Consider the following 57,671-nt stretch of genomic DNA (forward strand, 5'->3'; position numbering starts at 1 on the left):
TGTTCAACAAAACCGCCCCAGCCAGCGCACTCACTCACGCACCATTTTGCGAAAGTTCCTACTTTGCGAATTACGCTTGAGCGCTACCCCCCACACACAGCCGCCGCGCCATTGTTGCCTCCCATTTTGCCACGCGCCTCTCTGTGTTGGACAATTGTCGTCCCCGAAACCCTCACGGCCACTCCTGGTTTGCCCCATCAAGGTATGCGCAGTCGCCACATCGCTGGCTCCGGTCGCTTCGCACGCAAGTCCGCCCCACTGATGTGCCCGAAATCGTCGGGTTCTAGCGCAATGAGCGCGCCCGACTTTGAGCGTCGCTTTTTTGAACAATTTTCACCCGACCCATATTGATAGCCTTCCCGCCCCGGCCTAACATAACAGTTGGAGGATTTCTCAAATAACGAGTGTTTGGAGCTGGTTACGGCTCCTTGCAAGCACCGGAAGTTTAACCCCGCCAGGCGGCTGCCCCAAGCACGCCTGTCCAACAGTCTTGGAGCAAATAATTGAAATTCCATAAGATTCTGATTGCCGCGTCGCTGGTTTTGGCGTCCACACTGTCTATTTCCGCCGCCGAATATGAAGTTCACATGCTCAACAAGGGCGCCGATGGGAAAACCATGGTGTTCGAGCCGCACTTCCTGCAGATCGCTGTGGGTGACACGGTCAAGTTCATCCCCACAGACAAGGGCCACAACGCCGAGACCATCAAGGACATGTTCCCCGAGGGCGGCAACCAGTTCAAGGGCAAGATCAACGAGGAATTCAGCGTCACCTTCGACGTGCCGGGTGCCTATGGCTACAAATGCGCCCCGCACTTCGCCATGGCCATGGTCGGGCTGATCGTCGTGGGCGAAGATCCCGCCAATCTCGATGCCATCGTCAATGCGCGCGGTCCTGCCAAGGTCAAGGACGCCTTTGCTGAACTCGCAGCCATGGTTGGCCAGTAAGACCATCGCCAGCGGAGCCTGTTCTTTTGCAAGGTCGCATCGAGACGATCACATGGAGCAGGCTTCGCGAGCGGAGCATGGGGGATGTCTGGGCAAAGCGCATCTGACGCAGGTCAGATCTCCAGGGTTCTGACTGCGGTCGGGCATCGCGCCAGCGTGGCGCGTCTGCTGCCAGTGTCGATCACCGCTTTGGCGATTGGCGTGGCAGCTCTGGGAGGAGCAATTTTCGTCATGGGGCCGAATTGGCCCCAGGCTGGCTGGCTGATTGCCGGCGGCCTGTCGTTGAGCCTTTTGGCCATCGGCATGGTTGCGCTTGCCCGGACCACACGCCCCGACATCGTCGCGCGGCGCATAGACCATCGGCTTGGCCTCGCTGAACAATTGTCTTCGGCCACTGCTGCCGCTGGGTCTGCCGTTGACAGTCCTATTGTGCGCTCGTTGCTGGTCAATGCCGGTCGTGTAGCGCAGAACATCGATGTCAAACGCGCCGTGCCACTGGTGACGCGGCCGCTGGGCCTCAGCCTGGCAGCCCTGCTGCTGGCGATCTGCGGTACCGTCCTCGCCTTCGGTCTCATCGCCGGTAACGTCCAGGTATCGCTCGAAACGCCGCAAGCGATCGACGCTCCCGATACAGGCGCTGAGATCACGGCCGACGCGCTCGACGTCTTGGCCGAGCTGGTCGCCGAAGACGCTGAACGGCGCAACAGCGACTACCTGGCCGCCTTGGCCAACTCCGTCAAATCGCTGGCGGAAAAGGCGCGGAACGGCGCGACCCAGGCTGAACTCGAAACCGAATTGCAGGCGCTCCTCGATCACGCTGCCGCGGGCTATCAGGGAAAAATGCCGGAGTGGATGAACGGGCCGGGCGAACAGCCGGCAGGCGTGGTCCAGAATGCGCTCGCCTTCAGCACAGCGCGCCAGAAGGCGGCCGAGGAGCGCGCCAGATTGGCGGAAATGCGCGGCGATGGCCCTAAGGTGACGTCCTCCGACATGTACACCTTGCCCGAGGATCGCCTTTCTGCCAGCGCAGCGCCCCAACCGGCAGGCAATAGTGCTCCGAATGAAAACGCAGTCGCTGACCGCGAGGGCCAGTTGCAAAGCGAAAGCCTGGGCGGCGGCGACACTTTGGCACGGCCCATGGAAGACGAGGCCTTTGCCAGTGCAGGCTCCCTGCCCGTCGGCGCTGCCGCACAATCGGGCAAGGGGGAAAGCAATATCGCCGGCGGCGGCTCGCAGGCCCTCGCCGATAATAGCCAGTTTCTCGAAACCATGGCCGATCCGACGCAGTCGATGTCGATCGCCGCCGACCAGGTGGGCGAAGGCAGTCGTATTCGCATGCATATGCCCACGAGCGCCGACCCCAGCCAAACGGCGACGTTCGACGGTTTGCAGGGCGCCGATTGGAGCCGGCAGATGGCGCAGATCGTCACCCGCCAGGCGATCACGCCCGAAGCTAGCGTGGTGGTATCGCGCTATTTCAACCGTCCAGTGAAGAGCGGGGAGCAGTAGATGCAGTTCCTCGCCCCCCTCGCTTTGTTGTCCGGTTTGCTGGCACTGGTGATCCTGGCATTCCATATCAGGCGGCGGCGCACGCTGAATGTGCCGAGCCTGGTGATCTGGCGGCAATTGCAGGCCGGCCAGGTGCGACGCAACCGCACTTGGCAATGGCCGAACCCCAGTTGGTCCCTGGCGCTGCAACTACTTGCACTGCTGGCGATGGTGATGGCGCTGTCGCAGCCCCTCTGGAACCGCGGCCCACCGGTCGATCACTGGATTTTCGTCGTCGACCGTTCCGGCGCCATGCAGGCACAGGCAGGCGCGGGCAGCCTGCTCGATGAGGTCAAGGCCGATTTGCGCGATCACATCACCGGGGCAGCTGGCGCAGGCCGGCAATCGCTTGTCGCGGTTGGCGCCGATGTCACACCCGTGGCTATCGACCAGGCCCTGACTGGGTCGGCAATGGCGGATGCCGTGGGCAGCCTCGCCGCCGAGCATGGTCATGCCGATTGGTCGCGCCTGAAGGCCGCCTTGGCCCCAATCATCCGTCCAAACGAAAAGACCCGGATCGTCATCTACTCCGATCACGCGGTGACGCCGGATTTCGGCCGGGCCGAGATCTCAGTCGAGCCGGTCATCGTCGCCTCGCAATTTCCCAATGCTGCTATTTCAGCCACGCTGGAAGCCTCCACCAAGGTCGCCAATCGCTGGACCCTGTCTGGTACCGTGCGGCTCGATCCGGGCCAGGCCGCGGCCGAAATGATCGTCGGCTTTGCGACACGCGGCGACGAGCAACCGTTGGAATGGACGCGGCGGACCATCGCCACGCCCAATGAGCCAGACGACGCCGTCCGCTACCGCACCTTTTCGGTGACGCTGGAATTGCCGGGCGCGGGGATCGTCAGTGCCACCCTGGCTGACGACGGCAACGCCTATGACAATGCCGCGCGCTTCGTCATCGGGGCACAGCCCAAACCACTCGACGTGCTCTATATCGGCGCCGGCAACCAGCCCCTGCTCTCGGCTTTCCGCGCCATCGAGGGTACGCAGATCTTTCAGGCCCCTCGCCTGCCGAACGATGTCAGCGCCTATGGGCTTGTGGTCGTCGATGGCAGCTTTGTCGATCGTCAGCCGGAGACCAATACGCTCTGGATCGGCAATGCCGGCATCGAAGGTGAAACGCTGGCGACGGGTTCTTCCCTGCCGCCGACCAGCGCCATCGACGCCCATCCGCTGATGCGCGGCGTGACGTGGACCGGCATCGACACCGGTGGCAGCGTCGTCCTGCCAGTCACTGAGACGGCGGAAATTCTTTTGCGGACTGGCGATGCGCCGCTCATCACCACGGATCGAACCCCGTTCGGGCGCAGCATCGCCTTGGCCTTTGATCCGCGCCAATCCAACTGGCCGCAACAGCCGTCTTTGCCGATTTTCACCGCCAATCTGGTCGATTGGCTTGGCATCGCGCCCCAACCCGTCTTGCAGCCGAGCTGCGTTGCGGGTGCCCGCTGTGCGCTCGACCGACGGCTCGAGGGCGGCACTCTGACGCTTTTGGGTGGCGATGCCCAGGCCTCCGCCAAAATGCTTCCGGCCGGCTGGGTTCCGACGGTCGCCGGTCTGTACCAGGTCGAACGCAACGGCCTCGCCAAGCTGATCGCCGTCAACCCCGACATTGTGCCTCCTGGCGTGGACAGCGTCGCTACATTCGATGAACCCGCCAGCTTCCCGCTGCCGCTCTGGCCCTTCTTTATTGGCCTCGCCATAGCCGCCCTGATTGCCGAGGCCATCGTGTCAGGGCGCGGCGCCGAACGGTTCCTGCAGCGCGAGGGCCTGCGGTCGAGCAATCCCTTGAGCCAGCGCCGACGCATAGCCCTTGGCCTCCATGTCGCAACTTTGGCGCTGGCCATGGCTGCGTTGGTCAACGCCCCCCTGCCCTGGCGCCAGGCCGGCGAATACCTGGTGCAATTGGCCTCGGCCGGCGGCGCGCCCGACGCTGATATGGTGGATCGGCTCATCGCCGCCGGGCCGGTGATCGCCATGGATACCACAGAAATGCCAGAGCGCATCGGCCCCTTGGCCAATGCTATTGCCTTGGCCGCTGCAAGCGTTCCATGGGGCGAGCCGGGCCATATCGTGGTCACCGGCCAAACAGCTACAGACGATGACGCGTTCCAGGCTGTCAGCGATACCTTACGGGATCGCGACATCGTCCTCGAAGTCATCGCCCCGCCCTTCGTCGAAGACGCTGTACTCGTATCGGCCCTCGAAGCCCCTGAGCCGGTTTTCGTGGGGGATACGGTGCAACTCGTCGGCATTGTCCACGCTCGCGACGCTGCGCCAGCGCATCTGCGCTTCGAGCGCGACGGCGCGGTGCTCGTCGATCAACAGGTGGCGTTGCAGGCCGGTGACAACCGCGTCGAGACCATCTTGACCGACCTCGCCGCCGGCCCGGCCACCTACACGCTGAGCGTGACGAGTGCAGCCGACGACACTCCTGCGAATAACAGCCTAACCCGCCTCATCGATGTCGGTGATGCCGGCGACGTGGCAGTTATCGCCACGGACCCAGCCCGCGCGTCCCAGTTCATTGCCTGGCTCGGTGGCCAAGGCATTACCGGCACGGCCATCGAACCCAAGCGCGTACCCTATAAGCAAGAGGACTGGGCGCGATATGACGGCGCCGTGCTGATCGATCTCCCCGCCATTGCCTTGACCACCTTGCAGCAGGAGCAACTGACCCAAGCTGTCGCCGAGCAGGGCATGGGCCTGTTGATGCTGGGCGGCCCCAACAGTTTTGGCCCTGGCGGCTATCTGCAAACGCCTCTCGACGATGCATCGCCTCTCTCAAGCCGCGTGCCGCGCGATGCGCCAGAGGCGACACTGGTCTTCGTCCTCGACCGCTCCGGCAGCATGCAGCAGCCGGTGGGCAATGGCACGCGTCTCGACGTGGCCAAGCAGGCGACGCTTGCCGCGGTTCGGCTGCTCAACCGCAACAGCCAAGTGGGCATTATCGTCTTCGATTCCGAACCCATCACCGTCCTGCCGCTATCGCGCATTTCTGACCCCAACGTCGTCTCCACCGCCCTGAGTGGCGTGGACCCAGGTGGCGGCACCTCGGTCTATCCCGGGCTCGAAGCCGCCTATGACATGCTAAGCAATGTCGATACACCCGCCCGCCACATCATCGTCATGACCGACGGCTTGAGCCAACCGGCTGATTTCGCCGGCCTGCTCAACCAAATCCGCGGCTCAGGCATCACCGTGTCGACGGTCTCGATCGGCGAAGGCGCCGAACGCGGGCTGATCGAACAGATCGCCCGGATGGGTGGCGGCACCTTCCATGCCACCAATGATTTCGCCGCCCTGCCCTCCATTCTCTCGCAAGAGGCCATGCTGCTCTCCGGTTCGCCCATCGAGACCGGTATCACGCAACCACTCTGGGCCAGCCGCAGCGAACCGTTCCTGCGCGGCCTGCCGCCGACCATGCCCACCATCGATGGCTTTGTGCTGACGACGGCCAAGCCCGAAGCACAATTGTCCATGGTCGTGCCCGACAACAAGGGTGAGCCCATGCCCTTGCTGGCCTCCTGGCGCTTTGGCGCCGGCCAGGTGTTGGCGCTGACCACCGAGGCCGTTGGCCCTTGGTCTTCGCGCTGGCAATCGCTCGAAAGCTATGCCCCATTCTGGGCCCAGGTCGTGCGGCAGTTCCTGCCCGGCGTTGAGCGCGGCGATCTCGTGCTCGATCTCGTTCGCCGTGGCGACGGCATCGTCGTCGATCTGACGCTGCGCGATGCGGAATTAGGCGCACCGAGCCTTGCCGTGTTCGAGGGCGATACCTTGCTCGCCAACCTGCCGCTTGACGCCATCGGCGCGGAAAAATACCGCGCCGTCTTCTATCCACAAACAGCCGGCACCTATCGCTTCGAGGCCAAGGCGGGCGACGTCATGGCGACATCTGGCCTTACGATGAACTATCCCGCCGCCCTGGGCATGTTGCCACCAGACCGCGCCATCCAGCATCTGGCGCAACTGTCCGGTGGACGAACCGACCTGGCCACGCCAACGCGCCGCGACGTTCCGGATCGCTGGGTCATGCGGCCTGCCAGCCCGCTCTGGCTGGGCCTGGCCATCCTGCTCTTCATGGCGGCACTCTGTGTCCGCTACACCCGCCTTTTTGCCCCGCGTCAAAAATCAACATCAATCTCGCCGCCGGCGGCTTCGGAGCAATCTCGCTCCAATGTCGAGGAAGCCGCGCATGTCTAGTTCAGGGAACAGCACCATGTCCGCAAATGCCGCCACCGCCGAGCAGATGGCCGATGCCGAAATGAACCGCCTGCTCACCGCGCTGCGCGCCGCCCAGGCCGAAATCGGCCGGACGGTTCTGGGCCAGGAGCGCATCGTCGAAGACCTTCTTATAGGGCTGATCGCCGGCGGCCACGTCCTGCTCGAAGGCCCACCGGGCGTCGGCAAGACCCTACTGGTGCGCACCCTCGCCACGGCGACCGGGCTCTCCTTTGCCCGCGTGCAGTTCACCCCCGACCTGATGCCCGCCGATATCACCGGCTCCATGGTACTGGTCCCCGACACCAGTGGCCGCAACACCCTGGAATTCCAGCGTGGCGCCATCTTCACCCAGTTGCTGCTGGCTGACGAAATCAATCGCGCTACCCCGCGCACCCAATCTGCCCTGCTCGAAGCCATGCAGGAGCGCACGGTCAGTGCGGCTGGCCAGACCATGACGCTACCAGAGCCCTTCTTCGTCCTGGCCACGCAAAACCCGCTCGAAATGGACGGCACCTACATTCTGCCCGAAGCCCAGATCGACCGCTTTCTGCTCCAGCTCGACGTGCCCCTGCCGACGGCCGAAACGCTCGCCGCCATTCTCGACAGCACGACGGGCAGCGTCTCCACCACCGTTCAGCAATTCCTGACGCCGGCTGATATTTTGGCCATTCAGGCCTTGGTGCGCAGCGTGCCCATGGCAGACCATGTGCGCCGGGCCATCGCCAATTTTGCCATCTCAACCCATCCGGTCGGTGCCGATGCCAGCGCCGATGTGAAGCGTTATCTGCGTTTTGGTCTGAGCCCGCGCGGCGCGCAGGCGCTGGTGCTGGCCGCCAAGGGCCACGCCCTGCTCAATGGTCGCTTCAATGTCAGCTTCGACGACATCAGGGCCATGCTGCTCGCCACCACGCGCCACCGCGTTCATCTCAATTTCGAAGGTCGCGCCGATGGCGTGTCGCTCGAAACGCTGCTCGGTAGACTGCTCGATACCAGCATCAAGGGGGTGTTGTGAGCCCCTCGCCCGCCTTGCTCGAACAGCTGTCCACGGCCCGCTTCGTCATGACCCGCGCGGCCCCATCGGTCGGTATCGGCGAACGCCGCTCCGCCACCAAGGGCGTGGGCCTCGAATTTGCCGAGCATCGCCCCTATCGCCCCGGCGACGACGTGCGCCATCTCGATCCCCGCGTCATGGCGCGGCTGGGCGAATCCTATATCCGCCAATATTTCGTCGATCGGCAATTGCCGGTTTTCATCCTGCTCGACGGCACAAGGTCCATGCTGGCGGGCAGTCCACAGAAATTCGCCATCGCCGCTGAGATCGCGCAGCTCGCCGCCTTTGTCGGGTTGGCGGCGGGTGACCGCGTCCGTGTGGGTGTATCCGGCGATGGCGGGTTCCGCTGGTCGCAGCCGCTGCAGGGCGGCGCACGTGCGCAAATCCTCTTTGACTGGTTTGCAAAGCTCACGCCCGGTGGACGCAGCGATTTCGGACAGGACATCGAGACAGCACTGCGCGATATGGGACAGGCGGCTTATGTCGTCGTGGTCAGCGACTGGTGGGACGAGCGCATGCAACGGGCGCTAGATATGCTGGACGGCCAGGGCCACGAGGTCGTGGGCATTCAGGTCGCGGCGCCGGAGGAGATCGATCCCACCGCGCTGGGCAATGGCAGCGTGCTGCTGGTAGACGAGGAGACCGGCGATGAGGTGGAAACCGTGATCGATGAAGCCGTGATCGCGGACTATCGCGCGACCCTCGAAACCTTCAAGGCCAATCTGCGCCAACGCCTTGTCAGCCGCGGCGGGCGGTTCTTTTCACTCTCCTCGTCCGCCGATATCACCCGTTTCTTTCTGCGCGATCTGCGCGCTGCGGGAGTGCTGCTATGACCCAAACCAACCCCGCCATAGCCGTCAACGGACTCACCAAGCACTATGGTCGCATGACTGCGCTCGACGCGGTCGATCTCACCGTGCCCAGCAACACCATGTTCGCCCTGCTCGGCCCCAACGGCGCCGGCAAAACCACGCTGATCCACATTCTCTGCACCATTCTGGCCGCCGACTCCGGCACGGCGTTCATCGCCGGCACCGATCTGCGACGCCACCCCCTGCAGGCTCGCAAGAATATCGGCGTGGTGTTTCAGGAACCCAGCCTGGACGATCGGCTCACCGCTTACGAAAACCTCGATTTCCATGGCCGCGTCTACGCCATGAAGGCGGCGGACCGTAAGGCAGGGATCGACGAGCTGCTCTCCCTGGTAGAACTCGAAGACTGGCGACACGCGGCTACCCGCACCTTCTCTTCCGGAATGAAGCGCCGGCTCGAAATCGCCCGGGCACTGCTGCATAAACCGAAAATCCTGTTCCTGGACGAACCCACTGTCGGGCTCGACGCGCAATCGCGCGCCGGCATCTGGTCCTATCTCGACAAACTGCGCACCCAGCGCGATCTCACCATCGTGGTAACCACCCACTACATCGAGGAGGTCGAGGCCTGCGACAAGGTCTCGATCATCGACCACGGCAAGATCATCGCCGAGGGCTCGCCGCTCGATCTCAAGCAGCAATACGGCAAGGAGACGGCTCGCGTTGTCCCCCGTAATGCGGCAATCGGCGATGAATTGCGCACCCGTTACAATGCCCTACAGACCGGCAAGGATGGCAGCATCGTCATCGACGCGGGCACGCCCGGCTTCGCCGACCAGTTTCTGGCCGAATATGGCACCCGCATCCGCCAGGTGTCATTCGACATGCCCAGTCTCGAAAGCGTGTTCTTGACCCTCACGGGGCGAGAACTGCGCGACCGCGGCGCCAGCGACGGCGAAAAGCGCGCCGGGCGGAAGGGTCGGCGCTCATGAGGATTGCCCTCTATCGGCTCATCTTCCTGGCCGGACTGATCGCGCTCTGGTGGCTCGCCTCCACGCAGGTCGAGCGCAATCTCGTCCCATCGCCTTGGGCCACGGCCCTGGCAGCGCGGCAATTGATTGCCGAAGGCCGGCTGGGCAGCGCTCTGGTGGATAGCATCAGCATCTATCTCGGTGGCTATGGCGCCGCCATCCTCGTAGGCATTCCCATCGGCATTCTCATGGGCACGCTACGCCCTTTGGGCAAGACGCTGGAAGTCTTCGTCTACGCGCTCTCGGCCACGCCGCGTGTCGCCTTCATTCCACTCATCATCGTCTTCCTCGGCCTCGGGCCCCAGGCAAAAATCCTCATCATCTTTCTGGGCGCAGTAATGCCCATTCTCATCAACACCTATGCCGGTGCGCTCAATTCCGACCAGGAGCTGATCGAGATGGCCCGCTCGGTGGGCGCCCCACGCCGGCGCATTTTCGCCAGCATCGTCCTCCCCGGCGCCGTCCCCTTCATTCTCGTGGGCCTGCGGGTTGGCGCAACCATCGGCTTGATCAACACGGTCGTCGCCGAACTCTACACGGCCGTCAAAGGCCTCGGCGGTCTGCTCGCCATCTATGGCAATACCTTCCGCATGGCCGAGTATTTCGTCATCGTACTGACGCTGGCGCTGATCGGCGTCATCATTACCGAAGCCCTGAGATTTCTGGAACTTCGCCTCGGCCGCTGGCGCCGAAGCGATGCAGTTCTGTAACGTTTTTTCTAGGAGGTGCCTCATGAAGGCCAAACTGCTTACGACCCTCGCAGCCGCGCTGCTGCTCACCGTTCTTCCCGCCCAGGCCGATCCATTTCGGCTGATCGTAACCGATCTCGAAACGCCTTTGGTGCCCAACTCGGTCATGGATCTGGCCCTGCAGCAGGGCTATTTCGAACGCGAAGGCGTCGAGGTAGAGCTGGTGCGTGTGCAGCAGACCCCATCGGCCCTCGCGGCTCTGCAGGCCGGCGAAGGCGAAATGGCCAATATTGGCGTCGATGCCCTGCTCCTGCTGGTCGCCGGCGGCGCCAATGACCTGCGCGCCGTAGTCTCGCCGAACAAGTCCCTGCCCTTCCTGATCGCCTCCAAGGACGCCATCGCAACGCCCGCCGATCTCGCCGGCAAGAGCTTCGGCATCGGCCGTCCCGGCAGCCTCGATCAGTCGCTGAGCACCCGCGTCATGGCCGCCAATGGCGTCGATACCGACGCGGTGGAGTTCGTGGCGCTGGGCCAGCCCAACGTCCGCGCCCAGGCTCTCGTCGCCGGGCAGGTTGATGCCACCACCATTTCCATCGGTGTCTGGAGCTCCATTCCCGACAAGACCGGGCTGCATGTCCTGATTGACCAGGACGCCTACTATGCAGCCGCACCCCAGGTCAGCAAGGTCAACATCGTCACCCAGAAAGTGCTCCATGAGCGCCGTGACGACGTCAAGAAGGTCATCACCGCCCTGATCAAGGCCTCGCGCGACTATGCCGCCGATCCCGCAGTTTGGGTTGCAGCGATGGAACAGGCCCTGCCCTCGGCCGACAAGGCGACCCTCGAACAGCTTGGCCAGAGCTTTGCCAAGAGCTGGAGCGTCAATGGCGGCCTGTCCAAGGTCGACCTCGATGCTACCGTGACTGCACTCTATAAGGGCGAAGATTTCGCCTCGGCGCGTCCTGTCGAGCTCAATGAATGGGTCGATTTCTCGCCGGTGGACGAAGTGCTGGCTGAACTCGGCACTGACGACGCCATGGATCCGGCGACACGATGAACTATCCCGTCGCCCCCACCAGCCATGCCATGACCAGCGCTCCGGCGACGGCGCCTGCACGCATCGTGCTGGAGGGCGTCAACAAGACCTTCGGTGCCGGCGAGAAAAACGCCGGCACCGTGGCCCTCAAGGACGTCAACCTGGCCGTGCCGGACCGGGCCTTCGTTTCGCTGCTCGGCCCCTCGGGCTGCGGCAAGACGACGGTATTGCGGATCGTCAATGGCTTGCTTGCGCCCGATAGCGGCAGGGTATTGATCTCGGGCGCGCCGCCGCGCCCCGGCCCCAATATGGGCTTCGTTTTTCAGTCCTTCCGGCTCATCCCTTGGTCGACCATTCGCGGCAATGTGGAATTCGCCCTCGTCGACGCCATCCCCGACCGTGCCGAGCGGCGCGCTCGTGCCGATCGCTATATCGAGCTCGTTGGCCTCAGCCGCTTCGCCGATGCCTATCCCAGCGAGCTCTCGGGCGGCATGCGGCAGCGCGTGGCCCTGGCCCGGGCTTTGGCTGTCGAACCCGACATCCTGCTCATGGACGAGCCCTTTGCCAGCATCGACGCGCAGACGCGCGAACTCATGCAGATGGAACTGATGCGGCTGTGGTCGGCGCGCCAGTCGGTGGCGCTCTTCGTCACCCACAGCGTCGATGAGGCCATCCTTCTGGCCGATCAGGTGGTGCTGATGGGTCCACGCCCCGGTCGCATTCTCGAAGTGATCGACGTCGACCTTGAGCGGCCGCGCTGGACCTATGACGTGCGTGCCGAAAAACGCTTCATCGAACTGCGTGCCTATCTCTGGGATCGCATCCGCACCTTGGTGCTGAACGATCCCGGTTCCGATTTTTATGGCCGGGACCTCGGGACCGGACGCTAGACGACTTGGGAGGATACCCTTTGGGCTTGCTTGGGGGAATTTACGCGATCTGGCTGCGCGAAGTGAAGCGCGCCCTGCGCGACCGCGGCCAGCTGATCGGCGGCATCAGCCGGCCACTGATGTGGGTGCTGATCATGGGCATCGGCCTCAATCCCTATTTTCGGGGCGAGGTCTTCGGCGAAGTGCGTTTTGCGGTGCCCTATACCTATATTCAGTTCATTTTCCCGGCCATTGTCGTCCTCAATATCATGTACACGTCCGTCCAGTCGGCAGTGTCGGTGATCTGGGACCGCGAATTCGGCTTCCTGCGCGAGGTCCTGGTGTCCCCACTACCCCGCTGGGCCGCGCTCCTCGGCAAGATCCTCGGTGGCACTACCATCGCCGTGTTCCACGGCTCCCTGGTGCTCGTCCTTGCGGCCTTCGCCGATGTGGTGATCACTTGGGATCGCCTGCTGATCGGGCTGGGCCTGATGTTCCTTCTCGCCTTCGGCCTGACCTCGTTTGGCGTCGTGCTCGCCTCCCGCATTCGCAGCTTCGAAGGTTTCGGCGTCTTCTCCAACGCCATCATCCTGCCGCTCTATTTTCTCTCCAGCTCGGTTTTTCCCCTCGATCCGGCGCTGACACGGGCACAAACGCTGGTGGTCTACCCGGAATGGCTGGTCACGCTGGTGGAATGGAACCCCGTCACCTATGCGGTCGACGCCATGCGCGGCACCTTCATCCAGTTCCACCAGTTCGACCCCGCCATCGGCCCGATTCTGCTTGCCGCCATGGCCGTTGGGTTCTTCATCTGGGCCCTGCTCGATTTCCGGAAAGCCTGATCCATGGCCTCTCCTCAGGGTAGAAAGCCACCGCCATCACGTCCCCGCTGGTTGGGCGACCTCGGCACTCTGGCCATCATCGGCACGCTGTTCGGCGCGGTTTATCTGCTGCCGCCGGATAATTCCTTTGAGGCTGTCGAAAAAGCCGGACGCATCACAGCCTGCATGCCGACGCTTTATCCGCCCTTGGTCACTGCCGATCCGGCTGAACCGGGCTTCGACGTCGAGCTCATGGGGCTCATCGCCGAACAGCTGGGCCTGCGCCTCACCGTGCTGCCCAATGCGGCAATGGCCAAGGATTTCAATCCACGCAGCTGGCGCGTCACCCGTGCACAGTGCCAGGTGCTTGCGGGCGGCATAGCCCTGACCACGCCGGTGCTTTCTTATCTCGACGCCACCGCGCCTTACCTCTCGACCGGCTGGGCTGTCGTGTCAAAGGAACCGCTGGCCAATCTCGAAGACAAGTCCATTGGCTTTTACGCCGGTTTGAGCGGCCTCGACCGCGTTGCCCTCAGCCGGCAGTTGCGCGCCATGGGCCTGCGTCCGCGCATCGTCAATTCCGCCGAAGCTCTGGAAAAGGGCCTGGCCGATGGCAGCTTCGATGTCGGGATCAGCGAAGCATTGGTGGCGCGCCAGATCGCCGGCGCTAATGACTGGTCGGTCGCCTGGGCGCCCGGCGTCGAGGAGCGCTACCCGATCGGCATTGGTCTTTGGAAAGGGGACCTGACGCTCAAGCGCAAGCTGGTGTCCGCCCTCGGTCAATTGGAGGCCGACGGAAGTCTCGACGCGCTCAAGCAAAAATACGACATTGCCGATATCGGCGGGGTGATGGGTGGCGGTGCGGTTCCCGATCTCGAATAGGTGCCCTACCCCCCGGTGAAGCCGCGCAGCGTGGGCTCCACCATTCGGAATGCCGCACCGCGATCGATAATGGCCAGCCCCACGAGCACGATGGCGATGATAGTGGCGCGCGGCTGCACCGCTTTATAAAGCCTGGGCGCGGCAGCCTGCAGCAGATAGCCCCCGGCAAAGGGCGGCAGCGGGATAAGATTGACCACGGCGAAGACCAGGCTCATCTGCGCAAAGGTGCGCAGCGCCAGGTTGATGCTGTTGGAATAGGACGGCGGCAGCGTCGTGACGACAATGCCGCGCAGTTGCAACAGCACTAGGAACACCACCACAGGCACTGCAAGGCTTGTCAGCACCGCCGCAACGAGTCCCGCTCTGCCGTGGCGCAACTCGCCGGGCTCAAGGTCGAGTTGGCGGATCCAGCCAGCCATGCTGAACACGGCGGCTACCACGCCAAGCGGCGCGGCATGCGCCAGCGGGTTGGCCGTCAGGCGCCCATCGTGGCGCGGCCCCCTGTCACCCAATGCCGTGACCATGCCGACCAGCGTCAAGCCGTGCACCATGCCCACCAGCAAAATGCCGATGATGCGGATGATGATGATTTGCAGCGGCAGTTCGAAACTCATTGCGGCACGCTCGTCGGCCCGAGATGAAACTGGTCGACCAGGTCGGCCAGTGTGCCGTCATTGATCAATTCACCAATGGCGTCGCCGAGAATGGAATTGAGATAGGTGTTGTTGGATCGCGTCGCCATCCCGATATCGGTCCGCCGGTCGACGAAAGGCAGCGGCAGAATGTGATAGCCAGCAGCCTCTGGATCGCCATCGGTGGCGAAATACAAGGCTGGCTCCCAGATCACCGCCGCGCCGATCTCCCCACTCTCCAGCTGCTCCAGGATGCGCTGGTTATGATAGAGCGTGGCGCGCTTCCATCGCTGGTCCTTCGGTCTTGTGTTGAGAAAGCTTTGCAGCCGGTTGTCCGACACCGAAAGACTGCGGGTGCCGATACGCTGGTCCAGTGGCAGGTCGTCGATCGTGGCGATCCCTTCCTGTTTCGTGACCAGCAAGTTGCCGGTTGAAAGATAGGGGCGCGTCAGCAGGATCCAGTCGGGCACCGAAGTCGCCAGCACGTAACCCATGATCACGTCGCATTTTTCGGCCAGCAGGATGAACAGCGCATCTTCGAGCCAGGGCAGTCGATAATCCAGCGGATTGGTGGGAATGCGCGGATTGGTCATGGCGACCAGGTTCGGTTCCACCAGCAGCACCGATGCGATCGACTGCGCCAGTTCCTGCTCGAAACCCGCCATCATGCCATCGGGATTGTAGCAAAAAGTGATGCTGTTCCCATCCTGACGCAAGGTGTCGGTGTAGAGGTCGCGCGGCACCACATCGAGCACCGGCTGTGCCTGAGCGGGCACGGACGACACGGCCAGGATAAGTCCAAGAACTGCAAAAACCCGGTTCACTTGAAGCTCCGACAGCTAACCACAAAAAACTGAGGCCCGGCAAAGACTGGCTTTGCCGGGCCCCGATCATGCAAGCCTCAGCCGATTACTTGGCAGCGGCCTCAGGCAGGGCGAACACATAGACTGCGTTGCTGCCCGAAACGGTGTCGGCAGTGGTGCCCGAAGCTTCAAGGAACAGCGACGCATAGCCAGGGCCGCCAGCCGGGATCGCGATATACTGGCGACCATCGACTTCATAGGAAATCGGGTGACCGGTAGCGCGCGACGGCAGGGTGGTGGACCAAACGACTTCGCCCGTCTCCTGGTCGATTGCCTTGAACTTGCGATCGGTACCACCAACAAAGATCAAGCCGCCGGCGGTCGAAACGATCGGTGCATAAAGCGGGGTCTGGTCAGTCCAGCTCCACACGGTCTTGCCGGTTTCCACATTGATGGCATCGATGCGACCAGCATGGGTCACACCTTCAGGCAGGATGTACTCAAGCTCGGTGTTGTAGACGTCGAGGCCCGTTGGCTCCTGGTCAAGAACAGTCGCGTTGGCGCACATGTTCGTGAGCGGGACGAACATCACCTTGGTTTCGGGATTGAAGGCAGTCGGCGGCCAATCGCGGCCACCGAGATAGGTCGGGCACATGAAGGTGGGGGTGTCGACTTCGGTCGGGATGGCCGCTTCGTTGACGGTCACGAGGCCGGTCTCGTCGACCTTCTCGATCAGGTTTTCCTGGACGGTATCACGAGCGTAGATGAACTCGCCGGTCTGGGCGTCGAACTGCCACATCACGCCGGTCTTGCACGGCACGCCAGTCAGCACGCGCTTCTCGCCCGGGGTTGCGGTGCCAAGGGCCAGCAGGCCTTCCATGTCCGCAGACGGGTTGGAGTTGATGTCGACCGGGATCATTTCATAGGTACATTCCTGGTCCCAGTTGTCGCGCGGCAGAACCTGGTGGCGCCACACGATCTCGCCGGTCTTCGGCTTCACCGCAAAGCGGGTATTCGAGCCATAGAGCGTGCCGCCAACGGTATTGCGCTGGAATTCGGCAGCCGGGCCGGCACCGGTGGAGCCGTAGAAGACGAGGCCAGTTACCGGGTCATAGGTCATCTGGCCCCAGGCGCCGGTCATCCAACGCTGGTCTTCGGTGGAGTCGCCCCAAGTGTCGTCACCCTCTTCGCCGGCCTTCGGAATGAAGGTATTGCGCCAGAGTTCTTCACCGGTAGCAGCGTCGTGACCGGTCACATAGCAGCCGAATTCCGAGAACTGGCAGGTCGAGCCGGCAACGACAACGCCATCGGCCACGATCGGACCGGTGGTGTTGGAGATCATGTCGGCGCCGCCGCCACGATCGCTTTCCCAGGCCACCTGGCCGGTCTTGGCATCGAGGGCAACGATAAAGTTGTCCCAGGAAACCATGTAGATCTTGTCTTCATAGAGCGCGATGCCGCGCTTGTTCTCACCCAGCGAGTTCAGTGTCTCGCGGTCGGGCAGCGTGCGACGATATTCCCACACCAGCTGGCCGGTGGCGGCATCGATCGCTTGCACCACGTCGCCAGGAGCGGCGATGAACATCACGCCACCGAACTCGAGCGGAGCGGACTGCAGATTGCCCGGCTCAAGGGCGCGGCCCCAGACCATGGTCAGGTTGCCGACATTGTCCTTGTTGATCTGGTCGAGCGGGCTATAGCGATAGTTCATCACATCGCGGCCATAGGACGGCCAATCGCCGGCATCCGGATTGGCCAGGATCTCGTCCGTCACCATCGGCAACGCACTGATATCGACCTGCGCATAGGCGACAGAGCTCACGCTGAGCATCGCAGCCGATGCCAGCAACACGGAGATTTTGGATTTCATTCTCTTCCCTCAGTGGCAGAGGCGCGCGGATAACCCGCACGTCATTTTTGGTTGGTAGGCACGTAAAAATCAGTCTTTCGGCTTGCGCACGATGTAGATGTTACCCAACTGTTCCTCGTTCCAGACCAGCTGCTTGTCGCCCGGTTCGGCACCATGCAATTCCATGATGTAGGCCACGATATTCACGTAGTCCTGTTCCGAGCCGATCTTGCCGGCATTGCCGGGCGGCATGTTGGTGCGGGCAAAGGTGTAGAAGTCCAGAAGAGAGGTCTCTTCCCACTTCTTGTTGAGGTTGGCACCTGTCACGCCCGGACCGCCCGGAGTGCCGCGACCGGTCTTGCCATGGCAACCCTGGCAATACTGGGTATAGAGCGGCGCACCAGCGGCAGCCTGTTCGGCAGTAAACACACCGTCCCAGATCGTCCGCTCGGACGTGTCGATGCTATCCGAGGAAACTTGCTCGGTTGGCGCGACTTCTGGCAGGTCACCGATGACGGGGGGCTTTGCATCGCCCCCGGCATGCTGGGCATAGACAGGAATAACGACTGCGGCGACAGCAAGCGCAGCTGCCGCGCGGAAAAATAATCTTCTCAAAATAAAACCTCCGACGGCAATTTCGTCCGTGAGCACTTGGGCAAGCACCACGGTCTGTTTGCCTGTTCCACCTGACCCTAAATCCGTGCGGCCGGTTGTCGCAAGACAAATTTGCGCAGGGCGATAAATTTGCTGATTTAACCGAGCAGTTTAGGGCCCGCTATGGGCATTTCGCCGTCTCGCAGACCCCGCTGGCACGGCAAAATCGGGTCGACCCGGCCATGAAAATGGCCATCTCGCGTGTTTGGGCGAGTCGCACGCCTACGCGGATAGTGTCACAGCTGTGCCGATCGCATGGTCCCGGCCTCGACAATAACCTCCGCGGCCGCTGGGTGGCTGAGAAAGCCAGACGGGCTCGCCGTCGCGCCATAGGCACCCGACTGCAGTACCGCAATCAGATCGCCTGCCTTGAGTTCGGGAAGCAGTGCTTCGCGCGCCAGCGTATCGAGCGGCGTGCACAGCGGACCAACGACCGTGGCCGGGTAAAGAGCACCCTCGTCCATGCGACTGGCCGCAACAACCGGAAAATCCCGCTTGATGATCTGCCCGAGATTGCCGGAGGCAGCCAAATGGTGATGCATGCCGCCATCAGTGATGACGAAGCGCGTCCCGCGAGAATGCTTTACCGCGTTGATCTCGGCCACATAGGCCCCACCCGGCCCGGCCAGAAACCGGCCCGGCTCGACGATTACATTGGCGGCCTGCAGCAGCGGATGCGATCGAAGCTGGCTGGACAACTGCGGCAGTCCGGCAGCGACCGCATTCAGGTCCAGCGGCGCTTCCCCGGCGTAGTAAGGAATGCCCAGGCCCCCGCCCAAATCAATCGTTTCCAGCGGCCCGCCCCACTTTTCGGCGATGTCACCAGCGATGCGAATGCCATGCTGCCACTGGTTCAGCAGTGCGGCTGCCTCCAGGATCTGCGTGCCGCCATAGACATGAATGCCGACCAGCGCGATCCCTGGAGCATGTCGCACAAGGTCGAGCACGCCGTCGATATCCTCCTCGCAAAAGCCGAAGGCCGTGGGCTTGCCGCCCATGCGCATGGCCCCGGCCTGTGCCGCCGCAACGGGATTGATCCGTAACGAAACCCGCACCAATCGTCCAAGCCGCGTGGCGATCTCGGACACCCGCTCGATTTCCTCTACGGTCTCGAGGTGAATTTCGCCTATGCCCTCGCCAATAACCGCCTCGAGCTCGCCGCGACGTTTTCCCGGGCCGGCAAAGAGGATTTGCTCTGCGCGCGCGCCTGCCAGCCGGGCCGCCCGATATTCGCCCAGCGACGCGATCTCCACCCCCGCGCCTTCGGCGAGAAACAGTGAAATCACTCCTTTCGCCGGATTGGCCTTTACCGAGTAGTGGATCGCGGCAAACCCATCGAGCGCTGCGGCAAGCGCGCGATAACTCTGCCGCATGGCATCGGCGTCATAGATGAACACCGGCGAGCCGACGGTCTCGACAATCTCGGCAACGCGTAACCCGCCGATGACCAGATCCGGGCCAGAAACGGCAAATTGCGTCCTGGCCAAATCCGGGCCGTGCGGTGGCTTGGGGGCTTCAGGACTGGACATGGATGCTCCGATCGCGCACCAGCGTCGGATAGTCCACCTTGCCATTGGGTGTCGTCGGCAAGGCATCGACCAGTTCCAGGGCGCGCGGCACCATATAGCCGGCAATGGTCTCGCCGAGTTGACGCAGCACCGCCATTGCATCGATGCTCTCATACAGCGGCACGGCGACGGCATGCACCTTTTGCCCCGCCAGGGCGTCGGGCAGTCCGATTGCCGCGACTTGGCGGAACAGGCCGGTGGCCATCAATGCCTCTTCGACCTCGGTGGGACTGATGCGATAGCCGGAGGATTTGATCATTCCGTCACCGCGGCCGACGAAATTGAAAAACCCGTCCGCGTCTTCGACCACGAGATCGCCGGAATAGCAGACAGTTTCCCCGCCCTCCAACGCATCGCGAAACGGATGTGGCCGCAGCACCCGCGCCGTTTCCTCCGGACGCCGCCAGTATCCCAGCGACACGGTCGGTCCGCGATGCACCAATATGCCCGGCTCGCCCGGCGCTGCTCTGCGCCCATCCTCGGTCACGGCAAACACCTCGCATTCCGGTATCGCCTTGCCGATAGATGTCGGCCGGCGCTCGATTTCCTCAGGTGGCAAAAAGGTCGAGCGGAACGCTTCGGTCAGCCCGTACATGAGGAAAATCTGCGTCTCGCCCAAAAGTGCCCGCAGTGCCTTGACCGTCGCCTCGGGCACCCGCCCACCCGAATTGGTGATATAGCGCAAATGCGGCAGCGCAGTTTTACGCAAGAGCGGTGCGCCCTGGGTGAGAATGGCCCAGATGGTGGGCACCCCGGCCAGGCCGGTGATTTCATTGTCCCGCAAGGCCCGCACGATCTCGTCGCCGAAGCGGAATGTGCAGATCACGAGGCTCGCCCCCTGCTCTACCACGGTCAGCAACTGATTGAGCCCATAGTCAAAACTGAACGGCAGGATGGAGAGAATGCGATCCTGGCCACTGATCCCGAGATAGGAGCGTACGATGCGCGTGCCGGCCAGCAGGTTGCGATGGGACAGCATCACGCCCTTTGGCATGCCGGTCGAGCCGGACGTGTAGAGAATGGCCGCCAGATCCTCGCCGATCCCTGCCTCTGTTACACCGCTGGCCGGTGCCGTCGCCTCAGCAATATCCTCGACATAGAGCACAGTGCAGCCGGAAATGCCCTCGAGCGCCGGCTCCACCACCGCGGCAAGGCTACGGCTTGAAACCAACACCCTTGCTTCGCAGTCGCTGACGATGTGGCGCAACTGTGGTGCCTTGAGCAGCACATTCACCGGCACGAAAACTCCGCCCGCCGCGCTGGCACCAAAAATGGCCCAGCATTCTTCGAGCCCACGGGGCAGATAGATCGCAACGCGATCGCCACGTGCCAGCCCATGCCACACCAGCTGCGCCGCACACTTGCGCACCGCCTCCCCGAACTCACCATAGCTCAAATGGCTGTCGCCAAAGCTCAGCGCCCGCCGTTCGGGGGCGGCGTCATCAAGCAGATGGTGCAGTAGAAACGGCGTTCGCGTCACCGGCGCGCCTGACGAACGAAAGCGATGAGCTGGCCTGGCGTACCCAGCACGGAAGGATCGAAATCGGCATCCGACAATTCGATGCCGAAATGCTCGCTCAGAAACATCATCAATTCGAGAAAGCCCAGCGAATCCAAGGCACCGCCCTCGATCAGGGGCGTATCTTCGCTGCAGCCTTCGAGCGCGGGAAAGCGCGATTGAAGATAGGAATAGACGCTGGCCTCGACATCGTCCTGCCTGGTTACGCTCACAGCAATGCTCACATTCATTCTCCGTAGGCCGGTGTCCGGTCAAAGGTGTAAAAAAACGAGTTCCGAATATGCTTTGTCGATACGCCCCTGCGCCCACTCCCCTTTGACCTGCACAGGCGCGGGAATACTGCGCATCCGGGCTGTGGGCGGGTACTCACCTTCTGTCGCGGGCATGGTGAGCGCCAGTATACCAGATCTCAGCAGGAACCGGGCTATTGTGGCGCCGCGCTCGACCATCACTTTGCCGTCCTCGGCGTAAATGAGCCGCACCACCATGCGACCATACCGTCGGCTTGGGCTGAAGATGAGCGGAGTGTAGCGCTCCCCCGTCCTGTGCACCGCACAGATGCATCCGGCCGCGTGGTGCAGCGCCAACATCGCCTCGTCGGCCGGCGTCAACACGCCTGCAGGCATGTCGGCCGGACGCAGGACCTCGCCCTCGGATCGACCGCGCAGCGCTGTTAGCGGCAATGGCAGCAGCACCACGCAGTCGGACACCGTCGAAAAACCGAGCGCCTTATTAAGCCGCGCCGTTTCCGGCGATGGCGAGATGTCGGTGTAAATGGCGGACTTGTCGGCAGTGACCTGCATCAGCATGCGCGCGGCCTGCCAGCGATGTTCGGCGCGAACATACCAACTGGAGAGATTGACGATCCTCTTGCCGTCTCGACGCCAGCTGGCAATGGTCAGGATGACGCCGACAGCCTCATCGTCCACCTGCATGAGATAGCCGATTGGCCCCGCCTCGGACTTGCCAGCATAGTCGCCAAGCGCGTCTAATGCCTGCTTCCAGAACGCTGGCGAGCGTTCGGGAAACCCTTCCACAAGCAGCGACAATGCCTGGTCCAGGCAGCGCTCATCGATAGGGCTGGCAAGAACAGACACGTTTCCCCCAACGGTCTTTCGGTCAACATTGGCGGCAGATATGCCACTAAGAGCCCCTAACAATGCATAAAGCTGCGAAGATTTGCACTGTTTCCCACGCGAACGGTTAAATCTCCAACCTCATGTTCATCTGCTCTCCATGCGTAAAATTTTAAGCATTAACATTAGCTTAACCTTTTGCTTAGGAATTCCGGCGCTCTGACGTAATGCTCAACTCAGACCATTTTTGGCCGAGCCATGAGCGTTTCAGACCTTTCGAGATCGACACAAAATCACGACCTGCACACCTCACGGCAGGTGCGCGATCCCATGTGGATCTGCGCCAGTGTCGCTGCGGTTGAAGGCCTTGTCGTCGCCTCCGTCTTTATGGCTTCCGCCATGCTCTACCACTTCATCCTCCTGCAGACCGCATTCCAGTATTTTGCCGCCCCGCTCTACATTGCCTTTTCCTTGTTGATCGGCCTCATCTATGCCGGTTTCTCGGCGGTCGCAGCGTCGCGGTTTCTCGATGGGCAGCGCCGTCGCGACACCACCCTGCCCTTCTCCTTCTTCAGCTGGACCATTGCTTTCGCGGCCATGCTGATGATCGCGTTTCTCGCCGGCGTGGTCGGTGATCTCTCTCGGGTCTCCTTGACCTCGGCCTTTCTCGTCGGCGTGCCGGTTGTGGTGGTCATGCGCAGCTTGGTGCAAAGCGTGCTTAGCCAGCAGATCTCCCAGGGCGAACTCCGCTTCCAGAAGATCGCCCTGATCGGCGAGCGTGAACTCGTGCTCGATTTCCTGCTGCAAAGCGACCTCTGGCGCCACGGGCACGAGCTGACCAATACGCTCTATCTCGAGGATGCAATGCGCGACGGCGCTGTCGCCGCCGAAAACGTGGCCGCGTTCGCCCGCGCCGCCCTGCAGCAAGGGGTGCGCTACATCGTCATCACCGGCGACATCGCCCATATCAACGACCTCGACGGCTTGATTTCGGACCTCAAGCGCTTCTCGCTCAATGTCGTCTATGCACCCGCCATCCAGAAGAACCGCATCGAATTCCTCGATGTCGTTCCCATCGGCCCCAATCGCACCCTGCGCGTGTTGCGCAAACCGCTCAGCGATGGCGCTGTGCTGCTCAAGCGCGCACTCGACATTGTTGGCGCTGGTGTGGGGCTTCTGGCGCTGGCGCCCCTGCTGATGATCACTGCGGCGCTCATCCGCCTGGATAGCCCTGGTCCGGTGATTTTTCGCCAGATGCGCCGTGGCTTTAACGGCCAGCCGTTTTCAATCATGAAATTTCGCACCATGACGGTGACCGAAAGTGGCTTTGCCATGACCCAGGCCACCCGCGACGACGCCCGTATAACCCGCATTGGCCGCTTCCTGCGGGCCACCAGCGTCGACGAACTGCCCCAACTGTTCAACGTTCTCAGGGGCGATATGAGCCTGGTCGGCCCTCGCCCGCACGCCATCAGCCACGACGACGAACTCAGCGCGCAACTGGCCCAATATGCCCATCGCCAGCGTATCAAACCCGGCATTACCGGCTGGGCGCAGGTCAACGGCTATCGCGGCGAAACCGCCACCATGGCGCAGATGCAGGGTCGCACAGACTACGACCTCTACTATATCGACAATTACTCGCCGTTCCTCGACCTCTGGATAATCCTGCTGACCATCGTGTCGCCGAAAACGCGCCGCAACGCCTTCTGAGCATCAGGCCGGTGTGCCCGTGCTCTCCGCATAGGCCTCCGCAACGGTGCGGATGGCAAAGCCCATTTTCTGCGTGCGTTCGACCAGCCGCTCCAGGGCCTCGGGGGTAATGGAGAAAGGCACAGTCGCATCCGCGACATGATGAGTGAAAAAGATCAGCCAGCCCCGCTCCTCCGCCTGCCGTTCCAGCCAATACTCGGCCGCCTCGAGAAAGCCCGGCAGTTCGCGCAATTCCACCGATTTGAGATTGGTGAAATCGGTCCCCGTGCCATTGATCCCGGCGCGCCCACCGCGAATGGTCGTATAGCGCGATCGCATTGCCAGCGTCGCCGGCGGCCAGGCCATGGTATAGGGAATGGCAAAGCTGCGTTTGCCACCGCCGCCATCGAGGCCAGCCAGGATCTGCTCGTTATCGGCGAGATCGTCACGCAGCGCAGCGCCGGAATAGTCACGCAGCCGGCGATGCGCAAAGGTGTGGCAGGCCAGTTCGTGACCGCGCGACGCCAGGTCCTGTGCAGCCTTCCCATCCATGAACGGTGGTTCGGCCTCTACATCGTCGAAAAACCGCCCTGCCAGATAGTACGTGCCCCGTGCCCCATGACGCTCAAGGATCGGCGCGCCGAGAGTGGCCGCCGACAGCGGCGCGTCGTCGAACGAGAAAGAGACGATGGGTTGATCGAGCCTTATGTCAAACCGCGACCCCAAAGGCAGACGCGCCACGCGATTGGCGATCCTGTCGACGATGCCACCGATATTTCTAGACAATCGTGCCCCCAGCTTCAGGATGAATGGCGTGCGGTCAGATAGGAGATGCGCGAGAGCCTCAGTCCGTACGTCGCCATCAGAAGCGAGAACCAGACCGGCCCATTGATAGCGAGAAAAATGCTTTCCATGCTGGCAAGGAGAATGCCGAACATCCAGATGCGTCGGAACAGCAGATTGAGCTCCCAACCCGGCCCTGGCGCGCGACTGGCATTGATATCGCGCAGCGGCAACACCACCAGCCAGATCAGGATCAGGATCAGCGCCGGAAAGCCACCGTCGAGGATGACCGAAAGATAGCTGTTATGCGTGTCCGACGCCGTGGTGGCCCAGGTTTCGACATCGGGCATCACCATATCCGCCTGCCCGGTGGTCCAGAACAGGGTGAACCCGTACCCCGTGATGGGCCTATGCGCGATGGCGTCATAGGCCAAGCGCCAGATATCGACACGGCCGGTAAAGGTCGGGTCGATGCCAAGGCTCTCGATCAAGGCGCTGACCTGCGGGCTGAACGTCGCGCCCAGGGCGCCGAGATTGACGGCCAGCAGCGCCGAGATCACCGCGATGCCGGTCCATTTGGGATGGCGATCTGTGATCCAGACCAGCGCCAGCGTGGCCGGCAACATGCCCAGTGCCGTCTTGCCGCCGGAAAAATAGAGAAACACGAAAGCCGCAAGCGCGATGGCATTGCCGCCGAAACGCGACCATTTGTGCCGGAGATAAAGCCCCATCATCACGATGATGGCCATGGCCGGAGCCGCAAGGTTTTTGTGGCCGAAAATGCCCCGCCAGTCGCCGGCCAGAGATGGTTCGTCCGGATGCGTACCCTGGTGGATCGAGTAGTGCGGCAGCATTGCGACGCCGAAATAGCTCATCACCAGGACAATGATCGACCCAATGGCAATCAGCCGGGCAAAGTTGGCTTCGTTCTTGGGCAGGAGCAGAGCAGCACTGGCCGCGACGCAGGCAATTAGCGCGAGGAGCAGCCGGCGTACCGCGTCCAGACCATGCGGCGAGAAGACCGACACCGCCATAAGCCAGATGAACAGTATGAGGATCAACAGCTTGGGCGATAGCAAGAGCGACGAGTTGCTCTGGAACAGCGCGGAGAAAATGATCGCGCCCAACATCAAGACCGCCACGAGCTGGCTGGTCTGCCCCAGGAAGCTGTTTGGGGGCAATGAGATGTCCATGTAGATGTAGAAGGACACCCAGTAGAAGAGGTAAATCACCACAAACAGGGCCGTGGCGAACGCGCCCCTGCTTCTCGCCATCACGATATCGTCAGCGGGCGTCAAGGCTTTCGCGAAGCGGGCTTGGTGGCTTTTCCGAGCATCAGCAGCAACCCCAACCCGGCGGCACAGGCCAGGCCGAACATGAGGCCGGCAAAGCCACCGCCTGCTGCAAGAACTGATGTCCGCGGCGGATAGGAGCGGCTCTCCGGCGGCACCGCGGCCGAAATCACCTGCGTGCCCGACGTGTTGACATTGCTCATCTCCTGCACGCGGGTCAGTTGCGACAGGAATGCCTGGTAAACACCGCGGCGCACCTCTGCCTCGCGCTCCATCTCACGCAGGGTTACCAGAGCGGTATTGCTCTGCGAAATGCTGGACCGGCTCTGCGCCACCTGGGCGGTAAGGCCGTCGACCAGTGCCTGAGCCTGTTGCACATCGGCGCGCGCCGCCGAAACCTGCCGCTCGATTTCGCGACGGATCTGCGCCCGGATAGCCTCGACCTGCGGCTGCAATGCCTGAATCTCCGGATGGCGCGGTCCCAGCCGGGCCGACAGCGAGTCGAGCTGTCGCACCACTTCGGACTCTTGCGCCCGCAGGGCAGCAATGGCCTCCGAAGCCAATTCCGGTGACGCCGCATTGCCATTGGCAAAGGCGGTCTCGAGGCTCACCTGCCGCGCCTGGGCATCAGCAAGACGTGAGCGGGCGGTATTGAGTTCGGTATTCACCTGGGCGATCGACTGATTGTCGAGCGACTCCCCATTGGTGGCTTCCAGTCGGTTTTCCGAACGATAGGCCTCGACCGCTTCTTCGGCGACCAGAACGTCGCGGCGCAGATCGGCGAGACGAGTGGAAATATCGCGCGTCAGCCCATCGACCGAGTTCGCGTCCATGGCCGCCAGCTCTGCCTGGAAAGCCGCGACGACGCCGTTGGATACGGCAACGGCCTTTTCAGGGCTTTCCGCCCACACCGAAAGTGTGGTCATCAGCGAGTTGAGCCCGCGCGTCGTGGTCACCCGTTCGGTCAGCGTGCGTCGGGCTGCCAACTGGCGGTCCTCGTCGCTGCCGCTCGTGCCGGCAAATTCGGGATCGTTGGCGAGATCGAGATCAGCCACCGCGCGCGCCATCACATTGCCCGACGAGAGCACATGGTTGCGGCTTTCGGCAGTCAGCAATTGCGCATCACGCGCCTGGCCCTGCCCGAACATCGGATCGTCGGCGCTCGAGGCGACCGACGTGTAGAGCAGAATATCGGCATAGGTGGTGTATCGCGCGGGCACCAGCGTTCCGAAGGAGTAGCCGGCAAACACCCCGGCAAAGGCACAACCCGCCGCTATCCACCAAAACCGCTTGACCCAGCCCAGCGCCGTCCACGCATCGATGCCAGCCAAACGGTCAGCCAGCGTTTCCGGCTTGGGCGGCTCTGCGGCCTTGGGGCGCGACATGAGGATAGACTGATGCACCGAGGTCATCGGGCGGTCTCGAAGCGGTACGGAACCAGGCGCATGGCCGCCGGACGTGCCAACAGAACGCGCGGCAACGCGACGAGGCTTGGGCCGTAAGTCATGAGTTTCGTACATATGACGACAGACGTTCCATTCGCACTGGTGCTAGGCTGCACCATAGCGCAGCATTGCTTTATGTGGTGCTAAAACCCCGCTTTTGGTTAAGCGTTTTGGTTTCAGCCGGCGGCTCACTGCCCTGTAAAGCCGCAATATTATTAAGTTGAGGCAAGGGTTCCCAGGCCCTCTACTGCAGACGCGACGAGCTGCGTAGAATTGGGGCGATGGAAAAGAAGGATTAACTCTAGAGTTAACCCCGTCGCCGGTTTCCTGCACTTCAACCATCCAGCTGTGGCATAACCACGGTTCAAAGAGCCCGGACCAGACCCGCCTTGGATGCCCGCAAAAACACCGTCTTGAACAGCAGCTTCATGCAGCAGGGCTTTCGCCTGCTCCTGTCCTATGCCGGCTCGGGCTCCAGCATGCTCGCTGCCAGTGCTTCGCAGCTGATCACCTTTGCGCTTTTGGCCCGTTATCTCGGCAGCGAACAGTTCGGCCTCTATGCCATCATCACCGCCCTGACCAACGTAGCTGTGCAATTATGCGGCATCGGTTCATCCGAGGCCCTTATTCGCCGGAGCGCCCAGAACCCCGACGACTACCCCCCGCTGCTCGGCCACACCATCATTCTCAGTGTCGTCAGCTCGGTGGTTCTCGTTATTGCCGGCCTTATCATCATGCCGATGACGGTCACCATCGCGCCCGATCCGTGGGTTGCCACGCGCACGAGCCTGCTGATCCTCATTTCAAACATTGTGCTGCTCAAGGTGGTCTCGATTGCCACCAGCGCCTACATCGCCCATTCGCGTTTTGCTGTTGCCAACGCCATCGAGTTCGGCTTTGCCATCCTGCGGACCATTACCGCCGTCGTCGCTTGCCTCGTCTTCAGCACCTCCACCGTCGCCGACTGGGCCTTTTGGCATTTCGGTCTGCACGTCGTGATCGCCGTGGTGGCCATGTGGTCGCTGACCTATCTCAGCAAGCCCAAATTTGTCTTTGCCCGCGAGGAGTTCATGAACGGGGTTTTCTTCAGCACCCAGTTCCTGTTCAAGGCCCTGCGGCAGAACGCCGACCTGCTCGTCCTCAATGCCCTGGCCGGCGCCGAGATCGTCGGCAGCTATTCGGTGGCCAGGCGCATTCTGGAAAGCTCCTATCTTGCCATCGAGGCGCTGAACCGGCTGGTTTACCCGGGCTCGGCCAAAGCCGCCAAGGTCGGAATGGTGGCCCTGCTCAATCGCACCCGCCAGGTGTTGCTGGCCTCGCTGGCTGTCTCGACCGCCAGCGCCTTGGCCATTTTCGTGCTGGCTCCGCTGCTGCCTTGGCTCTTCGGCGACGATTATCCGTCGCTGATCACCTTCACCCGCGTTCTCTGCTTCGTGCTGATACCGATGGCGATCTATGCCTCGGCCATGGAGGCGCTCGGCGCGGCAGGACGACAGGGCACCCGCGCCGCCATTTTCAACACTGCCAATTTCTTCGGGGCCGGTCTCGTCGCACTCATGACCTGGCAGGGGGGCATCAACGGCACCTTTGCGTCCTACTATATTGTCGAAATCGCTATCGCCATCGCCAATTGGGCGGCGCTGGTGCATTACGCTCGCCAATCTGTGGCGAGTCGCGATGTGGATGCGGCCGGGGCCGTGGATGCAGATACGGGGCATAAGGCGAAACAAGAAAACGCCTGACACACACGAATTCGGCCAGAGGGAGTGGCAGAAAGATCGGCATGATCGAGAGGGAACTGCGCAAGACCGGCATTGAGCACCGCCAGCGGCGGCGCTTCAGCGTATCCAGCCGGGTCTTTCTCGCCCTTGTGCTTGCCGCTGTCGAAACAGCGATCGCCAGCGGTTTGGCGTTGGCTGGGATAACGTTTTCACCCATTCTTCCCGAGACAGCCAGGCATGGGGCGCAGTTCATTCTGCTGCTCGTTTTTGCTCTTAGCTATGGCTGGTTCACCACCAATGCCGCCCTGCGCTTCCTGCGCGCGCCCACGGCCTTCTATCCAGTGCCGTTGGAAGCGGCACTAACTTACATCGCCTGCTTCGGCGCACTGGTGCTCGTTGGCTTCGCTCTCGGAGGTACGATCACCCCCCTCGAACTGGCCGCATGGATTGTCGGTTCGGCGGCACTGCAGGCCCTGGTGCGATCGAGCATTTTCCGCGCCATCCAGACCATGCTCGAAAACGGCCAGTTTCAGATCGAGCGCGTCGGGCTTATCGGCAGGGCTGCCGATATCGAGCGTCTGGGCCGACAGGCCCCGGTATGGAAACAGGGCGCGCAGGTGGTGACGACACTAGCTCTTGACCAAAACCTCGCCGAAAGCGCTCCAGAAAGCGCCGCGCTGCACGCCTTCATCGAAGACTGCGTCGAACGTGGCTGTTCACAAATCCTGTTGGTCGGCCACGCCGGCGATCTCGAGGCCATCGACGTCATTATCACGCCGGCACGCGAATTTGCGCTGGACGTCGTCTATCTCGCCTCTCCGGTCGAAAACGGCGCCTCGCGGCAGATCGCCGATGTGGCAGCGCTCGGCCCTTCCGGCACGCTCATCCTCCAGGCCCGGCCACTCGGTTTCATCGGGCTCCTGACCAAGCGCGCGCTGGATATGCTTGGCGCCGGATTCGGCCTCTTGCTGCTCTCGCCGCTACTGCTCATCGTGGCGCTGCTGATCCGGCTCGACAGTCCCGGCCCGGTGCTGTTCCGCCAGCGCCGGCGCGGTTTCAACGGGCAGGAATTCTCCATCTACAAGTTCCGCAGCATGACGGTGACCGAAGATGGCGGCGATGTGCGTCAGGCGCAAAAGAACGATGCTCGAGTAACCCGTCTTGGCGCCTTCCTGCGACGCAGCTCCATCGATGAACTGCCGCAATTGCTCAACGTGCTGCGGGGCGAAATGAGCCTGGTCGGCCCCCGCCCCCATGCATTGGTGCATGACGAGGAACTGACCCAGAAGGCAGCCGATTACGCCTTTCGTCGTCGCATCAAGCCGGGGATCACCGGCTGGGCCCAGGTCAACGGCTATCGCGGCGACACCTCCACCCCACACGCCATTGAAGGCCGTGTGCTGTGCGATCTCTACTATATCGACAACTGGTCGCTGGCCCTGGACCTCTGGATCATCCTGCTCACCGTCTTGTCGCGCCGTGCCAGCAAGAACGCCTACTGACCGAGCAGCCGCGCCCGATTGGCTGCGATCAGCTGCCGCAGCGCCTTCTTGAGCCGCGCAGGGCGGCTTTTGGCGGCGAGCGCGTCCGACCAGTCGATCATGCTGGCATTGACATCGAAATCGCCTAACTGCCCGTCGGGCAGGTCGCTGCTCTCGGTTCGGCGGATAAGCTCCGGCAACTGCCGATAAAAGGCAGGATTGCGATAGGGCGGATGCAGCGAGAACATGCCGGGCGCGCCGCCCAACAGGTCGACGCGCTCCAATCCCAATCGCTCCATGCTGGCGCTCAGCACTTCTTCGGCCGGCATGGTCAGCGGTGACTGATCCAACAGATGCGCCCGTAGCCGACGCTTGAAATCAGGCCGCACCAATGGCAACGAACCGATCCGCTCGACAAACCGCCGCATATCCAGAACGAAAATACGGGTACTGACGGCGTTGAAGCCATAGGCCGGCACATCGAGCCCAAGCCACTGCGGCGGCACGAAGGCCCGACGGCCAGGAAAACCCACATGCAGGCTCTCGTCGATCGTTCCGTCCGCTCGCGGCGGCCCAGAGAACGGGCAGACGAACAATGCGTCCGGCCGCGCGTCAAAGACGGCATCGGCTTCCGCCATCCAGCGCTGGCTCATGCCGCCGAACAGCATGTCGCTGTCCATATGCAGCACACGCTCGGCATTGGCACGATAGAGGCCATAGAAGTAGGCGTAGAACGGCCCGCCATCGAATGCCTTGAGCGGCAGTGAGGGCTCGGCGGAAAAGAACGCCTTGCGTACCCCTTCAATAGCTTCGGAAGAATAGTCGACCAGATCGACATGGATCGCTGCATCCGAACCCGACAGCCTCTCGAGCAAACCCGTCAGCCGGGCCAGCTTCTCGTTATAGTCGGCAGCATGATAGCGTCCGGTCGTACTCACCTTGTGGTCGAGCGTGATAACGACGCGATCCACCTGGCCGCGCCAGGCCCGCAATTGGTGGGGCAGCGTCTCGACCACGTGGTCCACATCGAGCGGATGCATGTTGATCTGCAGGGCATGGCCCACCAGCGGGCCAAGAGAGGCGTTCATCACAAAGTCCCGTTCCGGAAATCGTCGATGACATCCATGAACAGCTTTGGCTTAAAATTCTCATCCAAAGGCAAGGGCCGGTTGGGTGTGCCATCGGGGCGCGGATAGGCCCAGCGGATCCAGCTATAGGGATCGCTGATCCCCCAGGTGGTGATCGAACTCGCCCCGCCACCATCCGCAATGGCCTTGAGAAAATCGCGAACCTGCGCCGCGATCACCCGATCACGTTCATCGGCATCCCTAGGCAGGTTGACGTCGATGACATCCAGTTCCGTCACCAGCACGTCGAGCCCCCAGGATTTGAGCTCGGCAACGAATGCAGCCAGTTCGTCCTTGGCGATCGCCCTGCCCCCGCGCAGATGCCCCTGGAAGCCGATAGCGGTCACCGGCGCCCCTTTGTCGAGCAGGCTCTGGATCAGATCGCGGAACGCCGCCCGCTTGGCCGGACCATATTCATCGGCAAATTCGACATCATATTCGTTGAGCACCAGCGTACTGTGCGGAGACAGTTCATGCGCCTTGCGAAACGCCATGGCGATATGGTCCTCGCCCAACCGTTCCTGCCAAAACCCATCTCGCCGTGACTTAACGCCATCCGGCACATCCGGAATTGCTTCGTTGACCACGTCCCAGCTGGTTATGTCGGGATAGCGCTGCATCAGCGTCTCGATATGCTCAGTCATCAGCGCCTCGGCCGCTGCCGCTGAGGTAATCTTCGAAACCCATTCGGGCAGCGCTGCATACCAGACCAGCGTATGGCCATGCACGGCAAGGCTGTTCACACGCGCATAGTCCACCAGCGCGTCGGCCTGCGAAAAGTCCCAAGCGCCCTCGGATGGCCGCAGCAGTTCGAACTTCATTTCCTGCACCGGCGTGATGCGTTGGCACCAGCGTGCGATCTCCGGCCCCAGCCGCGGCTCGATCGCCATGTCGGGCCAATAAAGCGCCGCCCCGAACGGCATGTTCTGCTGTGCAAAGGCAGGACTCGTCAGCCACGGCGCAAGCGCTGCTGCCATGAACGGGGTAGTGCCCTGTTTAAGAAAATGTCGTCGCGTAATGGTCATCGGAACCCCGCACTCAGCTTGTCAGACAAGATAATCGAGCCCCCCAAGACAAAGAAGCCTTTGGCCCTCGAAGGGTTAATCGTTGCAATGCCCATCGGAGGTTAACCAAAGCAAGATCGCCGGGATGATTTATCGCGGGATGGGCACTATAGAAAAACGGTCAAGGAGGCTGGCAGTGATCAGCGTCATTATTCCCGTCCGCAATGGTGAACCCTATATTGTCGAGGCCATCGAGAGTGCCTTGGCCCAGGGTGATTGCGTGCGCGAAGTAATCGTGGTCGACGATGGCTCAACCGACGCCACCATCGCCAGCATCCAGGCCATCGCTGATCCCCGCATCCGCCTTTTCACAAGCCGCGGCGCCAGGCCCTCCGGCGTCTCCGGTGGGCGCAATTTCGGGTTCGAGCAGGCGACCCAGGTCTGGGTCATGTTTCTCGACGCCGATGATCGCCTGCGCCCCGGCGCCTGTAGTGCCCTGCTTGCTGCAGCCGGCCCGTCCGATGCCGTCGCCGTCTATGGCGACTATGAGCGCATCGACGCTGCTGGCACCACCATTGGCCGCCGACGCCTCTTGGGCCGCCGCGCCAAGCCTGAGGGCGATGTCACCGAAAATCTGCTCGCCGGCAATTTCCTCGTGAATGGCGGTGTCGCCCTGATGCGCGCCGAGGCCTTTCGCAAAACTGCCGGTTTCCGCGAGTATCTGCGCTATTGTGAGGACTGGCACGCTTGGTGCCTCTTGGCCGCCCAGGGCGAATTCCTTTACGTCCCCGGCCTCTGCGTCATGGACTATCGCGTCCATGCCGGCAGCACCATGATGGCCAAGCGCCTGAGCTTTGACGACTACCGTCCGGCGCTCGACGCAATCTATGCCGAACCGCGCCTCACCAAAAATCGCGCCCCGGAGCGGCTGCGTACCCTGCGCCAGGCCGCCGAGGCCCATCTGCGGGCCTATCTCGCCGCCCAGGCCGTTCGCGATCGCCGCTACCTGACCGCGCTCCAGGGCCTTGTACAGGCCATCATCGCCTCCCCGTCCAAGGCGCTTCGCAATACCGCGCTGGTCGGCTCTGCCGCGTTCGGGATTTGACAACATGTTGCGGTCAATCCTCCGGCAGAATGTTCGACAGGAGGCAAGGCCATGAGTGCTGACACAAATATCCGTGCTGTCGTCTGCATCCCGACCTTCCGCCGTCCGGAATGGCTGGCCCGCACCCTCACCTCGGTCCTCTCCCAGAAGACCGATTTCGCCTTCGCAATCGTCGTGGTCGACAATGACGGCGCCGGTCAGGCCGGCGCGGCCGTGGCTCGCACCTTGCTGGCCGATATCGAGGCCGGACTGGTGCTGGTGGAGCACAAGCAGGGCAACTGCCATGCCATCAACACTGCTTTTGGCGCGGCCCGTAAGCACTTCTCGACCGCCGATTATCTACTGATGATCGACGATGACGAAGAAGCCATGCCCGGTTGGCTGCAGGCCATGGTCGACGCCGCCGACGGCTCCGGCGCCGATATCGTCGGCGGCCCGGTGAACCGCGAAATGGTCACACCACCCGGTCCCGGCATTGCCGAACACCCGCTCTTCTTCTCCATTGCCCAGCCTACCGGTGCCATCGACATGATCCATGGCTCCGGCAATTGCCTCATCTCCCGCCGTGTCTTCGAAACACTGCCGAGCCCCGAACTCGACCTGCGCTTCAATTTCCTCGGCGGCGGCGACATGGATTTCTTCACCCGCTGCCGCAAGGCGGGAAAGCGCTTCTTCTGGTCGTCTGAGGCCGAGGTGCTGGAATATGTGCCGGCCGACCGGCTGACCGCAAAATTCCTCATGCGCCGCTCGCTGCGCACCGGCATGATCAACTATGCAATCGACCGCAAATATCGCCCCGGCGCCGCCGGCCTCGCCACGCTGGCGCTCAAGAACCTCGTGAGCCTTGGCCTGTCGCTGCCGCGCGCCATCGGCCTCCTTGTCCAGCGCCGTCACTGGCTGCCTGCCAGCCATCCGCCGCTCATGTCCATCGGCCGCATGGCGGCCATGTTCGGCAGCACTGCCGAGCCCTACAAGGCCGCCAATGCGCCGCTCGCCGCCGCCCCCGACACCAAACCCTAGCCGCGTCTTGCCCGAGATATCGATGAACGACCGCCTCCAAGCAGGACCTCTCCCCCGTGAGTGACCAGGCCACCCGCATCCGCCCGATCGAGGCCAGAGATGTCGACGCTGTCGCCGACCTGTTCGCCGCGATCATGCTCGCCTGGAGCAAGCCGGCAACCAACGATCTCCGCCAGTTCCTGCGCCAACATTTCATCGACGGTCCCTTTGCCGATCCGGCACTACCGTCCCTGGTCTTCGAACAGGACAATGCCGTCGAAGGCTTTATCGGCGTCACGGCCCAAGACTTGGCGACCTCCGACCGCAGCTATAAAGCCGCCATCGCCTGCGCCCTGATGGTGCGCGACCATGCCGCCAATCCGCTGGCTGGGGCACGCCTGCTGCGCGCCATGCTGGCCGGAACACAGGACCTCACGCTGACGGAAACCGCTGGCGACGAAACCCTCGGCATGTTGCGCAGCCAGGGCGGCGTACCACTGCCGCAGCACAGCATGACTTGGTTGCGGGTGCTGCATCCGGCGCGCTTCGCCGTGGATTTCGCCGCCAGGCGCTTGCCGCCGCTCGGGATCACCAGGCCACTAGCCCGCTTTGTCGATAGTCGTAAGCACCAACCTGCCCCAGGTGCTCCTCTCAAATGGAGCCGCTGGGTCCCAACCGCGCCACTAAAGGGCATCTCGGTCCAACCCATTTCGCCCACTGATTTCTTCGATCTCACCGCGGACCTGACCCAACCCTACGACATCCGCCCGCACTGGTCCGACGCCGCTCGTGCCACCATGCTGGCCGAAATGCAGAGCAAGCGCCTTCACGGAGAACTGCAACTGGCCAAGGTTGCCACGGCATCCGGCCGTCCCCTTGCAGTCGCCGCTTACTACCTGACGCGCGAAAAATCAGCCCATCTGCTGCAACTGCTTGCCCGTCCCGGCCAGGAGGGCATCGCATTGGACGCTCTTTTTACCGAAGCGCACGAGCGGGACGCCATCGCCTTGCAGGGCCGCACCGACCCGCGCCTCATGAATGCGCTGCTGGGGCGCCGTGTCTTCATGGTCAACGAGAGCAGCAGCGTCGTGCATAGCCGCAATGCCGAGCTTGTCGATACTTTCGTTTCCGGCCGCGCGCTGATGAATGGACTGGTCGGCGAACGCTGGAGCCGGCTGGTCGGAGACCGATTTGACTGACCTCGCGCCCTTAAGGGCCGGGCAACTTGTGCTGATATAGTTTGTCGCACCGCTGCTAACCCGGCGGCATGGGGGATTGAGTGCATGTGCGGACTGGCCGGCTATTACGGGCATTTGGGGGAGGCCAGCCATGGCTCTGCCCTGCTCACGGCCATGACCGATGCCATCGCCTATCGCGGTCCCGACGATAGCGGCCACTGGCAGGGCCATGGCATCGGCCTCGGGCATCGCCGCCTCTCCATTGTCGGCCTTGCTGATGGCCAACAGCCCATGCACAGCGCCGATGACAGGCTGGTCATCAGCTATAATGGCGAGGTCTTCAATCATATCGAACTGCGCCGCGATCTCGAACAGCGTGGACACGTCTTCCGCAGCCATTCGGACACCGAGGTCATCCTCGCCCTCTACGCCCAATACGGCACCAATTGCGTCGATCACATCAATGGCGATTTCGCCTTTGCGCTCTGGGACAAGCCGGCCCAACGCCTGCTGCTGGCGCGTGATCGCATCGGCGTACGGCCGCTTTTCTACACCAAGGCCAAGGGCATCCTGTTTTTCGCCTCGGAGATCAAGGCGCTGCTGGCCACCGGCCAGGTCCAGGCCGAACTCGATCCCTTCGCCCTCGACGACACCTTCACCCATTGGGCGCCCCTGCCGCCCAAAACCATGTTCCGCAACATTGTCGAACTGCCGCCCGGCCACCGATTGGTCATTGACGCCGGCCACCAGCGCCTCGAACGCTATTGGCAGCTCGATTTCCCCGATGCCGACCACTCCCGCGCCGAGCCAGATATCGGCCACACCACCGACGAAATTCTCGACCTGCTCGACGACGCCGTGCGCATTCGCCTGCGCGCTGACGTGCCGGTCGGCTCCTACCTCTCCGGCGGCCTCGATTCCTCGTTGACCACGGCCCTGGCCTGCCGCCATGTCACCCAGCAATTGCATACATTCTCGGTGGCCTTCACCACTCCCGAATTCAGCGAAGCCAAATGGCAGGAGCAGGTGGCAACGGCCCTCGGCACCCGTCATTCGGTTGTCGATTGCAGCCCTGGCGATATCGGCGCCATGTTCCCCGAGGTCATCGCCCACACCGAAACCCCGATCCTGCGCACCGCGCCCGCGCCGCTCTTCGCCCTGTCCCGCCTCGTCTCGAACAACGGGCTAAAGGTCGTGCTGACCGGCGAAGGTGCCGACGAAGTGTTTGGCGGCTACGACATCTTCAAGGAAGCCAAGGTCCGCCGCTTCGCCGCGCGCCAGCCCAGTTCCCGCTTTCGGCCGCTGCTGTTCAAGCGCCTCTACCCCTATATGGCGGCGCTGCAATCACAGTCGCCCGAATATCTGGCCGCCTTCTTCGGCGCCGACCCTGAGAGCCTCGCCGACCCGCTGCATTCCCATCGCCCCCGCATCAAGGGCACGTCGGCCGCCAAGCTCGTCTATTCCGCCGAACTCAAGACCACGCTCGCCGGCTACGATTCCGTCGACGCGCTGATCGCCCAGCTGCCGCAGCGCTTTGGCCGCTGGCACCCGCTGCATCAGGCGCAATATCTCGAAACCACCTTCCTCTTGCCGCGCTACATCCTCTCCTCCCAGGGCGATCGCGTGGCCATGGCCCATGGCGTCGAAGCCCGCTTCCCCTTTCTCGATCACCGCGTGGTCGAACGCGCCGCCGCCTTGCCGCCCGAGTTCAAGCTGCGCGGCATGACCGAAAAGTTCATCCTCCGCCAGGTCGCCGCACGCCTGTTGCCGCCATCGGTGGCCGCGCGTCCCAAGCAGCCCTATCGCGCCCCCGACAGCGCCTCCTTCGTCGGCCCGCACCAGCCGGCCTATCTCGATACCGTGCTTTCCACCAACGCCGTGGAACATGCAGGCCTGTTCAATCCCAAGGTGGTCACCGGCCTCCTCGGCAAGGCGCAGCGCTCCGGTCTCGACAGTTTTCGCGACAACACCGCCTTTGTCGGCGTCGTCTCCTCGCAAATCTGGCATCGCCAGTTCATCGAAAATGCCCAATACCGTGCCTTGGGCGCGGCTTGAACAAAGAGCTTCAAATGACTGAAAATATAGAGCAAAACATCAAGAACTTTATCGTCGAACAATTCCTGTTCGGCGACGCTAGCGTGGCACCGGCCAATGACGCCTCGCTGCTCGACGACGGCATTATGGATTCCACCAGCGTTCTCGAACTGGTCGCCTATATCGAGGAAAGCTACGGGCTCGAAATTCCCGACGCCGACATCGTCCCGGCCAATCTCGACTCCATCGCGGCCATTACCCGCTACATCACCGCCCGCAAGGCCGCCTGATCCCATGCGCATCGAGTCGTTCCTCACCGACGCCACCAGGAGGTATGCGGGCAAGACCGCCCTCGTGTCGCAGGGCGAACGGCTCGATTATGCCACGCTCGAGCGGTTGTCGGACCGCCTTGCCGCCCACTGGCAGGCCAAGGGCCTGACGCGCGGTGATCGCGTAGTGCTGCTGCTCGACAACAGCTGGCAGGCGGCCATGGCGCTGTTCGCCTGCTTCAAGGCCGGCGCAATAGCGGTGCCGATCACCCCGCTCACCAAGGCGGAGCGTCTGGCCACCATTCTGGGCGACTGCACCCCAACCATCCTCGTCACCCAGGCCCGGCTGGCCGGCCTGGTCGAGACTGTCGGGCCCGTGCCGCTCGGGACGCTCGTCGTCGACAAGCCGTCAGCCAAACTCCCCGCCGCCGATCTGCTCGATCCGATCCTCCAGCAGGACGCTTCCCCGCTGCCGCACAGCGGCATCGATTCCGATCTCGCCCTGCTGCTCTACACCTCTGGCTCCAGCGGCGAACCCAAGGCGGTGATGATCAGCCACGGCAATGCCGATGCCGCCTCAGCCTCGGTGCTGGCCTATCTCGACGCCCGCGACGACGATGTCATTCTCAACACCTTGCCCATGTCGCACGGCTATGGGCTCTACCAGTTGATCATGTCGGTCCGCAGCGGCGCCACTCTGGTGCTCGAGCGCAGCTTTGCCTTCCCGCAGTCCATTTTCGCCACCATCGCCGCCGAGGGAGTCACCGCCCTGCCTTTGGTGCCAAGCACGGTGGCCACCATTCTGGCGCAGGATAATCTCGCCCCCGGCGCCTTCCCTACTCTGCGCTACATCACCAGCGCCGCCGCCAACCTGCCGGTGCCCCATATTGAGCGGCTCAAGGCCTTGATGCCCGATATCCGCATCTATGTGATGTATGGCCAGACCGAGTGCAAAAGGGCCACCTATCTGCCGCCCGAGCGTCTGCTCGACAAGATCGGCTCCGTCGGAATCGCCATCCCCAACACCGAGGTCTTCCTTGTCGACCCGGATGGCCAGCGGCTGCCGCTTGGTGCCGAAGGCGAGCTGGTGGTGCGCGGCCCCCATGTCATGCAGGGCTATTGGCAAGCCCCCGACAAGACCGCCAGGGCGCTGCGCAGTGGCGACCACCCCTGGGACAAGCTGCTGTTCACCGGCGATATCTTCCGCACCGATAGTGATGGCTTTCTCTATTTCATCGGCCGCAAGGACGAGATCATCAAATCCCGCGGCGAAAAAGTCGCTCCCGCCGCAGTCGAGGCCGTATTGCTCGCCTTTCCGGGCATCAGTGAAGCGCTTGTCTTCGGCGTTCCAGACGAAGTGTATGGCGAGGCGATCCTCGCCATAGTCGTCTGCGCGCAAGAGCTCGATGAGCGCGAAATTGTAAAATACTGCGCGAGTCGCCTCGAAGACTATATGATCCCGAAAACGATACTGTTTCGCAACGACCTTCCCCGTACACCGTCAGGCAAGGCAAGTCGCCGGCTGGCGGCAGCAATGCTAGAGTAAACCCAAATGGCACAGACGCCTCCCTTCTCCGCCGAAACCCTGGTCCTCGACGCCGAGGCGGAGGTTCAGCGCATTTCCGCCTTCCTGCGAACCAATCTGCGCACTCAACTGCACCGTCAGGGTCTGGTGCTCGGCATATCCGGCGGCATCGACTCCAGCGTCAGCGCCGCCCTCGCCGCCAAGGCGCTAGGCGCCGAGCGCGTTTTCGGCATCTTCATGCCGGAAAATGACAATGATCCGCTGAGCCTGGAACTCGGCCAGAAACTGGCCTCCCATTTCGGTATCAAGGCCGAAATCGAGAACCTCGGACCCAGCCTTGAGGCCATGGGCTGCTATGCCCGCCGCGACGACGCCATTCGCAAACTGGTGCCCGAATACGGTCCTGGCTGGCGCAACAAGGTGGTGATCAACCAGTCCACCGAACAGCAGGCGATCGGCTTCTCGACCCTGGTGGTGCAGTCGCCAAGCGGTGAAATCCAGCGTGTGCGCATGCCCGCCGATGTCTATCGCACCGTGGTTGCCGCCACCAATATGAAGCAGCGCCTGCGCAAGCAGGTCGAATACTTCCACGCCGACCGGCTCAATTTCGCCGTGATTGGCACCCCCAACCGGCTCGAATACGATCAGGGCTTCTTCGTCAAGAACGGCGACGGCGCTGCCGATATCAAGCCGATTGCCCATCTCTACAAGAGCCAGGTCTATCAGCTGGCCCGCCATCTCGGCGTCCCCGCCGAGATCTGCCAACGCTTGCCGACCACCGACACCTATTCGTTGGCCCAGACGCAGGAAGAGTTCTACTTCGCCCTGCCGTACCAGAAGATGGATCTGTGCCTCTATGGCCTCAATCATGGCCTTTCCGCCGAGGCTGTAGCAACGGCGGCCGAACTGACCCCGGCCCAGGTCGAACTGGCCTGGCAGGGCATTCAGGCCAAGCGCCGGACCACGCGCTACCTGCATCTGGCGCCACTGCTCGTGGAGCCGGTCGCCGAAATCCACTGATCTCGGAACGGGAGGCTTTATCCTCCCGTTAACCGGTCACTAGGCTCGGCATGCTAGAGGGCGGGCGGGGCTCGGATGGATTGAAAAGGATAAAGATGCTTTCCTCCCGCAAAATTCTGGCCGTGTCCGCAATGGCGCTGGCATCCGTCGTGGCTCTCGCCGGCTGTTCCTCATTCGGTGGTGGCGCCTCGTCCGCCGGTGCGCTGACACCGGCCCTCAGCGCCCGCATGGACCAGCCCAATGCGGTGCTCGACAGCCAACAGGCCATCAACCTCGTCAACGCCTATCGGGCCACTCGCAATATGCCGCCGCTGGTTGCAGATGCCGGCCTTAATGGCACGGCCCAGGCCCTGGCCAGCCAATATGCCCAGACCAATCAGGCGCCCGCCAAGCCACAGGCCCTCGTCGAAATGAAGCTCAGCGCCGGCTACGCAACCTTCGCCGAAACCTTCTCGGGCTGGCGCAACAGCCCCGCCGATGCCAACGCCCTTGTCGCCCCCGCGACCAAGGCCGGCGTCGCCGTGGCCTTCAATCCGACCTCAAGCTATGGCGTCCACTGGGTTCTCGTCCTTGGCAACTGATGCCCGAACGCTCGACGCCAGGGGGCTCAAATGCCCCCTGCCCGTCCTCAAGATGGAAAAGCAGCTGCCCAATCTTCCCAGCGGTGCAACGCTGATCGTGCTGGCTACCGATCCCATGGCCAGGATCGATATCCCGCTTTTTTGCCGTCAGAACGGCTATGCCTGCGCCATCGACACCGATGCCGAAGGCGTCATGGCCTTCACCATCCGGAAGTCGAACTGATCGCCTACGGCCGGAAACTCGGCCGCGGCATCGGGTACGGGATCATCACCCCGGCAGAAACCGGAATACCGGGACGCAGCGTCGCATCCGGCGCAGGTGTCACATTGTCCGCCACGGCCGGCATGGAGAATTGCGGCACGTGTGGCGGCCGCGGACGCGGCAAGGCAATGCCGGTGCGTATCCGGCCCAGGTCGACGGCGGTATACGCGCGCTCGGCGACCTGGTCGGTCAGGAAGCTCGGCTGGTCCTTGAGACCCATCGGAAATGCCGCTTCCTGCGCCTTCACATAAGTCGCCGCATCCTTGCCGCAGATCAGCGACCGCATATCGGTCGGCGCCGCCCCGACAGCATTGCCGAGCGTCAGCAAGGTCTGCCCATTGGGTCGCAACTGACCCGAAAGCCCCTTGAGAAACAGATCGGCGGCACGCTCATTGCGCTCGCGTCCAGATGACCCGCCCAGCACCACGGCGAGAAGTCGGCGGCCGTTGCGGTCCACCGTAGCCACGATATTGAGCCCAGAGGCACAGACATAGCCGGTCTTCATGCCATTGGCGCCGGCAAAGCTCTTGAGCAGGCCATTGTTGGATTCCAGCTTCGCCTTGCCCAGATTGACCACGCTGGTCGAAAACATCGGCATATATTGCGGAAAGCTCTGCTCGATATAGAGCGCCAGGATCGCCAGGTCGCGCGCTGTGGTCACCTGCGCCGGATCGTGCAAGCCATGCGGATTGGTGTAATGCGTGCCGGTCAGCCCCATGCGACGCGCGACGTCATTCATCTTGGCGACGAAATTGGCCTCATTGCCGCCCACCGTCTCGGCAATCGCCATGGCAACGTCATTGGCCGACTTGACGATGAGGATATAGAGCGCGTCCTTGAGGGTAATGGCGCTGTCCACAGGCAGACCCGACTTGCTCGGCGCCAGGTTGAACGCCTTGCGCGAAATGGTCACCGGCGTGTCGAGCGTCACATTGCCGGCAGCAATTTCCTCGAAAGCCACATAGGCCGTCATCAGTTTGGTCAGCGATGCCGGGTGCCAGGGCAGACCCGCGTCCTCGGCATAGAGCACGTCCAGCGTTGCCCGGTCCGCCAGAAGCAGCGGCGTTGCCCAGGCTGGCACCAGGCCGGCGAGAACGAGCATCAGGGCAACTAGCAAGCGACGAACAAAAGCCAAGGCGGAAAGACTCCGGCAAATTGTGGAGGAATGGCGCTCTCTTACCAGCGCAATCGGGCGATCTCAAGAAAGGCAGGCCTGCACTGACGCCTCTGTGAAGGTGCTGACACCTCCTGTCGCAGCGCGGTGACACTTTGGCGGCAACAAAGGAGGTCATCATGACCACGATCGTTACCATCCTCACCCCGGGCTATGCCGATTGGGAGACCGCCCTGCTCAACGCCGGTGCCCGCGACTACTACAAGATAGAGACCCGCTTCGCCACCATCGACGGCGAAATGGTCACCTCGGCCGGCGGAATGCAGGTTACTCCGCATATGGCCGTTGCCGATATTGATCCGGACAGGATCGACGCCGTGATCGTCAATGGCGGCAGCATCTGGTCGACGCCCGCTGCGCCCGATATTGCCGAGGTGCTGCGCGCCACCCATGCCGCCGGCAAGACCGTGGCCGGCATCTGCGACGGCGTCATGGCGCTTGCACGCTCCGGCCTGCTCGATACGGTCAGCCACACCGCCAATGGCCCCGAAAGCCTTCCCGATACTGGCTATGCCGGCGGCGCGCATTTCACCGGCAGTCCCAAGGCCGTGCTCGACGGTCGCATCGTCACCGCACCGGGCACCGCACCCGTCAGTTTCATGGGCGCCGTGTTCGAATCCCTCGGCCTGCGCAATGGCGATCTCGACTTCTATCTCGGCCTCTACGCTGCCGAGCACACCGCGGCTTAATCCACCCCTAGTCACAACTAGTAACTGTGTCTATATTTGTGCCTGAGTTTCAGACCAAGGAGACACAGCCATGTCACTGACAGACACCTCGCAACATGCCAATTGCTCGGCCATGTCCGATGTGCTCAATCGCATCGGTGACAAGTGGAGCGTCATGGTCGTCGGCATGCTCGGGCGCAACGGCACGCTGCGGTTTAACGAGCTCAAGCGCATGATCAACGGCGTGTCGCAACGCATGCTGACCCTCACCCTGCGCAATCTCGAGCGCGACGGGCTGGTCAACCGGGTGATCTATCCGGAAGTCCCGCCGCGCGTCGAATATAGCCTCACGGAACTGGGCAAGACCCTGCAGCAGCCGATCAGCGCCTTGTGGGACTGGTCGGCCGAAAATCATACGGCGATCATCGATGCCCGCACCATCTACGACGCCCGCGAAAACGCCATTGCCGCCCAGGAAACCCGCAAGATCGCATACGCCCGGGGTTAGGCCACAATCACTGCACCACCCTCGGGCCTGAACCGAGGACCACTGCCCGCTCGTACAGCAATTGCCTTACCGGCTCGCCGCCTCGGCCTCTAGCGTGCGCCGCGCCTCGGTATGGCCCCCGGCCGGCAGGTTAAGCGCCGCCACAAGCGTCCGATATTCCTGCCGCGCGCCAAGATGCGAAGCCGATGGCACGCCGCCCAACAGCTCGTCATCCAGCGGATCGAACACCGTCATTCCCGACGCGAACAACGAACGGAAGATCACCCGCTCGGCAATGCCGTCGGCAACCCGGCACCCCAGCCGCATGGCGATCCGGTCGAGCATGGTCTGCACCTGCCGCATATTGCGCGAAGACAGCATGGAGATGCGGTTACGCACCAGCACCCAGTCGATGGTCTTGCCATCGATCGCCAGCCGCTCCGATCGCGCCCGCTGCACCAGCCGGGCATAATGGCTCAACTGCCTGGGCTCGCCGGTAACCGGGTCGACCTGCGCCATGACGCTGAGATCGATCAAGCTGTCATTGACCGGGGTCACCAGCGTATCGGCCAGCGAATGGGCCAGCCGCGTCAGATTGGTGTCGAATCCCGGCGTATCCACCACGATGAAGTCGGCGCTGCCCTCCACCTCGCTGATCGCCTGCCGAAACAGGTCGAACTCCACCCTGTGGTTCTCGCGTACGGAATCGCCGCGCGCCAGCGGTAGGTGGAAATGGGTGGTGTGCGGCACGCCCAGCCCCTTGGCTCGCGACCAGTCGCGCCGGTTGCGCACATAGTGAGTAAAGGTCTGCTGTCGGCTGTCCACGTCAATGCTGGCCACCCTATGCCCTTGATAGAGCAGGTAGATAGCCAGGTGAAAGGCGGTGGTCGACTTGCCCGACCCACCCTTCTCATTGCCGACGACGATGACATGCGCGCTTTGCCGCACCACTGAGTTCCTCAAATCATCCGCGCGCAGTCTTAGGGCATCCCCCCCGCGGCACAAGAGGGGTTATGATGAACAAAAGTTAAACCAAGCGTGGCGCGAGGCTAGAGCAGCCCGAGTCGAGCCAGGTCCGCGGCGATCTCCATCGAATTGTCGCTGTCATTGGCGGCAATATCGGGCGGCGCGTCCTTCGGCTCGAGATAGCGCCAGCCTTGGAAGGGGCGCTTGGGATAGGGCACGGTCTTGATGAGCTCCGGCGCCATGATGATGTCGCAATAGTCCTTGCCTTCGGCATCGGTATATTTGGCCAGGCGCAGGATCGGCTGGCGGCAGACGATTGACCCCGCGATCACCCAATAGATCGAGGACTGACCCTCCATCTCCCCGGCGCGCTTGGGCATCATGCGGGTGCGATGCACATGCACGTCCTCGCCGTAATCGGCGCCCCACCAATGCGCCCGCTCATTGCGGTAACTTTCCAGCTCCTCATAGCTCGAAACGCCCACGCAGAGCTTGACCATATGGATCATGCCAAAGTCCCCGGCGCCACGCGCCCCTGAATCACATCGATTTCGTCGTCGTCCACCACCCATGGCTCCTGCAGCGCCTTGGCCAGCCAGTCCTGAAAGGCCGGCAGGGCATAGATCGCCTCGACATACCCCGCCACGCGGTCTGATACCGGCAGCTCATATGTCCGCAGCCGCGTCGCCACCGGTGCAAACATGGCGTCCGCCGCGCTGAAGGCGCCAAACAGATAGGGGCCGCCGGACTTTTCCAGCAGGCTTCCCCAGAGCGTCTCCAGCCGATGCAGATCGCCGGCCACGGCGTCGAGATCGACCTTACCCGGATGGCTGGCGCGCAGATTCATCGGCGCCCGCGACCGCAGGGTCGAAAACCCCGCATGCATCTCCGCCGCCGCCGACCGTGCCAGGGCCCGGTCACCTTGGTCTCGCGGCCAGATCGCCCTGTCGGGAAATTTCTCGGCCAGATATTCGATAATGGCGATGGTTTCGGCCACTGCCAGCTCGCCATCGATGAGCACCGGTACCTTGCCGGTCGGCGAACGCTGTTGCAACGCCTCGCGCCAACCCGAGCCCGATAGCATCAGCACCTCGTCCTCGAACGGGATCTCGAAATGCCGCAGCACCAGCCATGGCCGCAGTGACCAGGACGAATAATTCCGATTACCAATCAATATTTTCATCGACTGTCCTCACATCGCCAGTCAGGCGCACTCACCAGTGGATGCCCGGGTTCCCAGAAATAGAACCCCTGCAACGCCTTTTCCAGATGGCGCATCAGCACATCCTGGCGAGACCGGAAAAATGGCGAGGGGCGCCCATTGGCCAGGGCGCCCCTCTCCAAATCGAACGTCGATAAGTGCGGGGGTCTAGACCCCGGCAACGACGGAGAAAACCAGCCCCATCGAAACGAGGCAAACCAATGTCCATGACGCGGCGCGCCAGAAATTGGTCTTCGGTTGACTGCGCATAGCTCGCTCCTTGTCAGCCGTTCATGCCAGTGCCGCGCCAGAGTCGAGGCACCGGTAAGTGAATCGTTAACTGGCGGGCAAATGGGAAGCAAGCGACCGAAATGCAACACTTCTCGCGGTCAAATTGTGGAAAACCTGTGGTCAGAACAACCCGAACCAAAGTCCGGCAATGCCCAAAAAGGCAAAGAATCCAACGATGTCGGTAATGGTGGTGACAAACACGGCCGAGGCGATAGCCGGATCGGCTTTCAAACGGTCGAGCGTGATCGGAATGAGAATTCCGAAGGTGCCAGCCACGATCATGTTGATCACCATGGCCATGCCAATGACCACGCCGAGCCCGACATTGCCATAGCGCAGCGCCGTCACGATGCCGATCAGAATGGCGAAAATCACGCCATTGACCATGCCCACCACCATTTCGCGGCGAATGAGGCGTTTGAGACGCCCGCCATCCAGCTCCCGCATGGCAAGGGCGCGCACCGTCACCGTCATGGTTTGCGCCCCGGCATTGCCGCCCATGGAGGCGACAATGGGCATCAGCACCGCCAGCGCCACCATCTGCTCGATCGTCCCGTTGAAGAAGCCGATGACGAAGGAGACCAGCACCGCCGCCACCAGATTGATCACCAGCCAGGGCACGCGGCTGCGCACGGTGTCGAGTGTCGTGTCGGACACGTCCTCGTCACCCACGCCGGCCAGCAGCTTGATATCCTCGTCCGCCTCTTCCTGGATCACGTCGACGATGTCGTCGATGGTCAGCACACCGACCAGCCGCCCGCTTTCATCCACCACGCCCACTTCCACCAGGTCGTAGCGTTCGAAGGTGCGGGCGGCTTCCTCCTGATCCTCATTGGCATCGACCAGCACGAGGCTGGTATTCATGATCTCGTCGACCTTGGCGCTGCGCTGCACCCTGAGGATGCGGTCGAGCGGCACCGTCCCCTGCACCTTGTAGGCCGCATCCACCACATAGATCTGATAGAACTCGTCCGGCAGATCCGCTTCCTGGCGCAGATAGTCGATGGTCTGCCCAACCGTCCAGAACGGCGGAATGGCGATGAAATCGGTCTGCATCCGCCTGCCGGCGGAGTCTTCGGGAAAATCGAGGCTGCGCTTCAGCGACAGTCGCTCGAAGGTCGGCAGCGCCGACAGAATTTCGTCGCGATCCTGCTGCTCGAGATCCTCGAGCAGATACACCGCGTCGTCATTGTCCATCTCCGCCACGCCGCGAGCGATGGCGGCATTGGGCAGGGCATCCATGATTTCGAGGCGGATGCTCTCGTCGACCTCTGTCAGGGCCGAAAAGTCGAATCGATCCCCCAGCAGCCGCACGAAGCGCAGCCGCTCCTCCGGATCGAGCTGCTCCAGCACGTCGCCGATATCGGCGGTATGCAGCGGCTCCACCACGGAAACCACGTCATCGACACGGTTGGCCTCGAGAAAAGCGCGCAGGCGCTCGAGCCAGAGGGCGCTGATGCGGCCCTCCGGATCACGAAACACATTTGTCTCCATCCCGGCATCGTGGCCGAGGTCCAGGTCGGATTCTTCGCTCATCAGGGAGCCCTTTTCGTATCCTGGGTGTTTCAGGGGCGGAACAAGCTCTATCCAAACCATTGACGATGCGCCAGTACGGTCGCATGCAAATCGACGATGCATTTGAACGGGATCACGGAGACGGCCATGTCTGAGAGCGATCAGCTTCAACACGCCATTGCGCGCCTGCAACGCCTCGCAGAGGAGCGTCACCTGGATTGCGTAAGCCTGCGCGATGAGCGGCAGGCGCCCACCCTCGCCACCGGCGATGCCCACTTCATCCATCTCATCGACGCCGACACGGCTGCCCTGCACTGCCCCGTGCAGCAGAAAATCCTGCTGATGGACGTGTCACCCGCGATTTATTTCGAAACCGATGCCTATATCGGCGAGCCCATCGTGCTGATCCATCTCGACCAGATCGACGATGAGGAACTGGCGCTGCGCCTCGAAGACGCCTGTCGCTTCCGTTCGCCGGCCCCCTGAACGGCGCCCCCGGCTATTTACTCATTAACCGCAAGCCAAGCCAAACCTCGACGCTTGCGCCATCAGCGCCTAGATCATTTCAAACCGAGGTGGACTATCGCCTCTTCGCCTCCCTCCCCTCAAGGGGAAGGGGCGACAGGTCAGCATCGACCAGAACGTGAAACGCTCCAGATCGAGCGGGCGAAGAACCAGGTGGCGCCCATGGCCTATGCGGATTTCAGACAGGTTCCCACGACCACGGTTGGCGGCATGACGCTGAGCGTGCTGACCATGGATGATGCCGCCGCCGTCATGCTCGATGCCGCCCGCAGGCACCAGCGCGGCAATCGCCCCCTCTATTTCACCTCGGCCAATGGCGAGGTGCTGGCCCGCGTCGCCAGCGACAAACAGGTCGCCGCCCTCTTCGCCGAAGCCGATCAGGTGCTCGCCGATGGGCAGCCGCTGGTGGTTGGCTCGCGCTTCCTCTGCAGCCTGCCCCTGCCCCAGCGTGTCGCCACCACTGACCTGTTCCACTATGTGGCGCGCCTTGCCGAGCAAAATGGTTCGACATTCTATCTTTTCGGCGCCGCCGAAGCGGAAAATCGCAAGGCCGCCGAAATCATCGCCCGTGACTATCCTGCACTCAAAGTGGTTGGTCGCTCGCATGGCTATCTTCAGGGTGCCGAGCTCGACGCCAAACTGGCCGAAATCAACGCCCTCGCCCCCGATATTTTCTGGCTGGCCATGGGCGTGCCGCGCGAACAGTTTTTCATCGCCGAACACAGCCACAAACTCAGCAATGTCGGTCTCATCAAGACCTCCGGCGGGCTGTTCGACCACATTGCCGGCAAGACCCGCCGTGCGCCGGCTCTGGTACAAAAGCTCGGCCTCGAATGGCTGTGGCGCATCGGTCAGGAGCCGCGCCGCCTGTTCTGGCGCTATTTCACCACCAATCCCTATGCGGCCTTGCTGATTCTCACCCGCTCGCATTGACGACCGCTCGGCCCCCTTGTGCGAGAAAACGCAACTGTGATCTGCTGATCCCGCGCCCGACGGCCCCCACCGTCCGGCTCGATCAGGAGATAAATCATGCGCATGCTTTTCGCGGGAGCCCTCTTGGCCCTTGCAAGTTTCGGCCCGGCCATGGCCGCCGATGAAGATGTGGTCATTAACGGCACGGGACGGAACATTCCGGCCACCATCACCCTGCCAGAGGGCGATGGCCCCTTCCCCTTCGTGGTCATGTTCCACGGCACCGGCTCCAATCGCCACGAAGCTGGGAACGGCTATGACCTCTTGGCGCCAAAACTGGCCGCCGCCGGCATTGCCAGCGCCCGCTTTGATTTCGCCGGCAGTGGCGACAGCAATGTCGACTATGTCCAGTACACGCCCTCCAGCGGCATGCAGGACGGCCTCGACGTCATCGCCTATATTCGTGGCCTCGAGCAGATCGACGATGCCCGCCTGGGCCTTTTGGGCTGGAGCCAGGGCGGCATGATCGCCATGCTCACCGCTGCGCGCACGCCCGATGTGAAAAGCCTCGTCACCTGGGCCGGCGTGCTCGACATGTCCTTCTACCTCGCCGACCAATACGACGACGCCAGGGCCAATGGCTTTACCGTCATGAAGTTCGACTGGCGCGAGCCGCTGAACCTGTCGCTGAACTGGTACGAGGAAGTGCGGGCACTCAAGTTGGCCGATGAGCTTGCCAACTACAAGGGCGCGCTCCTGGCCATCAATGGTTCCGCCGACACTGTCGTCGACCCAGCCATTGCGGACGCGATCGTGGCCGCCGCCGGTGGCGACAACAAGCAGGTCGAGATCATCGACGGCGCCGACCACACCTACAATATCTTCTCGGGCGACATGGCCGCCTTCGACAAGCTGATGCAGGTGACCGTCGACTGGTTCGCCAAGACTCTCTGAGCGATCAGGGCGCAACGCGCCTGCCCTCGTCTGCCCGGCCACGCCGGGTAGACCCCCAAAAACAAAAAAGCCGCCTTGCGGCAGCTTCTTGTTTGTCACTCACTAAGTGACTGGTGCGGTCGAGAAGACTCGAACTTCCACGCCTCGCGGCACAGCGACCTCAACGCTGCGCGTCTACCAATTCCGCCACGACCGCACTGTGTGGTAGAAGCCCGACGCCATTGGCGCCGAAGCGAGTGGGGATGTAGCAAAGGTCTTGGACAACCTCAAGCGCTTAAATCGAGAATTCTTGTAAGCCTGTGGACATCTTGCAGGCGGATCGCCATATGCATGGCGGACGGGCTTCACGCGTGGCGCAAAACCTTCTCGGTCACGAAGACGCGCAACTGTCCCTCTTCGACATTCACCTCGCCCCGGGCGATCAGTGTATTGTTGGCGTAAATCTTCAGAGGGTCATGCTCGCCCGCGTCCAGTTCGATCACCGCGCCGCGGCCCATGCGCAGCAAATGGTGGATCGGCATGGTGGTCGCGCCGAGTTCCACGGTGATATCGACTTCAATATTGTCCAAAGTGTTCATAGATAGAGACAACAAGCATGGTGTGCCTGCGGGATGCAGGACGGATTCGCCGTGCAGCAGAGTCCTTCAGGGCTGGTTATGGAAGCGTTAACAGGCGCCGCAGAGGCGTGCCAAATTCGGTCGAAACTCCATCGCGCCGATTCCCGTCCCGTTGAATGGCGCATCTTCGATGCTCCGCTCGACTATGAAACCGCACTCGCCATGATGGATGAGCGCGTGGCTGCCATCGCTGCCGGCACTGCCAATGAGGCAGTCTGGTTGCTGGAACACCCCGCGCTCTACACTGCCGGCACCTCGGCCCGCCCGGAAGACCTGCTCAATCCACGCTTCCCGGTTTATCCGGCCGGCCGTGGCGGGCAATATACCTATCACGGCCCCGGCCAGCGCGTGGTCTATGTCATGCTCGACCTGACCCAGCGCGGCCGCGATATCCGCTGTCTGGTGCAGGGGCTGGAGCAATGGGTGATCGACACTCTGGCCGCCCACAACATTACCGGCGAGCGCCGCGACGGTCGCGTCGGCGTCTGGGTGCAGCGCCCCGAGAAGGGCTTTGGCCGCGAGGATAAGATCGCCGCCATCGGCGTGCGGGTGCGCAAATGGATCACTTTCCACGGACTGTCGCTCAACGTCGCGCCCGATCTCGGCCATTACAATGGCATCGTCCCCTGCGGCATTACTGATCAGGGCGTGACCAGTTTCGAGGACATGGGCATTCTCCTGTCCATGCCGGAGGTCGATTCTGTGCTCCGGGCGCAATTCGAGGCGCTGTTCGGCCCCACACTCGTGCTATGAGCCCTTGTCAGGCCCTGCCTGGCCGGCTCAATCTGATCCAACCAACCGGAGCGAGGATCCCGCTATGACCCTGGATGACCTCAAACGCCTGCTGTCGCGCCAGACCCTGTTCCGGCTCGATGCCATTCTCTCCCCCAAGCTGGTGCCGATTCTCTACGCGCTGGGGCTGGCTTCCATTCTGCTCTGGGCCATCAACCATTTCTTCTTCCGCTTCGGCACCGGTTTCGGCAATGGCCTTTGGGGCATTCTCGAAATCGTTGTCTTCGGCCTCCTGGCCTTCGTGGCGCTGCGCATCGGCAGCGAAGCGCTGTTGGTCTGGTTCCGCTCCCACGAGGCGACCGGCGAGAGCGTGCAGCGTTCGCGCTATTCGGCTTCTCTTCTCGATGAAGTGCGCGACGCCATCCGCGATCTGGCCGAGCAGGGCGACGAAACCGATTTCGCCGAAGCCGACGAGTATATCACCCCGGCCACCGAGCCGCTCCCCCACGTCGCCCAGCACCCAGCCGGCGATAGCGAGATCAAGCGCGAACCCGCCACCAAGCCCGGCGAATCCTTCAAGCCCCGCCGCACCGCCAAACGCACCCCGCCCAATTCACTCACCTGAAACCCGAGCGCGCCACGTCGCCTTCGGGCGTGACCCAAGGGCCACTCAAACAGCCACCGAGGCGCAAGAATTGCGCCCCCGGGCCGCCTCCCACTTTGTGGCACGGCCATCGGGTTTGGCCAATAAGACGCGGGCTCTCATCCCTCCCCGCATAGGAGGAGATAGACCGGCCGGTGCTTCTGACACCAAGTTTCCCAGGACGCGATGCTGCCCCTCCCCCTCCTATAGGGGGAGGCTGGGTGGGGGTGTGCAACGGGCTCAAACCCATATGCGGTAGCCCTCAGCCTGAGGCGTGAACTAGGGTGGGATGTCCATCGGTAATGAGCAAGGACACCGTCGCTTGAGCGCTTAGTCGCCCACCCCGCCATCGCAACTCAACCCAGACCTAAACTGCCCCTAAAACAGCCCGCCACGTCCCAGGCTCGGGTCCATGAACCCGCCATTGCCGCTCGGTTGGGTCGAAATCCCGCCGCCATATTGCTGCTGCATGTTCTGCTGGCGCTGGATGGCGTCCATGGCGTTGACGTCGATGCCGATGATGGAGGTCATCTGGTTGGGGCCGCTCCCGGGCTTGAACGCCTCCTGGATGGCCGCCTCGCCCTCGAACGCCTTGGCGCCGGTATTGGGATTGATCCAGGCGGTGGTCATGCCTGTGGGCACGTTGAATGGGGTCGGCGGCTTGCCCTGCAGGGCCTTGGCCATGAAATTGGTGAAGATCGGCACGGCCATGCCGCCGCCGGTCGAGGACGAACCCATCGAGCGCGGCTTGTCGTAGCCGATATAAATGCCCACCGCCAATTCCGGGGTGAAGCCGACGAACCAGGCGTCCTTGTAGTCATTGGTGGTGCCCGTCTTGCCTGCCACAGGGCGATTCAGCGCCCGTGCCGCCGTGCCGGTGCCGCGCTGTACCACACCTTCCATCATCGAGGTGATCTGGTACGCGGTCATCGGGTCGAGCACCTGCTCGCGATTGTCGAGAATGCGCGGTTCGCCCTGCCCGTGCCAATCCTCGGCGGCGCAGCCATCGCAGATACGATGGTCGTGGCGATAGACCGTGGTGCCATAACGATCCTGGATACGGTCGATCAATGTCGGCACGATCTTGCGCCCACCATTGGCAATGGTGGCATAGGCGGCGGTCATGCGCATATCGGTGGTTTCACCGGCACCCAGCGCCATGGCCAGAACCGGCTGCATATCGTCGTAAATGCCGAACATGCGGGCATAGTCGGCGATCAGCGGCATGCCGATATCGCGGGCCAACCGCACGGTCATCACGTTGCGGCTGCGCTCGATGCCGCGGCGCAGCGTCTGCGGTCCATAGAATTGCTGCGAGTAATTTTCCGGCCGCCACACCGACCCATCGGCCATGCGCACTTCCACGGGCGCATCCAGCACCACCGAGGCCGGCGTATAGCCATTGTCCAGCGCCGCCGCATAGACGATGGGTTTGAACGACGAGCCGGGTTGCCGGAGCGCCTGGGTGGCGCGGTTGAACTCGGATTCCGCGAAGGAGAAGCCGCCGACCATAGCCAATACACGGCCTGTACGCGGGTCCATCGCCACCAGCGCACCCTCGATCTCGGGCACCTGCTCGAGCGTGTAGATTCCATCCTTGCCCGCCACCGGCGACACATAGACCACGTCTCCGACCTTCAGAATGTCCTGCAAGGGTTTTGAAACCCAACGGATTTCCGGCCCGGACAGCGTCCCCACCGTGCGCTCGGGCGACAGTGCACCATCGACGTCATTGTCCGGTCGCAGGCCAATCGTCGCCTGGTTGCTGCCCATCTCCAGCACCACGGCCAGCTGCCATTCCGGCACGTCGCTCAGCGGCTTGATGGCGGCGACATCGACACCCCAGTCGTCGCCCAGCTCGATGCTGGCCACTGGCGTCCGGAAACCGCGGCCGTGATCGAAGGCGATCAAGCCGTCCATCAATGCCCGCCTGGCATATTCCTGCAGCCGCGGCTCCAGCGTCGTGCGCACCGACAGGCCGCCGCCATAAAGCTGGTCCTCGCCATAGAGCTTTGCCAGTTCGCGCCGCACTTCCTCGGTGAAATACTCGGCCGAATAGAGCTGGCTGCCTGCCGCGCGCGGGATGACGTTGAGCGGCTCGGCCTTGGCAACCGCGGCGTCGGCGGCGGTCACATAGCCATTCTCCACCATGCGGTCGATCACCCAGTTGCGGCGCTCGATGGCGGCCTGCGGGCGACGGAACGGGTGATAATTGTTCGGCCCCTTGGGCAGCGCCGCGATATAGGCAGCCTCAGAAAGGGTCAGCTGGTACAGCGCCTTGTCGAAATAGTTGAGCGCCGCCGCCGCCACGCCATAGGAGTTGAGGCCGAGGAAAATCTCGTTGAGATAGAGCTCGAGGATCTTCTCCTTGGTGAAGGTCGACTCGATGCGAATGGCGAGAATCGCCTCCTGTATCTTGCGGTCCCAGGTTTGCTCGGAGGTCAGCAGGAAGTTCTTGGCCACCTGCTGGGTAATGCTGGAGCCACCGCCCTGGATGGAATTATTGCCGTCCATGCGCGCCACGAGATTGTCGCGCACCGCGCGCACCAGCCCTTCGAAGGCGATGCCGCCATGGCTGAAAAACTCCTTGTCCTCAGCCGAAAGGAAAGCCTGCACCAGCAGCGGCGGCACCGTCTCGATCGGCTGGAACAGCCGGCGCTCACGCGCATATTCGGCCAGCAGCGTCCCGTCTGCGGCATGCACGCGCGTCGTCACCGGCGGCTGATAGTCCTTGAGCACGGTATAGTCGGGCAGTTGCGCCGTCACCGTCGCCAGATAGACGGCGCCGACTGCAACGCCGGCCAGCGCCAGGAACATGCCGAAACCAAAAAGCCAGCCGAGCAATCGAAACATTCAGTCAGCAATCCTGCGCTGCGAGCGCCAGCACCGCTTCCGGCGTCGAGGCAGTCATAAAATCATAGCAAATGCTCATGGCTGGGTCTCCAGGCTGTCGAAATAGCTGGAAATACCCCGCGCGATGGCATTGGCGGTCCGGTCGCGCCAGTCCGATTGCATCAGATTGGCGATATCATTGGCATTGGACAAGAAGCCCAGCTCGATCAGCACCGAGGGCACGTCAGGCGCCTGAAGCACGAAAAAATCGGCCTGCCGCACCGGGAACCGGCGCAGCGCCACGCTGGGCTCGAGCTGGTGCACGATAGCCTGTGCCGCCATGAAGGACTGCACCCGCATTTCGCGGCGCATCAGGTCCAGCAGAATATCCACCACCTCGGGCGCCATCTGCTGCGGCACGGTGAAACCGGCAATCACATCGGTCTTGTTTTCCGAGTCGGCCAGCACCTTGTCGAGCACGTCGGTGGCGTTTTCGTCGCGTGTATAGACGCTGGCGCCGCGAATCTCGGGCTGCTGGAAGCTGTCGGCGTGGATGGACAAAAACAGGTCCGCCTTGTTGCCGCGCGCCAGCGCCACGCGCTCTTCGAGCCGCAGATAGGTGTCGTCCTCGCGTGTCAGCGCCACGTCGAACCGCCCCGACTCCACCAGCAATTCCTGCAGCCGCAGGGCGAAGGCGAGGACGATGTCCTTCTCCTTGATGCCACCGGCCGCTTCCGCGCCGCTGTCGATGCCGCCATGACCGGGATCGATCACCACCAGCGGTTTGCTGTCGAACGGCAATTCCGATCCGCCGGCCGGGGTCGACTGGGCCGGAGCGGTGGCGATGCTTTCCGATGCCTGTCGGTCGCGCTCGACATTGGCGGCGAATTCCTCGGGCGTTGCGGCGATGATATCGACCACGAGCCGCGCCGGCTGATCCTCGAACGGGTCGAGCACATAGGCCTGCTGCACCTGGGCCGGGCCCGACAATTCCAATGTTGTGCGCACCCGGTCGGGCGCCGCCTGCTCGATCGTGTAGGCGGAGACGAGGCCCGGCTCGCTCGGCACGCCCTCCGCTTCAGGCACCGAAAACGTCCCCGCCCGCACATCGACCGCAAGCCGGTTTGGCTCGCTCAACGATACGAAGGAGAACTCGGTCTTGCCGGCAAGGTCGATCACCAGGCGCACGCGCTCGGGCGTGGCCGTCAGGCGCGCATCCATGACATTGGGCAGGCCCGGGGGCTCCTGCGCCAGGCTGGGCACAGCCAGCGCCAGGGCGGCAAACAGCACGAGCAGCGTCAGGCGGAAAAATTCTCGGGTCAAACTTGGGCCGGCCCCTGGGTGGTGAACGGGTCGCATCGCATGGCGCTCGGGCGATTCTGCGGCATGAATGGCCTTATGCGATGATTTGCGCCCCCGGCCAAGAAAGCAGCGTTGAAATCGGCGCCACTCGAGACAATTTGACTTTCCTGTTGCCAATCTGGCGCATTTTTCCTACATGCTGAAGCTGCAGGCGCGTGTGTTTCGCGGCCATTTTCGAGGGACTGACACCCCTTCCATGGCTCGAAACAGGGCTGGACGGTCAGACGCAGAAGGCGTTCCGGTCCAGAACGGAAGTTGCGGTTTCAGCGCCCGTTTGAAGAATTTCGGCTTTCAACAGCCGGACGGTGGCAGGCCCAGGGCCAGCCACCCAATAGGAAGAGGTCATATGGCCCGCAGGCGGACAGAGCGCGACGCGATCGAACAGACCGATTGCCGTTTTGCTTCGCCCTTTCTCCCGGCCAAGACCACCACAAACCCTGCGCTGAACGTGAGAGGTTCGCGCCCAATTCTATCCAACCCATACGCCCCGCAACGCGCCACACCCAGGACGCCGGTTTTCCGGCGGCCTCTTGTCGGCGCGCGGGTGCGCGGAGTTCATTATGGCGACCAAGAGAATGCTGGTGGATGCCATCCACCCGGAAGAAACACGGATTGTCGTTACCGCCGGTAACCGGCTCGAGGAGTTCGATTTCGAATCGGCGACCCGCCGCCAATTGCGGGGCAATATTTACCTCGCCAAGGTCACGCGGGTGGAGCCCAGCCTCCAGGCGGCCTTCGTTGAATATGGCGGCAATCGCCACGGCTTCCTCGCCTTCAGCGAAATCCACCCCGATTACTACCAGATCCCCGTTGCCGACCGCGAAGCCCTGCTGCGCGACGAAGAGCACGAGGACGAAAGCCATGACGACGCCGAAGACACCGTCTCGGTGCCCGAAGGCGTTGCTGAAACCGATGCCGAGGCCGATCCGCAGGAACCCGGCGAGGCCAGCCATATCGAGCAGGCCCCGGCCAATAGCGAACCGGTCGAATCCATCGGTGGCGCCGACGCGCTCGAGGAAGTGCCGGAGCGTCGCCGCTCCAGCCAGCAGCGTCGTCACCAGTACAAGATCCAGGAAGTCATCAAGCGCCGCCAGGTGATGCTGGTGCAGGTGGTCAAGGAAGAGCGCGGCAACAAGGGCGCCGCTCTCACGACCTATCTGTCGCTCGCCGGCCGCTATTCCGTGCTGATGCCGAACACGGCTCGTGGCGGCGGCATCTCGCGCAAGATCACCAATGCGGCCGATCGCAAGCGCC

52 protein-coding genes and 1 tRNA gene (1 of these 53 running past the window's edge) are annotated in these 57,671 nt (G+C 62.6%); 31 read left to right on the forward strand and 22 right to left on the reverse strand.

All coding sequences use genetic code 11. The features are described 5' to 3' along the window. Positions 1–503: 503 nt before the first annotated feature. From BGO80_RS00040 to BGO80_RS00090, 11 genes are all read left to right on the forward strand, one after another. On the forward strand, positions 504–947 hold the full coding sequence (locus BGO80_RS00040) for a pseudoazurin (protein ID WP_223214251.1): 444 nt from the start codon (positions 504–506) through the stop codon (positions 945–947). A gap of 84 nt (positions 948–1,031) precedes the next feature. Continuing rightward, positions 1,032–2,456, forward strand: coding sequence for a hypothetical protein (locus BGO80_RS00045; RefSeq protein WP_126151483.1), 1,425 nt, complete (start codon positions 1,032–1,034; stop codon positions 2,454–2,456). Next, entirely contained in the window at positions 2,457–6,707 is a 4,251-nt protein-coding gene (locus BGO80_RS00050; protein WP_286717849.1) for a VWA domain-containing protein, read from the forward strand. Between the two features lie 16 nt (positions 6,708–6,723). Further along, positions 6,724–7,740 carry an AAA family ATPase gene (locus BGO80_RS00055; protein ID WP_286717852.1) on the forward strand — a complete coding sequence of 339 codons (1,017 nt, stop codon included), beginning with the start codon at positions 6,724–6,726 and terminating at the stop codon, positions 7,738–7,740. Beyond that, on the forward strand, positions 7,737–8,612 hold the full coding sequence (locus BGO80_RS00060) for a DUF58 domain-containing protein (RefSeq protein WP_126151480.1): 876 nt from the start codon (positions 7,737–7,739) through the stop codon (positions 8,610–8,612). The genes BGO80_RS00055 and BGO80_RS00060 overlap by 4 nt, the downstream gene beginning before the upstream one ends. Beyond that, on the forward strand, positions 8,609–9,583 hold the full coding sequence (locus BGO80_RS00065; RefSeq protein WP_286717854.1) for an ABC transporter ATP-binding protein: 975 nt from the start codon (positions 8,609–8,611) through the stop codon (positions 9,581–9,583). The genes BGO80_RS00060 and BGO80_RS00065 overlap by 4 nt, the downstream gene beginning before the upstream one ends. Beyond that, positions 9,580–10,332 carry an ABC transporter permease gene (locus tag BGO80_RS00070; RefSeq protein WP_286717857.1) on the forward strand — a complete coding sequence of 251 codons (753 nt, stop codon included), beginning with the start codon at positions 9,580–9,582 and terminating at the stop codon, positions 10,330–10,332. Before BGO80_RS00065 ends, BGO80_RS00070 begins: the two co-directional genes overlap by 4 nt. A gap of 22 nt (positions 10,333–10,354) precedes the next feature. Continuing rightward, on the forward strand, positions 10,355–11,368 hold the full coding sequence (locus tag BGO80_RS00075; RefSeq protein ID WP_286717861.1) for an ABC transporter substrate-binding protein: 1,014 nt from the start codon (positions 10,355–10,357) through the stop codon (positions 11,366–11,368). Further along, positions 11,365–12,237, forward strand: a complete 873-nt coding sequence (locus BGO80_RS00080; RefSeq protein ID WP_286717865.1) for an ABC transporter ATP-binding protein — start codon at positions 11,365–11,367, stop codon at positions 12,235–12,237. The genes BGO80_RS00075 and BGO80_RS00080 overlap by 4 nt, the downstream gene beginning before the upstream one ends. A gap of 26 nt (positions 12,238–12,263) precedes the next feature. Next, positions 12,264–13,058 (forward strand): ABC transporter permease, encoded by a 795-nt coding sequence (locus BGO80_RS00085; protein WP_286717867.1) that lies wholly within the window; start codon positions 12,264–12,266, stop codon positions 13,056–13,058. Between the two features lie 3 nt (positions 13,059–13,061). Next, positions 13,062–13,919, forward strand: a complete 858-nt coding sequence (locus tag BGO80_RS00090; protein WP_286717868.1) for an amino acid ABC transporter substrate-binding protein — start codon at positions 13,062–13,064, stop codon at positions 13,917–13,919. Positions 13,920–13,924: 5 nt separating this feature from the next. On the opposite strand, the gene BGO80_RS00095 is transcribed toward BGO80_RS00090, so the two are convergent. From BGO80_RS00095 to BGO80_RS00130, 8 genes are all read right to left on the reverse strand, one after another. Next, on the reverse strand, positions 13,925–14,533 hold the full coding sequence (locus tag BGO80_RS00095) for a zinc metalloprotease (protein ID WP_286717869.1): 609 nt from the start codon (positions 14,531–14,533) through the stop codon (positions 13,925–13,927). Further along, entirely contained in the window at positions 14,530–15,375 is an 846-nt protein-coding gene (locus BGO80_RS00100) for a substrate-binding periplasmic protein (RefSeq protein ID WP_286717870.1), read from the reverse strand. The genes BGO80_RS00095 and BGO80_RS00100 overlap by 4 nt, the downstream gene beginning before the upstream one ends. A gap of 85 nt (positions 15,376–15,460) precedes the next feature. Beyond that, positions 15,461–17,224 (reverse strand): pyrroloquinoline quinone-dependent dehydrogenase, encoded by a 1,764-nt coding sequence (locus BGO80_RS00105; RefSeq protein ID WP_286717872.1) that lies wholly within the window; start codon positions 17,222–17,224, stop codon positions 15,461–15,463. 69 nt (positions 17,225–17,293) lie between these two features. Further along, the gene (locus tag BGO80_RS00110; protein WP_164550438.1) at positions 17,294–17,818 is read right to left on the reverse strand and encodes a c-type cytochrome; all 525 of its coding nucleotides are present in this window, start codon (positions 17,816–17,818) and stop codon (positions 17,294–17,296) included. A gap of 275 nt (positions 17,819–18,093) precedes the next feature. Beyond that, the gene (locus BGO80_RS00115) at positions 18,094–19,386 is read right to left on the reverse strand and encodes a type III PLP-dependent enzyme (protein WP_286717877.1); all 1,293 of its coding nucleotides are present in this window, start codon (positions 19,384–19,386) and stop codon (positions 18,094–18,096) included. Then, a complete protein-coding gene (locus BGO80_RS00120; protein WP_286717878.1) occupies positions 19,373–20,905 on the reverse strand; it encodes an AMP-binding protein in 1,533 nt (510 codons plus the stop codon). The genes BGO80_RS00115 and BGO80_RS00120 overlap by 14 nt, the downstream gene beginning before the upstream one ends. Continuing rightward, positions 20,902–21,162 (reverse strand): acyl carrier protein, encoded by a 261-nt coding sequence (locus BGO80_RS00125; RefSeq protein ID WP_502686536.1) that lies wholly within the window; start codon positions 21,160–21,162, stop codon positions 20,902–20,904. Before BGO80_RS00125 ends, BGO80_RS00120 begins: the two co-directional genes overlap by 4 nt. A gap of 33 nt (positions 21,163–21,195) precedes the next feature. After that, the gene (locus BGO80_RS00130; protein WP_286717881.1) at positions 21,196–22,041 is read right to left on the reverse strand and encodes a hypothetical protein; all 846 of its coding nucleotides are present in this window, start codon (positions 22,039–22,041) and stop codon (positions 21,196–21,198) included. A gap of 237 nt (positions 22,042–22,278) precedes the next feature. Here BGO80_RS00130 and BGO80_RS00135 point away from each other — a divergent pair, with 237 nt between their 5' ends. Beyond that, positions 22,279–23,733: an exopolysaccharide biosynthesis polyprenyl glycosylphosphotransferase gene (locus tag BGO80_RS00135; RefSeq protein WP_286717884.1), complete on the forward strand. Its 1,455-nt coding sequence runs from the start codon at positions 22,279–22,281 to the stop codon at positions 23,731–23,733. 3 nt (positions 23,734–23,736) lie between these two features. Here BGO80_RS00135 and BGO80_RS00140 read toward each other — a convergent pair whose 3' ends face one another. From BGO80_RS00140 to BGO80_RS00150, 3 genes are read right to left on the reverse strand one after another with little or no spacing between them, the layout of a single operon-like run. Then, positions 23,737–24,498 carry a polysaccharide deacetylase family protein gene (locus BGO80_RS00140; protein ID WP_286717886.1) on the reverse strand — a complete coding sequence of 254 codons (762 nt, stop codon included), beginning with the start codon at positions 24,496–24,498 and terminating at the stop codon, positions 23,737–23,739. A gap of 14 nt (positions 24,499–24,512) precedes the next feature. Then, entirely contained in the window at positions 24,513–25,769 is a 1,257-nt protein-coding gene (locus BGO80_RS00145; protein ID WP_286717887.1) for an O-antigen ligase family protein, read from the reverse strand. Positions 25,770–25,789: 20 nt separating this feature from the next. Further along, a complete protein-coding gene (locus BGO80_RS00150; protein WP_286717889.1) occupies positions 25,790–27,199 on the reverse strand; it encodes a GumC family protein in 1,410 nt (469 codons plus the stop codon). Positions 27,200–27,621: 422 nt separating this feature from the next. Between BGO80_RS00150 and BGO80_RS00155 the strand changes: the two genes are divergently transcribed. Then, a complete protein-coding gene (locus BGO80_RS00155) occupies positions 27,622–28,974 on the forward strand; it encodes a lipopolysaccharide biosynthesis protein (RefSeq protein WP_353744170.1) in 1,353 nt (450 codons plus the stop codon). Between the two features lie 41 nt (positions 28,975–29,015). Beyond that, the gene (locus BGO80_RS00160) at positions 29,016–30,455 is read left to right on the forward strand and encodes an exopolysaccharide biosynthesis polyprenyl glycosylphosphotransferase (protein ID WP_286717892.1); all 1,440 of its coding nucleotides are present in this window, start codon (positions 29,016–29,018) and stop codon (positions 30,453–30,455) included. On the opposite strand, the gene BGO80_RS00165 is transcribed toward BGO80_RS00160, so the two are convergent. Both BGO80_RS00165 and BGO80_RS00170 read right to left on the reverse strand, forming a co-directional pair. Next, on the reverse strand, positions 30,449–31,522 hold the full coding sequence (locus BGO80_RS00165) for a glycosyltransferase family 2 protein (RefSeq protein ID WP_286717894.1): 1,074 nt from the start codon (positions 31,520–31,522) through the stop codon (positions 30,449–30,451). The genes BGO80_RS00160 and BGO80_RS00165 overlap by 7 nt on opposite strands. Further along, entirely contained in the window at positions 31,522–32,538 is a 1,017-nt protein-coding gene (locus BGO80_RS00170) for an endo-1,4-beta-xylanase (protein ID WP_286717897.1), read from the reverse strand. Before BGO80_RS00170 ends, BGO80_RS00165 begins: the two co-directional genes overlap by 1 nt. A gap of 223 nt (positions 32,539–32,761) precedes the next feature. Here BGO80_RS00170 and BGO80_RS00175 point away from each other — a divergent pair, with 223 nt between their 5' ends. The 9 genes from BGO80_RS00175 (at position 32,762) to BGO80_RS00215 (ending at position 41,499) form a co-directional block, all read left to right on the forward strand. Beyond that, positions 32,762–33,670 (forward strand): glycosyltransferase family 2 protein, encoded by a 909-nt coding sequence (locus BGO80_RS00175; protein ID WP_286717900.1) that lies wholly within the window; start codon positions 32,762–32,764, stop codon positions 33,668–33,670. 51 nt (positions 33,671–33,721) lie between these two features. Further along, positions 33,722–34,690 (forward strand): glycosyltransferase family 2 protein, encoded by a 969-nt coding sequence (locus BGO80_RS00180; RefSeq protein ID WP_286717902.1) that lies wholly within the window; start codon positions 33,722–33,724, stop codon positions 34,688–34,690. 56 nt (positions 34,691–34,746) lie between these two features. Next, on the forward strand, positions 34,747–35,868 hold the full coding sequence (locus tag BGO80_RS00185; protein ID WP_286717905.1) for a hypothetical protein: 1,122 nt from the start codon (positions 34,747–34,749) through the stop codon (positions 35,866–35,868). Positions 35,869–35,952: 84 nt separating this feature from the next. After that, positions 35,953–37,902, forward strand: coding sequence for an asparagine synthase (glutamine-hydrolyzing) (asnB, locus tag BGO80_RS00190; RefSeq protein WP_286717908.1), 1,950 nt, complete (start codon positions 35,953–35,955; stop codon positions 37,900–37,902). Between the two features lie 14 nt (positions 37,903–37,916). After that, on the forward strand, positions 37,917–38,171 hold the full coding sequence (locus BGO80_RS00195; protein WP_126151456.1) for an acyl carrier protein: 255 nt from the start codon (positions 37,917–37,919) through the stop codon (positions 38,169–38,171). Positions 38,172–38,175: 4 nt separating this feature from the next. Beyond that, on the forward strand, positions 38,176–39,696 hold the full coding sequence (locus BGO80_RS00200) for a class I adenylate-forming enzyme family protein (protein ID WP_286717912.1): 1,521 nt from the start codon (positions 38,176–38,178) through the stop codon (positions 39,694–39,696). Positions 39,697–39,702: 6 nt separating this feature from the next. Beyond that, complete coding sequence (nadE, locus tag BGO80_RS00205) at positions 39,703–40,695, forward strand: NAD(+) synthase (RefSeq protein ID WP_286717915.1); 993 nt, start codon at positions 39,703–39,705, stop codon at positions 40,693–40,695. 95 nt (positions 40,696–40,790) lie between these two features. Next, on the forward strand, positions 40,791–41,276 hold the full coding sequence (locus BGO80_RS00210; protein WP_164550434.1) for a CAP domain-containing protein: 486 nt from the start codon (positions 40,791–40,793) through the stop codon (positions 41,274–41,276). Then, positions 41,266–41,499 (forward strand): sulfurtransferase TusA family protein, encoded by a 234-nt coding sequence (locus BGO80_RS00215; protein WP_286717920.1) that lies wholly within the window; start codon positions 41,266–41,268, stop codon positions 41,497–41,499. Before BGO80_RS00210 ends, BGO80_RS00215 begins: the two co-directional genes overlap by 11 nt. 4 nt (positions 41,500–41,503) lie before the next feature. On the opposite strand, the gene BGO80_RS00220 is transcribed toward BGO80_RS00215, so the two are convergent. Beyond that, a complete protein-coding gene (locus BGO80_RS00220) occupies positions 41,504–42,673 on the reverse strand; it encodes a D-alanyl-D-alanine carboxypeptidase family protein (RefSeq protein WP_286717923.1) in 1,170 nt (389 codons plus the stop codon). Positions 42,674–42,831: 158 nt separating this feature from the next. Between BGO80_RS00220 and BGO80_RS00225 the strand changes: the two genes are divergently transcribed. Then, complete coding sequence (locus tag BGO80_RS00225) at positions 42,832–43,401, forward strand: DJ-1/PfpI family protein (protein WP_286717926.1); 570 nt, start codon at positions 42,832–42,834, stop codon at positions 43,399–43,401. Positions 43,402–43,471: 70 nt separating this feature from the next. After that, positions 43,472–43,888, forward strand: a complete 417-nt coding sequence (locus BGO80_RS00230; protein WP_126151450.1) for a winged helix-turn-helix transcriptional regulator — start codon at positions 43,472–43,474, stop codon at positions 43,886–43,888. Between the two features lie 66 nt (positions 43,889–43,954). Here the strand turns inward: BGO80_RS00230 and BGO80_RS00235 are convergent, their stop codons facing one another. From BGO80_RS00235 to mgtE, 4 genes are all read right to left on the reverse strand, one after another. Continuing rightward, entirely contained in the window at positions 43,955–44,815 is an 861-nt protein-coding gene (locus BGO80_RS00235) for a division plane positioning ATPase MipZ (RefSeq protein WP_286717931.1), read from the reverse strand. Positions 44,816–44,916: 101 nt separating this feature from the next. Next, the gene (locus BGO80_RS00240; RefSeq protein WP_223214246.1) at positions 44,917–45,342 is read right to left on the reverse strand and encodes a DUF1489 family protein; all 426 of its coding nucleotides are present in this window, start codon (positions 45,340–45,342) and stop codon (positions 44,917–44,919) included. Further along, on the reverse strand, positions 45,339–46,016 hold the full coding sequence (locus tag BGO80_RS00245) for a glutathione S-transferase family protein (RefSeq protein ID WP_286717934.1): 678 nt from the start codon (positions 46,014–46,016) through the stop codon (positions 45,339–45,341). Before BGO80_RS00245 ends, BGO80_RS00240 begins: the two co-directional genes overlap by 4 nt. 429 nt (positions 46,017–46,445) lie before the next feature. Then, positions 46,446–47,861 (reverse strand): magnesium transporter, encoded by a 1,416-nt coding sequence (mgtE, locus tag BGO80_RS00250; protein WP_126151447.1) that lies wholly within the window; start codon positions 47,859–47,861, stop codon positions 46,446–46,448. 126 nt (positions 47,862–47,987) lie between these two features. On the opposite strand from mgtE, the gene BGO80_RS00255 reads away from it, so the two are divergent. The 3 genes from BGO80_RS00255 to BGO80_RS00265 all read left to right on the forward strand — a co-directional run bounded on the left by BGO80_RS00255 (position 47,988) and on the right by BGO80_RS00265 (position 50,231). After that, positions 47,988–48,326: an MmcQ/YjbR family DNA-binding protein gene (locus BGO80_RS00255; protein WP_126151446.1), complete on the forward strand. Its 339-nt coding sequence runs from the start codon at positions 47,988–47,990 to the stop codon at positions 48,324–48,326. 201 nt (positions 48,327–48,527) lie between these two features. Continuing rightward, entirely contained in the window at positions 48,528–49,298 is a 771-nt protein-coding gene (locus BGO80_RS00260; protein ID WP_286717936.1) for a WecB/TagA/CpsF family glycosyltransferase, read from the forward strand. Between the two features lie 96 nt (positions 49,299–49,394). After that, positions 49,395–50,231 carry an alpha/beta hydrolase family protein gene (locus BGO80_RS00265; RefSeq protein WP_286717938.1) on the forward strand — a complete coding sequence of 279 codons (837 nt, stop codon included), beginning with the start codon at positions 49,395–49,397 and terminating at the stop codon, positions 50,229–50,231. A 111-nt stretch (positions 50,232–50,342) separates the two neighbouring features. Here the strand turns inward: BGO80_RS00265 and BGO80_RS00270 are convergent. Together BGO80_RS00270 and BGO80_RS00275 are read right to left on the reverse strand one after the other, a co-directional pair. Continuing rightward, a tRNA-Leu gene (locus tag BGO80_RS00270) sits at positions 50,343–50,427 on the reverse strand. Positions 50,428–50,575: 148 nt separating this feature from the next. Further along, positions 50,576–50,809, reverse strand: a complete 234-nt coding sequence (locus tag BGO80_RS00275; protein ID WP_126151443.1) for a FliM/FliN family flagellar motor switch protein — start codon at positions 50,807–50,809, stop codon at positions 50,576–50,578. 78 nt (positions 50,810–50,887) lie between these two features. On the opposite strand from BGO80_RS00275, the gene lipB reads away from it, so the two are divergent. Next, the gene (gene lipB / locus BGO80_RS00280) at positions 50,888–51,601 is read left to right on the forward strand and encodes a lipoyl(octanoyl) transferase LipB (protein ID WP_286719575.1); all 714 of its coding nucleotides are present in this window, start codon (positions 50,888–50,890) and stop codon (positions 51,599–51,601) included. 64 nt (positions 51,602–51,665) lie between these two features. Beyond that, complete coding sequence (locus BGO80_RS00285; RefSeq protein WP_286717941.1) at positions 51,666–52,205, forward strand: DUF4282 domain-containing protein; 540 nt, start codon at positions 51,666–51,668, stop codon at positions 52,203–52,205. 396 nt (positions 52,206–52,601) lie between these two features. Here BGO80_RS00285 and BGO80_RS00290 read toward each other — a convergent pair whose 3' ends face one another. Both BGO80_RS00290 and BGO80_RS00295 read right to left on the reverse strand, forming a co-directional pair. Then, the gene (locus tag BGO80_RS00290; RefSeq protein ID WP_286717944.1) at positions 52,602–55,076 is read right to left on the reverse strand and encodes a penicillin-binding protein 1A; all 2,475 of its coding nucleotides are present in this window, start codon (positions 55,074–55,076) and stop codon (positions 52,602–52,604) included. A 75-nt stretch (positions 55,077–55,151) separates the two neighbouring features. Continuing rightward, positions 55,152–56,378 (reverse strand): N-acetylmuramoyl-L-alanine amidase, encoded by a 1,227-nt coding sequence (locus BGO80_RS00295; protein ID WP_286717947.1) that lies wholly within the window; start codon positions 56,376–56,378, stop codon positions 55,152–55,154. Between the two features lie 599 nt (positions 56,379–56,977). Here BGO80_RS00295 and BGO80_RS00300 point away from each other — a divergent pair. Beyond that, on the forward strand, positions 56,978–57,671 hold the 5' end (the start) of the coding sequence (locus tag BGO80_RS00300) for an Rne/Rng family ribonuclease (protein WP_286717949.1). Its footprint extends 2,030 nt past the window's final position; the window shows 694 of its 2,724 coding nt (coding positions 1–694); it begins with the start codon at positions 56,978–56,980; the stop codon falls past the right edge of the window.

Origin of the sequence: Devosia sp. 63-57 (assembly GCF_001899045.1) — a bacterium.
In the GTDB taxonomy this organism is placed as follows: Bacteria; Pseudomonadota; Alphaproteobacteria; order Rhizobiales; family Devosiaceae; genus Devosia; species Devosia equisanguinis.

What these genes read in the sequence shown, in the direction of transcription:
- BGO80_RS00165 (WP_286717894.1), bottom strand. Translation starts at nt 31,522, where the DNA reads ATGAACGCCTCTCTTGGCCCGCTGGTGGGCCATGCCCTGCAGATCAAC.
- BGO80_RS00170 (WP_286717897.1), bottom strand. Translation starts at nt 32,538, where the DNA reads ATGGCAGCAGCGCTTGCGCCGTGGCTGACGAGTCCTGCCTTTGCACAG.
- nadE (WP_286717915.1), top strand. Translation starts at nt 39,703, where the DNA reads ATGGCACAGACGCCTCCCTTCTCCGCCGAAACCCTGGTCCTCGACGCC.
- BGO80_RS00240 (WP_223214246.1), bottom strand. Translation starts at nt 45,342, where the DNA reads ATGATCCATATGGTCAAGCTCTGCGTGGGCGTTTCGAGCTATGAGGAG.
- BGO80_RS00200 (WP_286717912.1), top strand. Translation starts at nt 38,176, where the DNA reads ATGCGCATCGAGTCGTTCCTCACCGACGCCACCAGGAGGTATGCGGGC.
- BGO80_RS00075 (WP_286717861.1), top strand. Translation starts at nt 10,355, where the DNA reads ATGAAGGCCAAACTGCTTACGACCCTCGCAGCCGCGCTGCTGCTCACC.
- BGO80_RS00210 (WP_164550434.1), top strand. Translation starts at nt 40,791, where the DNA reads ATGCTTTCCTCCCGCAAAATTCTGGCCGTGTCCGCAATGGCGCTGGCA.
- asnB (WP_286717908.1), top strand. Translation starts at nt 35,953, where the DNA reads ATGTGCGGACTGGCCGGCTATTACGGGCATTTGGGGGAGGCCAGCCAT.
- BGO80_RS00255 (WP_126151446.1), top strand. Translation starts at nt 47,988, where the DNA reads ATGTCTGAGAGCGATCAGCTTCAACACGCCATTGCGCGCCTGCAACGC.
- BGO80_RS00180 (WP_286717902.1), top strand. Translation starts at nt 33,722, where the DNA reads ATGAGTGCTGACACAAATATCCGTGCTGTCGTCTGCATCCCGACCTTC.
- BGO80_RS00150 (WP_286717889.1), bottom strand. Translation starts at nt 27,199, where the DNA reads ATGACCTCGGTGCATCAGTCTATCCTCATGTCGCGCCCCAAGGCCGCA.
- BGO80_RS00225 (WP_286717926.1), top strand. Translation starts at nt 42,832, where the DNA reads ATGACCACGATCGTTACCATCCTCACCCCGGGCTATGCCGATTGGGAG.
- BGO80_RS00145 (WP_286717887.1), bottom strand. Translation starts at nt 25,769, where the DNA reads ATGGCGAGAAGCAGGGGCGCGTTCGCCACGGCCCTGTTTGTGGTGATT.
- BGO80_RS00230 (WP_126151450.1), top strand. Translation starts at nt 43,472, where the DNA reads ATGTCACTGACAGACACCTCGCAACATGCCAATTGCTCGGCCATGTCC.
- BGO80_RS00070 (WP_286717857.1), top strand. Translation starts at nt 9,580, where the DNA reads ATGAGGATTGCCCTCTATCGGCTCATCTTCCTGGCCGGACTGATCGCG.
- BGO80_RS00260 (WP_286717936.1), top strand. Translation starts at nt 48,528, where the DNA reads ATGGCCTATGCGGATTTCAGACAGGTTCCCACGACCACGGTTGGCGGC.
- BGO80_RS00065 (WP_286717854.1), top strand. Translation starts at nt 8,609, where the DNA reads ATGACCCAAACCAACCCCGCCATAGCCGTCAACGGACTCACCAAGCAC.
- BGO80_RS00275 (WP_126151443.1), bottom strand. Translation starts at nt 50,809, where the DNA reads ATGAACACTTTGGACAATATTGAAGTCGATATCACCGTGGAACTCGGC.
- BGO80_RS00055 (WP_286717852.1), top strand. Translation starts at nt 6,724, where the DNA reads ATGTCCGCAAATGCCGCCACCGCCGAGCAGATGGCCGATGCCGAAATG.
- lipB (WP_286719575.1), top strand. Translation starts at nt 50,888, where the DNA reads ATGGAAGCGTTAACAGGCGCCGCAGAGGCGTGCCAAATTCGGTCGAAA.
- BGO80_RS00095 (WP_286717869.1), bottom strand. Translation starts at nt 14,533, where the DNA reads ATGAGTTTCGAACTGCCGCTGCAAATCATCATCATCCGCATCATCGGC.
- BGO80_RS00290 (WP_286717944.1), bottom strand. Translation starts at nt 55,076, where the DNA reads ATGTTTCGATTGCTCGGCTGGCTTTTTGGTTTCGGCATGTTCCTGGCG.
- BGO80_RS00045 (WP_126151483.1), top strand. Translation starts at nt 1,032, where the DNA reads ATGTCTGGGCAAAGCGCATCTGACGCAGGTCAGATCTCCAGGGTTCTG.
- BGO80_RS00265 (WP_286717938.1), top strand. Translation starts at nt 49,395, where the DNA reads ATGCGCATGCTTTTCGCGGGAGCCCTCTTGGCCCTTGCAAGTTTCGGC.
- BGO80_RS00285 (WP_286717941.1), top strand. Translation starts at nt 51,666, where the DNA reads ATGACCCTGGATGACCTCAAACGCCTGCTGTCGCGCCAGACCCTGTTC.
- mgtE (WP_126151447.1), bottom strand. Translation starts at nt 47,861, where the DNA reads ATGAGCGAAGAATCCGACCTGGACCTCGGCCACGATGCCGGGATGGAG.
- BGO80_RS00245 (WP_286717934.1), bottom strand. Translation starts at nt 46,016, where the DNA reads ATGAAAATATTGATTGGTAATCGGAATTATTCGTCCTGGTCACTGCGG.
- BGO80_RS00160 (WP_286717892.1), top strand. Translation starts at nt 29,016, where the DNA reads ATGATCGAGAGGGAACTGCGCAAGACCGGCATTGAGCACCGCCAGCGG.
- BGO80_RS00090 (WP_286717868.1), top strand. Translation starts at nt 13,062, where the DNA reads ATGGCCTCTCCTCAGGGTAGAAAGCCACCGCCATCACGTCCCCGCTGG.
- BGO80_RS00115 (WP_286717877.1), bottom strand. Translation starts at nt 19,386, where the DNA reads ATGTCCAGTCCTGAAGCCCCCAAGCCACCGCACGGCCCGGATTTGGCC.
- BGO80_RS00080 (WP_286717865.1), top strand. Translation starts at nt 11,365, where the DNA reads ATGAACTATCCCGTCGCCCCCACCAGCCATGCCATGACCAGCGCTCCG.
- BGO80_RS00135 (WP_286717884.1), top strand. Translation starts at nt 22,279, where the DNA reads ATGAGCGTTTCAGACCTTTCGAGATCGACACAAAATCACGACCTGCAC.
- BGO80_RS00050 (WP_286717849.1), top strand. Translation starts at nt 2,457, where the DNA reads ATGCAGTTCCTCGCCCCCCTCGCTTTGTTGTCCGGTTTGCTGGCACTG.
- BGO80_RS00195 (WP_126151456.1), top strand. Translation starts at nt 37,917, where the DNA reads ATGACTGAAAATATAGAGCAAAACATCAAGAACTTTATCGTCGAACAA.
- BGO80_RS00105 (WP_286717872.1), bottom strand. Translation starts at nt 17,224, where the DNA reads ATGAAATCCAAAATCTCCGTGTTGCTGGCATCGGCTGCGATGCTCAGC.